Source organism: Bacteroidota bacterium, assembly GCA_016718825.1.
Taxonomy (GTDB): Bacteria; Bacteroidota; Bacteroidia; order J057; family JADKCL01; genus JADKCL01.
In genome coordinates, this window is record JADKCL010000015.1 from 115,108 (window position 1) to 156,146 (window position 41,039).

The following is a 41,039-nucleotide window of genomic DNA, read 5'->3' on the forward strand; positions in this document are numbered from 1 at the left end:
ATCCGTGCGAATCAGCTCACTCCCGAGGCGGAATTTCTTCTCCTGAAGGAGCATGATTTTTTCCTCGACTGTGCTTGGGCAAATGAGCTTGACGGCGACGACATTTTTCTTTTGGCCGATGCGGTAGCAGCGGTCGATGGCTTGGTTTTCCACCGCCGGATTCCACCAAGGATCAACGAGATAGACGTAGTCGGCCTCCGTGAGGTTCAGGCCGATGCCGCCTGCTTTGAGGCTGATGAGGAAGACGCGTACTGTATCATTTCCCTGGAAAAGATTGACGGTTTCTGCGCGGTTTTTCGTCTGTCCCGTGAGGTAGGCGAAGGGAATATTGTGGGCCTCCAATTCCTTTTTGATGAGGTCGAGCATCGAGACAAACTGCGAAAAGACGAGGATCTTGTGCTGCGCGGATTTGCTCGTGATCTGCTCCATCAAGACCTCGATTTTGGAGGAAACTTCGCCTTCGAGGTTGCCGTCTTTCAAGATATTGGGCGAATCGCAAATCTGCCGAAGTTTGGTCAAGCCTTTTAGGAAATACATTGCCGGTTTGGAGATATTGTCGGAGCGTTTTTTGGAGTTTTTGTGCAGCAGCATTTCGCGGACTTCGGCTGCGGCATCGTCATACAATTTGCGCTGAACCGACCCCATTTCGCAGTAAGCACCATTTCTGTTTTTTCGGAAGCTCCTGCGCGACTTGTTGTTTGGTTCGCCGCAAGACGAACGGATGAATGATCCGTTGCAGGCGGTTGGATTTGCCGCCGTCTTCGTGGTGGTCGATCGGATTGGAATAGATGTTTTTGAAATAGGTTTTCGTTCCCAACAAACCTGGACAAGCAAAAGAAAGTTGCCCATAAATATCGTACGTATTGTTTTCGAAGGGTGTTCCGGTGAGCGCAATTTTGTTGCGTGAGCGCAAGAGCCGTACGAGTTTATAGCGCTGTGATTCAGGGTTTTTGATGGCTTGGGATTCGTCGAGAATGATGTAGTTAAATGTGAATTTGCGCAACAATTCAATGTCGGAATTGAGCATGCCATACGTCGTCAGAATGATTTCGTAATCATTCATTTCGGTCGCATCTTTGAGCTTGTTTGCGCCGTAATTGGTGAAGATTTTGATGCTCGGCCCAAACCTTTCCACCTCAGCCTGCCAATTAAAGAGCAGCGAAGTGGGCACGACAATCAAGTTTGTATTTTGTTTGCGCTTTTGTCGTTGCAGCAAAATGAGTGCAATGATTTGTACCGTTTTGCCCAAGCCCATGTCGTCGGCAAGGCAGGCGCCAAAGTTGAATTCGTCGAGGAAATTGAGCCAATTGAGTCCCTGTTTTTGGTAGTCACGGAGCGTTCCTTGGAGCTCGGAAGGAACGGGCACCGGCTTGATGCCAGAAAAATCCTTGAATTTTTGGGTGTAAAATTGAATTTCATTGTGCGCCTCGACATCCAATACTTCCTGCCCAAACAGCTCGTTGATTTCCATAAAACGGCTTTTGGGGATCACAATGGACTCATCCGCAATTTCACCGGATTGGAAATAGTCTGCAAATTTTTGCATCCATTCGGCAGGTAAAATTCCGACCGTGCCATCGTCGAGCTGTACAAATTTGGATTTGTTCTTGACCGATTTGTGCACCTGTTTGAGCGATGCGTTTTGATTGCCGAATTGTACCTTCACCTTGGCATCGAACCAGTCGGTGTCGCTTGTGACTTGCACACTGACTTTGCCCTTGTTCATGTTGAGCTTGTTCTTGCTCAAAGCGTTGAATCCGAGGATGGTAATGCCTTGGTTGCGCCATTCTTCAAAGACATCGAGGAACCAATTTTCGTCGAGAAATTTGGATTTGTGGAGATAAAAATATTCGTGCTCCGCGAGTTGATCTTCAAATTCAATGTGCTGCCGTAGGAGGACGGAGGTGAATTGAATTTCCAATTCGTTGTTGCGCTCGATTTTGAAGGAGCGACCGCGTGCGTCGGTATCGAAAATTTGTTGGCGCGAAAATACGGCAATTTCGACGTTGCCATATTTGACGACCGGGGTGATGTAAACGTAGTTTTTTTCTTCGGTCAGGTAAATGATTTTTTCGATGCTTTGATCGATTTGCAATTCCGCGATTTGTTTCGGCGTTACGGTTTTGATGAAGGAATAATTGACATCGAGTTTGATTTCCAGTTTGGCGAGAATATCCTTTCTAAATTCCTGGAATTTAGAAGGATGGATCAAAAGCTTGTGGTGATGCTTCCGGAAGAAGTCGATCACACGCAAGGTGTTGGGATCGCTCACCAAATTGAGTGTATTCCCCAGCAGGATAAAATGCTCGAATTTCAAGTCAATTTCTTCGAGCTTCCATGTCTTTCCCTTCACCCACAATTCGCCGGAAATTTCAAAAAATGGCTCCTTTTGCGCGACGGTCAGTTTGACTTCCATCGGAATGATCTGCAACAAAACAGGTGCAAGGGACTTCACTGAAATGTTGGTCGTGGCTGCTTCCTTGTGGTAAAATACCTCTAATTGCAGTGGATTTTTGGCAATGGCTTTGAGCACTTCAATGTTGGTCACCGCGTTGCGTGCACCGGCAGTCGCTTGGAATTTCGAAATGGCGATGTAGAATTTCGCCTCCTCGATGCTGTCGGTATTCCAAATCCGGTATTGTGGATCAACGGGATTGAAGGGCGCCTTGATTTTTCCATTGTTAGCCAATTGCGACTCATACAATTCGATGTGGAATTGGTCGCTGTAATACTTATGCGGACGGAACACGAGGATGGTGTTTGCAGTGGCATCCGCATCGTGCAAAATGGCTTCCGGGACGGACTTTTTCGGGATGAGTTGCTCCTCGAATTGCAGTTTGGTCGCCTCTGTCAAGGGCAGCATCTCCTTGATTTTTGGCGTAATGTGGAAATTGTTATGGGAATAATGGACCTCGAAGAATGCATCGAGATTCACTTCATTTTGCAGTCCATAATCTTTTGCAAATTCTTCCAGTTTTGTATTGCGCAGTGTGGAATCAAAGAATATTCGAAGTGCAGGACGATCCAAAATGTGACATAAAACTTCGCTTTGGTGTTTGCAGAGCGTTCGTTTGGGAGTCCGGCATGGGCAGGTGACCACCAATGTTGTTGCAGTTTGCACGACCGCAACGGTCGGATATTCCGCATACGCATTCGGAACAGAAAAGGCACCTGCATTCAGTTCAATATGCGTGGGCTGAATGTCGATAGCGCCGCGTTTGTAGGCAAAAATCCCTTCCGCGCTATGCTGCAAAATGTCTGGAAATCCCAGATTGTCAAACCTGAGATTTTCGAGGACATAATCTTGTGGGTGGTCATTCATGGTTGTTGTTGGGGAAATATCCCTTCAAATGCGTCAAGAAAGCAAACGTCCTGGGGTTTTTTGCTTCCCAAATGGATCGGATGTCCTGCTCCGTGTAAATGCCCAACAAGTTTCTCCCAGAGGAGGGGTTCTCCTTCCAAAAGTCCGGTCTGTGGTCAGTAGTTTGAACAAAAGGTCGCCAGCGTAATATCCGCCGTCAGCAAGTGCATTTCTTTCCAACAATTGAATCGCCACAGGAATGACGTAGGGTAGGCTGATCCGTTGACCGATCAAAACGCGGCAATCCTCGGCCGTGAAATAGCGCAGGGGAATCTTTCGGATGCGGTGGCAATTGATGACCAAACTTGTTTGGTACTCGGGTTCGCCCCAGTCACTTTTTTCCAATTCCGTGAGCGTACGGTCCATGTTGATGGCCATCAGCTTCTGCAGCTTTTTTACCTTGTCCTTTTTATCCTTTTTGCCCACGGTCAATTCGAATAGCTTCTTCTCAGCACCAAATACCATTTCCCGACCCGCCGCTCAAATTCGTAGTCATCGTAAATTCCGCTATCCGTACCTCGAATTTCCATACGGACAACAGTTGATTCTGTTTTGATTTCTTGCGTAACCGATTCGCCACCAATTGGCTCCAAGATTCCATTTTGATCGAATTTGAGCGGTTTCCAGGCCTTCTTTTCAATTTTGGTTGCTGTTGAAGTTTCCGTTTCGAGGCGAATGTCAATTTCATCCAATGGGAAAACGGTGCGCTTGAGTTGGAAATGTTTGGAGGCCCGGAAGCGGTCAAAGAATTCGTCAAAGGGTTCCAAAGCAAGATCGGGAACACGGGCAAAGTCCGTTTCAGCCGACATTTGGACGGGATTTCCGTGCTGCAATAAAATGAGCAATAAAAGGAACACGCTGCGCATGATTCGAAATTACGGAAAATTCAGCCTGCTTGGTGATTCCGGCTTTTGAACAAACGGCAGCTGTAGTTGGTTCATACAGAAATAGATTCGAATGCTCATCCTGAAGATTTTCCTCGCGTTTTTGCTGACATCCTTGGTCTTTTTTGCGATTGACTTGGTTTGGCTGGGTTTGATTGCCAAGGACTTTTACGCCAAAAACATGGGCGGATTGCTTTCGGAGAAGGTCAAATGGCCTGCGGCCCTTCTATTTTATTGCATTTACATCGCAGGGACTTTATTGTTTGTCGTGTATCCGGCCGTCGGGAAGGATGCGTGGCTGCAAGCGATGTACATGGGTGCCGCCTTGGGTTTTTTGTGTTACGCCACCTACGACTTGACGAGCTATGCCCTGATCAAGGACTTTCCGTTGAAGGTGGTGGTCGTGGATCTGATTTGGGGAACGGTTTTGACGGCGATGGTGAGTACTGCCGGGTTTTTTATTGTGCGGTGGTTGCAGTAGGCAATTCCAAAGGCCAATGTCATCAACTCAAACCTGCTGAATGGCCTTTTCCATTCTGCGTTTCGCCAAAATTGTCGCGGGCCCAAACCAAAAGCGTTTCATGGATCCGCGTTCGCGCGCTTGTGCAAGCCTGAAGCGCTTGTGGATGTACCTGTGCAGGCGCTTGTAAAATTCCGGCGAATAGGTATTCTTGAACATCAAAGCCAATTCGTCGCTGTCCGTCCAGTTGGATTTTGTGCCGAGTTCCGCCTTTACCTTTTCGTAGAATCCCGTTCCCGGTAATGGATAGGAGACCGAGACGCCGATGTCGTCAGGCATCAGTTCAAACAGCATGTCAATCGTCGCCTGAATGTCTTCCCAAGTTTCGCCGAGGTATCCGAATTGCAGAAAAAATGCAGCCCGAATGCCGTGTTTTTTGAGCAATGTCCGCGCTTCCTTGATTTGGGCAATGGTAATGCCTTTGTCCATTGCGTCCAAAATGCGCTGCGAACCAGATTCGGCGCCGATCCAAACTTCCTCGCAACCTGCCCGTGCAAGCGCTGCTACCGTGTCGCCATCGAGCAGTAAATCCGCGCGGGATTGAATTTTAAACTTGATTTTGAGGCCACGGCGCTCGACTTCATCCGCAAATTGTTGCACCCAACCGGGTTTTAGTCCGAAAATATCATCGCCAAACCAGATGTGTTCCGCACCGTAATTTTTGACCAACCATTCCAATTCTGCCGCTTTGCCTTCGGGGCTATGGCTGTTGTAGCGGTTTCCGTAGATCGGTTTTGCGCACCAGTTGCATTTGTAGGGGCATCCGCGCGTGGTCGCCATGTTGATGCTGAAGCGGCCGTGCTTTTTCCAAGCTTGCTGATAGGGCGCGACATCGATCAAGTCCCAAGCAGGGGAGGGGAGGCTGTCCAAATCCCGAATCACCGGACGTTTGGCCGTGAGAATGGTCTTTCCGTTTTCGCGGAATGCCAATCCGAGCAAGTCGCCATAACTGCGGTCTCCCTGCTCCACCTTTTTTGCAAGCTCCAACAACGCCGCTTCGCCTTCGCCTAAAATGACGGCGTCCGCGCCGTGGTCGAGGTATTTTTCATAATGATCGGTACTGTCGCTGCTGCAAAGACAACCGTCGCGCCGGCTGCTTTGGCCATTCGACTCATTTCGAATGCGGCCTCACGCATATTGGTGAGGCACATTTGGTGAGGTAATTGAAGCCGTCGTCGTAAATGACAAACAAATCCGGTTTCTGCGCAGTCAGCATTGGAGCAAGCGAATCCGCCCCGGCTGCAAACATCACATCGTGCAAGGCGACTTCCCAGCCGGCTTCCCGCAAAACTGCAGCGGCATAAATGGTCCCCAACGGCGGATAAGGCATCGATTGCCGCCATTGTTTGGGGTCAAATTGCATGAAATAACTATGGGAAAACAAGGCTTTCATGCGGGTGCTGTAGCGTCCAAAGGCAGTTTAGCGCCAATTTTTTGTTCGAGTTCCTGTTGTTTCGTCTGGAGTTTCCCGATCACGCGGTCTTGAAATGCACTCGGATGATGTTTGCTCACATATTTCCGGCTGCGCATGGCGACTTCGAAGCGCTGTTGTTCCAAATGCGTGAATTTTTTCTGCCAGCGGCCCATCGTGAGGCGCATAAAACGCGCATCCAAGGCTTCGCCAAGGCGGCCGTTCAGCAACCATTCGCCCAAACGCTTCATGGGTCCTCGTTTGATTTCTTCACATTGTTCGAGGCAGCGCAGCCCATGGTGGGGATAAAAATTGTCGGCCCAAGTATTGGCCGCGCGGAATTTCTTGTACAAATCGGGATTGTGTGTGGGAAGGAGGAAGGCGACCTCGGTTGCTGTGAAGATGTTTTTGTCCTCAATTTCCAGGTGATCTGTGTCAATGAAGTAATTAAGACAGAATTCTTTGTGGGAATTGAAGAGGAATAGCTTTTTGTAGGCGATCAGCAAAGTCCGTGCGACCCAGAGCCGGCCGGGTTGCGTGATGACAAAAAAGTCGATGTCGCTGCCATCTTCCATGTAGTTTTTGGAGAGCGAGCCGGAAATCATGACGGCTTCCACAAATGGAAATGCGGCAACGAAGCTGCTTCGTTGGAAGGCGCGTTGCAGCCGTTTTGCAGCAAGGTCATTTCCGCGTTGCCTGCGATCGGCGTAAACAGGTGTTTCTGGAATTTGGTAGAATTCGCCGTACCGATGAATCAATTTGCGGACTGTCAATTGCTCGAGTGCCTTGGCAATCGCCTCGGGTTCTGCGTCGCGGTTCGGATGCAATTTGCGGAGCTCTTGTGCCGTGAGCGGGTATTGGAAAATATCAAAATACAGGAGATTCTTCAGCACACCTGCTTCCGCAAGAGACAGTTGCAATGACAAATTTGCGGGAAGTTGCTCCGAATTCATTCCTTGACCCTGGAATACACCAAATAAGACGACACAAAATTCAGCTTTCGATCCTTGATTCTTTTGGCAATATAAGCAGCTGTAGCCAAAGAATTGCTGCTGTGCACGGTGAAGGTTGTAGTTTTTGAGGGATTCATGTTCACTTTGCCTGACCTACGAGGCCAATGGATTGTTGGGGTTCAATTCCGAACCTGCCGGATTTTGGGTTGCCATATCCATTGCTGCCAACATGGCCAACATTCCCCAGATCAACACTGCTGCCTTGTCGATGTCGATAAAGTCATTGACAAAACCATGGAAATAGTAGGTGCTGAGCCCCATCAGGATCGCCATGGTGATGCCGCGCACCTGTGGATCATGGCTGCGATACACGATCCGAAGGCCGATTTGCAGGCTGATCAAAAATAGACCGCTGAGGAAAATCAACCCTGGAATTCCCTGTTCTGACAAAACGCCCAAATATTCGGAGTGTGCGTCACCACGGTCGCCAACCCACGAACTGATCCGTGTGATTTCGCTCAGCACTTGAAAATCCCCATAGTTGCGCTCATAGGTACCGGGACCGAATCCCATCCATGGCCGCTCCTCAAACATCCGAATGGCGCATGCCCAGCGGTTGATGCGTTCCTTGTTACTGTCATCGGTATTGACGTTCGTGACGGACGCCGCCGTGGAAAATACATCCTCCCCGGAGACATTTTCGTTTTGCTGGAAACGTAACACAATCGCATCCCTCCCAAACCAAGCACCTACTGCAACGATCACGAGGGCCATGGCGATGAATCGGAATCGAATTTTCAGGCGCATCAAGGCATAAAATCCACCGATGACGAAGATTCCCATCCAAGCCGCACGCGAAAAGCTGAGCAACATGGCAACAAGTACAAGTGCAAAAACAGGCCAAGCCCAATTGATCCCTCCGGTACGCATTTGCAGACGGTCGCGCAAGGCAATCCAGCCTGCCAAGGGCAAAATCATGGCCAAGCAAGCACCAAACACAGTATGGTCATCGTAAAACGGTTCGGCCATTACGGGTGAGAACGAACGGCTGAGTCCATACTGCGATAGGTGGAAAATTGCCCAGGCCATGACGGGAACCAAGCCCCAGAGATAAGCTTTGAAGAACACAATTCGACGCTCCGGATCGAAAAACATGCTCCCAAACCCGATATAATACACCATGATGTAGGCGCTGCGGGAAATGAGAAATTTTAGGGAAATCTGCGAATATGAACTGTTTAGCATGCTGATGAAGGCCCAAACCAGATGCAAAAGAATCACAATACCGATGGGATGCATCAACAAGGGCCAAGGATTGATCTGTTTGCGCAGGATCATCATGGTAATGCCTACCGCTGCCAAGACCAGCAATGCTTCGCCAGGTAATGCAGCACCAAATCCGCCGCCAATGTCCGTGATGCTCACAGAAAAGGGCACTGTAAACAACATCCCCACTAAAAACCCTTCAAAATGGCGCGCAGCCATCAGCAATGCCAGAAGTCCGAGTGGAATCAGTGGCAACATGCTCGGGGAATGCGGATAATTCCTCCAATATAGGCCAACGCTCAGTCCAAGCCAAGCCAAGCAGGCCAAAGGGACAACCCATGGACTTGACTTCGCATTCGGAGACATCAGCTTTCGCCCCCTTTGCGCCGATCGAGGAAGGAAAACAAAAGAAGACCGAAGAAAAAGGCTCCAAATCCGCCAAGCGCGAGGTTTACGAGTGTATGCGGATAGATCTTTTTATGGCTTGCCTTGCCACTGCTGACCACGATCGCCGCCGGAACGGGATCGAGGTAATTGCTCAAAGCCCTTTGGTATTTGGCATTCAATTCCTGGGTTTGGAGTTGGTCCCAGCGATAATCGTCTTCCAAGCGGTTGATGCGCCGGGATTCCAAATTGGGATCAATCATCGTTTGGTAGGACTGAAGTTCTTCACTCGCTGTCTGATTGAGGTCCGTTTCCAATTCCAACTGACCTTCCAACTGCAGATAGCGTTTGTTGATGGTGCTCAGGCGCTCCAAGTCGGTAGCAAAGTTGTCGACCCGCAATTTGGCACCTGCTTGGAGGGCACGGTGGTTTTGAAATGTCGAATCGGAGGCTGTTCCGCTTTTTTCCAATACTGCCAAGATTCCGGATTCTTGAAGGTAGTTGGCGCGCGCCTCGGCAAGGTGCTCGTTCAGGACATTGATTTGATAGCTGAAGTCATAGATATTGTACTTGCGGCGAAGGTTGTCCAAACTGTCGCGCAGGCTTTGTATCCGCTTTTGTTGGGCGACAACTTGCTCGCGGAGCTTGGTTTTCGTTTCATTCACCGTGGAGTTTTCGATCCCGATGATGCTGTCATTCATGAGATGGACTTTTCCAAGCCTGCGTTGGTACTCCTTTTCGATAATTTCCAAGGATGATCTCGCGGCATTTTTGACAATGTCGGCGTTGAGTACGTTGACGAGTCGCGCCGCATCATTGGCTACCAGGGCACAAAATTCAGGGTCGGCATCGACCACTGAAATCCCGACGGAGACATATTTGTTTTTGTGGAAGGTGATTCGATCCTTGGTCATCTGCAACAATTGGTCATACCAATCGACGCGGGATTTGTCAATTTCGTAATGCGCTGCCAGATGGAATTTGGCCTCCAAGGAGTCCAAGAGGGTATTGGAGCTGAGCAACTGCATTAGCCGCTCGGCCTGAATTTCATGTCCAAAAGAGAAATCCTCCAATTGCTTTTCCCGCGAATTGGAATTGCTCGGGTACATGATGACCGAAGACTCATACAATGGCGTAACCACTTTGCTGAAGATGAACGCCGTCAGCAATCCTGCGGCAGCGAATGCAATCAGCTCAAGATAGCGCCGTGCTATCAGATCCATCATCGGCAGGAAATCAATGCTCTTCCCTGTTTTGTTGTTCTCCGACATAACTTCGATTGAAAATCAGAAGGCCTGTACCTCGATGCCGCGATACAGGCCTCCCATTTATTTTTCAACAATTCGCCAAGGGGTATTTAGCGCAGAATCATCACGGTTCCGCGTTTCTCCTCGGGGAACTCAATATCCGTGAACTTGTAATTGATCGTCCAGAAGAAGGTTCCCTCGGGCAATGGATTCCCATTGAAGTTGCCATCCCACTTGAAGTCCTTGTCATTGCTTTCGAAAAGGAACTTGCCCCAACGGTCATAGATCTTGACGGTCAGCGTTTCCATGTTCACATAAGTGACTTGGAAGAAGTCGTTGAGACCATCCCCATTGGGCGAAAACACGTTTGGAACGAAGATTCTGCCTGGACAATCGTCCCCAACATTCATTACATCTGAAAGTACGCAGCCATTGAACGTGACGGTCACGTAGTAGTCGCCCAATTGATTGATCTGAATGACTTGTGCATTGCTACCCGTCGACCAGGTATAGGAATCAAACCCTGCACCAGCGTCCAAGTCGATGACTTCGTCAGGGCAGATGTTCACGCTTGGACCAAGCTCGAGCGCAGGTGGCGTCAGCAATACAACTTCTGTGGAGTCCGTGAAGCGGCAACCGTCCACATCCGTTACGGTAACGTAGAAAATGCCCCCTGTCGAAGTCAAGTAATATTGATCGACATTGCCTGTTCCCCAGAGATAATCGTCCCATTGCGCGCCTGCGTCAATGAGGAAGGTTTCCCCGGCACAGAGTTGCTGCGTCGAAGGCAAGAAATCCAAGTTGCTGATTCCTGCAGCTGTTACGGTCACATCATCACTGGAAACACATCCCCAAGCATCCGTTGCCGTCACCGAATATGTGCCGGGTTGCGTCACGTTGATGAATTGGAATCCACCACCGTTGCTCCATTGATAGTTCACGTACGCTGGACCGGCCAAAAGCTGGATTTCTCCACGGTCGCAAATCTGCACGTTGGCAGGGCCGAGGTCCACTGGATAGGTATCGCTTTGGCTGAGGAAGGTAGAACCTGTTGTGCTGCAGCCTGATGCATTGGTGACAGTGACTGAGTAGGTCCCTTCGCCACCTGCTTGAATCGATTGGGTCGTTTGACCCGTGCTCCAGAGGTAGGTGGTGAAACCTGCGCCAGCGTCCAAGGTCGCTTGGGCACCGATACATACCGTATCCACGGCCGGCATATTCAGCACGGGCTCCGGTCCAAAAGTGATCGTCAAAGAAGCCACGGCTTCACAACCGTTGGCATCGGTCGCAGTCACCGTATAGATTCCCGTACCATTGACGATAATCCCTTGGGTGGTTGCACCGTTGCTCCATGCATAACTGCTAAATCCACCGGTAGCAACCAATGTTTCAGGCGTGCCTAGGCAGCCTGTTGCACTGCCGGAAACCACTGCAACTGCAGCGGGGAAATTGGTGACAGTGGTGCTTGCAACGCGCTGACAACCGTTGGGGTTTGTCACGGTCACTGTATATGTGCCGGGTGTTACAACGGTGATGCTTTGGCTGTTGGCACCTGTGCTCCAGTTGTAACTTGAGAATCCAGAACCAGGATCAAGCACGGTCGATTGGCCGGCGCAGGTGTTGATCGTGGATGGCAATGCCGGTGTCGCATTGGGCAGTACCGTAACGGTAATGTCATCGACCGCGGAGCAAAGTGTACCTGGATTGGTCACCGTAACTGAATAGGTTCCACTTGTCGTCACACTGATGATCTGACCGTTTTGACCGGTGCTCCAAGTATAGGCGAATCCGGGAGGAGCTGCGAGCAAGGTATTTTGGCCTTGGCAAATGGTCTGATTGGGGCCGAGTTCCACCGTAGGCAGTGGAGATTCGGTCACTTGAATGCTGTCAGGCCATTCGCAACCGTTGATATCGGTCACGGTGACGTGATAAAATCCGCTGGAATTGACCGTATTGGTCTGCGTGGTGACGCCATTGCTCCAATAATAGGCCGCAATATTCGGACCAGTACCTGCGTCCAATGTAATACTGCTGCCTTGGCAGAAGAAGTTGGCAGGGGCCGTGACGCCAAATCCAAGCGGGGCATTAAAGTCAACCACGTTGGTGGAGGTCGCGCCGACGCATCCGTTACCATCGGTTACGGTGACCGAATAAGGGCCAACGTTAGATGTGATCAGCAGTTGGTTGATGGATCCTGTGCTCCAAACGTAGTTGGGCCATCCTGCTCCAGGGTTCAACACGACGTCGCTGCCGGGGCATTTTCCGACGATCGGAGCCAAAATCGGCACGGGAAGGGTGTCCACATTCACGACAATGGTGTCGCGGTTGGTGCAACTGTTGCCGTCCGTAACAGTGACGGAAAAAGTTCCTGATGCCGATGTTGCAATGCTTTGGCTGATGGCACCGGTGCTCCAAGCATAGTTGGGATACACGTTGGCGACCGTCAGTGGCAGCGCCTGCCCAAGGCATATACTCGTATCAGGTCCCAGATTGACCGTTGGAATCGTATGATTGAAAAGGTTCATGGTGTCCCGACCGAGGCAACCAAAAATGTCGGTCACCACTGCGAGGTATTGGCCAGGGTTGGTGACGCTCACCGTTTGTGTAAATGAACCGGTGTTCCAGAAATAAATGGAGAACCCTGAGCCTGCATCGAGCGGAACGGCCGTTCCCGGGCATACCGTCACGTCAGGTCCGAGGTTGACAATCGGTCCCGGATTGACGGTGACGATGGTCGAATCTTGGCTTTGGCAACCGAGGGCATCGGTGACTGTGAGCGTGTAAGTCGTCGTTGTCGGAGGAAATGCCGTCGTTGCAGCCGTATTGGTGCTCGTCAAAAAGGTTGTCGGCGTCCACGAATAGCTGTAAGGGCCTTGGCCACCCGAGGCGCCTGTTTGTGGCAATTGTGCGCCGATGTTCACGCCCAAACCGGAGCAAACCGAGGCGTTCGGGCCTGCATTGGCCACGACGACCAAGGCAGGGTTTTCTGAAACTTGCAGGGTAAAGGTTCCTTGGGCTGCAGCGCGGCCTTCTACGACAATGTAGTAAATGCCTGGCTGACAAATAGGTACGGATACTTGTGAACCGTTTCCGCAGAATCCGGAGTTGCTGAACAATTGTGTACAACCGCTGTTCAGAACGTAAACATCCGAAGGCATCGATCCGGCGCCGCAGGTATTGACCACCAAACCAATGGGTTGGGTGATGTTGATTTGATACGTAACGTCATTACCGGACACAAATGCATGGCTACTGCTGTAGCATTCGTTGCTGTTGAAGTGCGTGATGGTGGTAAAGCCGGGAGCAACGCCACCCAAATCAATCGCGTTTGCACACCCGTCACCGCGTGTGTACCGCCAGAAGGTTTCAAGGGTAGGATGATAAACATCGTTGGCACAAGCTCCATTTTGCTGGCCATGATTGTACCATTGACAAGGTGGTCCCAATCTGTAGTTCAAGGTGGTGTAAGGAGTCGTGGTTCCACTGTTGCAGCGCAGGTCATCGTCATCAATTGCACCTAAACAAAGTCCAAAGAGAAAACCACCGCAGCAAAAGCCTACATCATAGGCGCAACGTGAGCCGCCGCATCCGATACCGAGCAATTGGTCCGGACTTTCGTCTTCCCAAGTGTCCAAGCGCACTTCAAGTCCGCCACCGACTGCTGGTGTGGGTGTGGTGAAATTGTAGAATACCGCGTTCCAGACGTTGAGTGGTGGAGTGTAATCTTCCAGCAATCCGTTTCCGGAGCAGGACAAACCGGGAATGGTGCCTTGAACCCAAGATACGCCATTGGTGACCGGTTCGCGGCCCCAGATATTGTAGCTGAGGTCATCAGGAGTGCCGACAATTCCAAAAAAGGCCGCATCCGTTTCCGGAAATGAAATGTTGAACTGCCTCAACCTTCCTTGGAGCTGGATAGGACCGTCGTTGAATACTTGTCCCCACGCAATACTCCCTCCGAGGGAGGACCAAAGAATAAAAGCAACAAGTCCAAGCCTAAAGAAATAAGCGCACTTTCTCATCATAATTCACAGCAATAGATTGCAATCCGAGCTAAAGATAACTATCACATTCGCCCTCTCCAAAAATGAAGGCCTATTTTTTGAGTTTCATCATGCTCACCTTGGTCGGAATACCATCGATATTCGCCGAAATCACAAGTCTGGATTCGGTGAGTGTATCGAGATGGTAGGCTTCTTCGGCTTGCGTAACCAATGAAACGTAAATCAATGAATCTCCTCTTTGAAGGTATTTACTGGTAAGCGTATCCTGATTGCTGTTGGATGTACCCTGTCCAAACACAGTCCCGTTTTCACGGAATTCATACTCCGTGCCCTTGAAACCACGTCCGCCGATGATCATACCGCCGCGGTTGATATGGAAGACCTTCCATTTTCCAACAATCAAGTTCTGTTTTTCGGCTTTGCAGCCAAATGACAGGATCATCGTCAGCACGACGAGGGATCCAAACAAGCTTCTTCCTTTCAACATTCTCCGAGAGATTTTCAGTATTCGACCAAATTTCCAGCCAAAATACCAATCAAAGCTTTGCTTTCGTAAAATTTTATCAACCAAATGCTTGTCCATATTGGCCAAACGCGGGTCGAATGAAGGCTTTGCAATGCGATTCCCGGCTAGCGGGCGCGCATCACACGCACCACCTGTTGTTCAGCACCCACTTGCACGCGAAGGCAATACATGCCGGCGGGTGTTTCCAATCCCGCATTGGTCCTGCCATCCCAAGTCCAGCGCAAAGGCACGCCCGGAATCCCCTTTAGCCCCGATTCCCAGACGATTCGGCCTGTCATGTCGGTAATGGACAAAACAACGTTTCGACCGCTAGCCAAGGAGAAGTCGACATGCAAACTGGCATCAAAAGGATTTGGATAGACCTGCAAATCAGTAATTTCCGGTTTTGGAACTGCAAGGAACCCCGCAGAGTCCTCGATCACCAGGATGCGTTGATCACCGGCAATTTGTGTGAGCAACTGTACACCGCCGTTGGGCCAAATCACCCAGAGACTATCCACAATCGTATCGGTGCCCATCCCAAAATGCGCGATATGGGTATGCTGCGACATATGACTGCTGCCTCCATTGACCTCATGGATCCACTTGTCTGCCCCTACCTTGACGATCATTTTGGCCCCAAATGCATCCCGGTTGCTATAAGTCCCGCGTGGCTCGACCTGCAACCAATGGTTGGATCCGCTGTAGTCATTGCTGTACAGCCGCGAAACGTCGTTTCCGCCGAGGGACAAATTCACCACGTTCACAAACATGTCCAAGTCGCCATCCTTGTCAAAATCCGCCATGGCCATTCCACGGCCCGCATTGGTATCCCCGAGATTCAAGGCCAGCGTCACATCGCTAAAAGTACCGTTTCCAAGGTTGCGATACATTTTGTCGGGGTCTTGGATGACGTTTGCAAAAATGGGAATCAACTGAATGTATCCATGCGCGATGAACATGTCTTGCCATTTGTCGTTGTCGAAGTCGATCCACGCATTTCCCCAGCCGGTTGCCATCGCATTTCCGATCGAATCGTCTTCAATTCCGGCTTGCGTCGCCATCTGGAAAAAAGTATGGTTGGGCTGCTGCTGATACAATGCTGCCGCCCCGATGTCGGTGATATAATAGTCCAAATCCAGATCGTGGTCATAGTCGCCGACAGCGATGCCCATTCCGTACATGGCCTGATCGGCGTAGGTGCTTGCGCCGACATCCGCATACGGCCCGGGATAATTGTTTTGATAAAGGCCATTGGGTGCTACCCACATGCCAAAGTCGTTGGCGACCAAAATGTCGGGATCGTTGTCGAGGTCGTAGTCCGTAAACACCACGCTGAGCGCACAGCCGGTATCATTCACCATTTCCTGCGCACCGATATCCGTGAAAGTCCCGTTGCCATTGTTGTGAAACAAGGAATTACCGTTGCAGCGGTGGGCATAGCCGATGGGTTGACCACTGCTGTCGGTGATCGCTTGGCCCAGCCAAACATAGTTTCCGCGGTAAAGGTCCAACAGTCCATCGCGGTCATAGTCACCAAATGCTGCCGAACTGACCCACATCGAATCGAGGCCGATTCCCGAGGAAACGGAGGCATCCGTAAATGTTCCGTCGCCGTTGTTTTGAAAAAACAGATTCGGCTGATGCCACATGGTCGAAATGAAAATCTCGCGAAAACCGTCATTGTCCACATCGCCCGTCACCACGCCTTGCGTGTCCCAAGTGATATTGCCGAGTCCTGCAGCGACGGTGACATCTGTGAAACTTCCTGCGCCATCGTTCCGGTAAAGCTTGTTGTCGCCGGTGCCACCGACCGCGATCAAATCTTCGTCGCCGTCTCCGTCGTAATCAAACCAAGCCGACCCACCACCCATTTGCATCGCATTGTAGCCGCGATGTTGGACCCCGGAGGAAGATGTGACATCCACAAATCCGGATTGAGAAGTGACAAAACCGGCCGAGCTCAAAAAAAGCAGTAAAAAGAGAAGGATACGTGACATTGCTGATTGATTTTGAAGAAAGTTAATCAATTGGATTGGAATATTTGCCTGCTGAGGCCAACATTGCCGTTCTCGCGGCCCGTTTTGCCTTCTGTCACTGGCAATTGCGAATGTTTCCACAAAAAACGATATTTGTGATATGCCGATTATCGATGAAACGGGCTACAAGTCGCCCTATTTTTTGTCCAATGCACATTTGGGAACGATTGTGCCCAATTTGCTGCGGTTTACATTCGGCGTCAATTACCAACGGGAGAGGATTTTTACGGCCGATGGTGATTTTCTGGACATAGATTGGTCGGTCGGCGGCAACAAACGTTTGGTCATTCTCAGCCATGGATTGGAAAGCAGTTCACGTGCGACGTACATCGTGGGAATGGTCAAGCACTTCAACCGGCACGGTTACGATACCCTTGCATGGAACTTCAGGTCCTGCAGTGGCGAAGTGAATCTGACGGTGCCTTTTTACCATCCGGGGCAAACGGACGATTATCAATTGGTGGTGGATGCAGCGATCGCGAGAGGCTACCAAGAAATTTATCTTGCCGGATTCAGCCTTGGGGGAGCGATCACACTACGGTATCTGGGCGAATTGGGTGAAAAGGTCAGGCCGGAGATCAAACGTGCGGTTGTTTTTTCAGTTCCGACTGATCTTTCGGCAAGCGCACACCACCTCTCAGAAGGCAATCAAGCAATGTATGGGCGAGCATTCCTGTTTAAATACAGGCGCAAAATGAATTTGAAGGCCAAAAAGATGCCGGAGCATTATGACATGACGGCTTGGGATCATATTCAAACCATGATCGATTTTGACGAGGCCTTTAATGTGCCGTGGCATCACCACCGCAATGCCGAGGAGTTTTATGCTGCAACGACGCCCAAAGACCTGCTGACGGATATCGGGATTCCTACCTTGATTGTGAATGCGATGAATGATCCGTTTTTACCGCCTGCCTGCTATCCTTGGGACGCTGCAAGCAGCCGCGATAACCTCTTTTTGGAAGTCCCTGAATTGGGTGGTCACGTGGGATTTATGACCTTGAGTTGGAAGGGAATCACCTGGAGCGAAGGACGTGCACAGGCGTTTTTCGAGGGTTGAAAGCCTTATCCGACAAAAAGAGCCAGCATTCCGACCACCAATGCCCCCACAAAAATGGCCGCCACAGGTAGCAACAGCAGGGTAGGGAGGACGCGTTCTTCAGTGACTTTCATGACTTCTTCTTTGTGGAATTTGGATCTTAGATGAGTATGCAAGGCTAAAGGTTGCAGCGGGGCGAGATTTTTTTTTCGAATGGGCATGCCTGAGACCAATGAAGTTTTTACAAGGGCCATTGCCTTTTGACTCCAACCAATTTATTATCTTGGCAACATGAAAAAACTCAACATCTTCGCTTGTCTGCTCGTGGTGACTGTACTATTGGTAGGTTGCAGCACCGAGGTAAAAAGGATTCTTCCAAAACAGGATGGAATGTGGCTTTCAACCTCCATTTTGGTAAACTCATACGTGAACAGCACGCTCGACAGTAGCTATACCATCACGGATGGGAGCACCTACACGTTTGACAAAAATGGAACCGGTACAAGAGTAGATGCAGGCGGCGCATCCCGTAACCTCACTTGGGGAATGAATCCCAGCGGGGAAATTATAATTATCTGTTATCCAACCGTCTCCACTACCGGATGCGCTGACTATCTGGTGATCTCTTCTACCAAAAACCGGCAGGAGTGGCGCGTTACAACGGTGGGTGCGGTCAATGGAGAGTGGATCGAGGAATTCCATGTGTTGACACGCATCGAATAGCATTTCGCTTCCCATTGCCCCAAACGTGTGGGGTGATGGAGGAGAGACATCGGCTTTTTATCGAATAGCCAGATGCTGAATTTTTTCAGTGTCTGGCGATTTGTTTTTGGAATCATCAGGAATCCTTCTACCTTTGCACCCGTTCCTGAAAAAAAATGTTTCCAAGTAAAAATCTGATTCCGACCACTTTACTTCAGCCTGTTCAGGAAGAATCTTATTTTTTTTCTATAACCGATGCAACCAATCTTCCAAAGGCGGTATCTACCCCTTTGAAAGCACAAAATCTGTATTTCAAATTTTAAAATATTTCAAAATCACTATGAAATCATTTATCAAAGTATTCGCTGTTACCCTCATGTTGGCTGTTGTTGCTGTAAGCTGCGGCAAAGTCGAGAAAATCCTTCCAAAGAAAGACGGTATGTGGGTTGGCACCAGCCAAACTGTTGTGACCTACGTCGATGACTCGCTCGTTTCTACAGAAACCGATACCGACAGCCTTGGCAAAATGTTCTTCGACAAAGAAGGAACAGGTTACAGCGTTGACTTCCAAGATTCGAACCGTACCGACTTCACATGGTCTGTGAACGACGACAACGACGTCATCACCATCACCGGTACTGACAGCGGCTCTGTTGCAATGCCTTACGACATCCTCGAAAGCAGCAGCAAAGAGCAGAAGTGGTTCGGTACTTTGTCTTTCGACATCTTTGGTATCGTTACCAAAATCGAAATCACCTCTACCATGGAGCGTGCCGAGTAATTTCGGTCCCTCTCCTTGCAAAAGGATTTGATGCAAATGCCGGCTTTTTAGTCGGCATTTGCTTTTTATGCCCTTTTAGTTGCCTTTGCCCGCAGGCGCGCAATCGCATCGCCGACATTCATATGCAGCCGCATTCCAGAAAATTCCTCCGTCGGAATGAAAGGAAATTCCCACTTTTAATCTTTGCAAAAGTTCAACGACATGGATTCATCTTCTAAGGCGATTCGGATCGAGACCAAAATGGAGTCCAAGGACTTCCTGGGTCTCGTATTTTTTCTGACCTATCGCCGGCCAATGGTCCTGATTGTGACCTTCTTGGGGATTGTCTTCTCCGGATGGGGAGCGCTTGCGCTCGCTGGAATCATTGAATTCTCCGCATTCTCACCCGCATTTACCCTGCTCTACGGTTTGTTTTTCCTTTTCTGGATCCCGATTGCGGCCTATTTGCGCGGGAAAAGGCAATACGCTTCCTCCAAACGCAGTCAGGAATTGCGCAAATTTGAATTCACAGGTCAGGCGATTCACATGCAATCCGAATCCTCCACCAACGACTATAAATGGTCATCGGTGTACGAAGTCCGGTTTTCGGGAAATTGGGTGCTGATTTTCTTGAGCCGTGCCGAGGCGATATTCATACCCAAAGGGGCATTTTCACCCGATCAACTCTCGGAATTCAGAGCTTTGGTCAATAATATGAACGGCCTTAAGGTCAGGGGCTAATCCTCGAAGGTCCAATTCAAGCCCTGTCGGCAAGTTCAAGCCAACGGTCACTGCGGCGTTCGATCGTCTGCCGCAATTCGGCGACTTCTTTTGCCCAAGCCTCCAATTCGCGAAAATCTCCAGAACCTAGGTTCAGCTTTTGCTCAACCGCCGCCTTTTTAGCCTCCAAATCGGCGATTTCCTGTTCCAGGCCTTCGTATTCTTTTTGCTCTTTGTAGCTCAGTTTTTTAGAATCGTCTTTCTTGGTTTGCACGGCCACCGGTGCCGCTGCATTGGAATTGGAGGCTTTTTCCGATTGCCGTGCGGCAATCTCCTCAGCGGCCTTACGTTCCCGGTATTCACGGAATGTGCCCGGAAATGGTTTGATTTCGCCGTTTCCTTCAAAAATGAAGAGGTGTTCACAGAGCTTGTCCAAGAAATAACGGTCGTGGCTCACGATCATCAGACAGCCGGCATAGCTCATCAAAAACTGCTCCAAGGTATTCAGCGTGATCAAGTCCAAATCGTTGGTCGGTTCGTCCAAGATGAGGAAGTTGGGCTGTGTCATGAGCACACGCAACAGAAAAAGCCGCCTTTTTTCACCTCCACTGAGGCTGCCGACCAATTGTTGCTGCATCGCCGGCGGAAATCCAAACATGATCAACGTGGCACTCGCTTTCAACTTGTCGCCATTCCCCAACACGATTTCCTCCGCGACTTCGGTGATCACGTCGATGATCTTCTGCCCATCCTTGATTTCAATTCCTTCCTGCGAATAGTAGCCGAAATGAATCGTTTCGCCTTGGGAAATCGTTCCAGTATCAGGAGCAACCTGCTGTGTGAGCAAGTTCAAAAATGTCGTTTTGCCGATCCCGTTAGGTCCGACAATGCCAATGCGTTCGCCACGTTTGAAAACATAGCTGAAATCGCGAACCAAGGTCTTGTCGCCGTAGGCCTTGGTAACATGCTCCAATTCGAGGATTTTGTTGCCAAGCCTTCTTGCTGCAAAATTCAAGGCGATGTCCTTGTCCCTTTCCGATCCCTCCGCCACTTCCATCAATCCATGGGCGGCGTCGATACGCGCTTTGCTTTTCGTGGTTCTTGCTTTGGGCTGCCTACGAAGCCATTCAAGCTCGGTGCGGAGCAAGTTTTGCGCGCGCGCTTGCAAGGCATCTTCCGCGGAGTGACGCTCTGCCTTTTTCTCCAAAAAGTTCTCGTAGTCGCCGACATACCGATGCGCTTGACCGTGGTCAAGCTCGACGACCTCGTTGCAGACGCGGTCCAGAAAATACCGGTCGTGCGTCACCAAAATGAGGGACATTGCCTTGACTGCCAAGTAGTTTTCCAGCCACTCGATGGTGGCGGTGTCAAGGTGGTTGGTAGGCTCGTCCAATAGGAGCAGGTCGGGTTCGCTCACGAGGGCTTGGCCGAGCGCGACACGCTTGTGTTGCCCCCCTGAGAGCGCCGACAAGGGCATTTCCAAGTCATTGACCCCGAGTTTTCCCAAAATTTCTTTGACCCTGAAATCAAAATCCCATGCGTTCAGTTCCTCCATGCGGTCGATCGCATTTTGCAGCTTCTTGGGATCCGAATCGGGATGTGAGGAGAGCTTTTCATAGTCACGAATGGCCTTGATCGTCGGATCATCGCCGGTAAACAGCGCATCCATGACGGTGACAGCGTTCCCGAAATCAGGGTTTTGGCTGAGATAAACGGCTTTGATTCCGTTTCGAAGGCTCACTTCGCCGCGGTCAGGGGTATCTTGACCGGCAAGGATGCGCAACAAGGTCGATTTTCCGCAGCCATTCCTGCCGACAAGCGCAATCTTTTGGCCCTTTTCAACGCCGATATTCAAGTCATCAAACAGGACTTTGATGCCAAAAGATTTAAATAGGCCATTGGCGCTGAGGTAGTTCATAGCAAAAAGTTAAAACGGATCAGAATTTTGGGGGAGTTTCAGGGTCTGTTTCCGGATTCTCCGGTGCTTCGTCGTCGTAGTGTCGCTCCTTATTGTTGCGGCGCAAGCCCAATTTGATACCTGCATTGATGATCACATTGGTCGGATAGAATTTTTCCGTAAGTCCCACTGCTTCCGTCCTGTCAGTAACCATACAAACTCCAGTGCTCGGCGTCACAACGTGCGTCCGGCGAACGGAAGGAATAAACTTGAATCCCAAACCGGAGTAGAAGTCCAGCACCAACCTTCCACGCGACGTTTGCCATCCAAACCGCACAATGGCCCCGACTTGATGAAATTTTTCGCTGTACAATTCGCAGTCATTGGAATCGGGATTGCCGGTGGTATAAGCGATCCACTCATTTTGATACTGGGAATAACGGTAAAACAACATCGGACTGAAATAGGAGCGAAGCTTCGGCTCTGAGAAGTACCGCTTTTTGTCCATGTAAATGCGGTAGGCAAGGTAGATACCCCCGCCATACGCAAGCATGGGGCGGTCGCCGCGCTCATACCAAAACCCATTTTTGTAGATCGCACCAAGCCCAAATTCAAGGCTGCTGCGTTTTCCGAGCTCCATTTCGTAGAAAAGTCGCGCCTCATTGATGCCCAGTTGCAACAAATCCAACTTGATTACATCGAGTTGATTGGGTTTCTCCCCTTTGATTCTGCCAACCTTGAGTGGTTTGCCCGGCTTGAGTTCCACTTTTGTCTGCGCATGCACCGCGTTGGAAGTGCAAAAAATCAATAGCACGAACACGATCCAAAAGCTGCGGAACATCAATCTTGAGGGCATTTCTTTTCTTCTCACGAATCTAAAATCCAATTCGGCTTCATGGCCTTGTTGGTAATACGGCAAATTTACGAAGCTTGGGAAGGAATCAAAAGCCTAATAAGAGTTCGTTCATCGATCCATTCAACAATGGAAGCGTCATGCTTGCTTGTTGGCCAAACCATTTCCCGATTTTAACGGCCAAAACCTGACGTTTTATCCGGGATATGAACGTTTTTGTCAAAACTGTGTAAAAAATTTGTTCGTTGATCAAAACAGATCTCTAATTTTGCAACGTTGACCTAAGACTGATTTTTGAACGCTTTGCACTGCGAATGATGGATGCAACGCAGATTTTCGAAAGAAAATTTGTTTCCATCAGTAAAGTGCAATTGTTGACTGACTGAAAAGACCCTGCCGTTTGGTGGGGTCTTTTTGGCTCCGGACCTTTCGTTTCATAGAACCATTCGCGCAGTTCCCGCACAATTCTGCACCGTTGAAGCCGCCGAATGCAAGGTATGGCAACCAACACTTACTTTTGCGTCAGAATCAATGGTTGATTCGAATTCATCCGCAAGAAAATGCGCCGCCTCCAACATATCGCAAACGGCATTGCCTGAGGGCAGTCGAAAAGCTCGGTAGCTCCGGTTTTGGGATTGTTTTTGCCCTTTCCGTTCCATTCCCAGTTTGTTCGCGCTGCCAATTCAGGTAAAACGCGATCGATTTTTTTGGATGCTGTCTTCGAATCAAATTCGGCTAATCCTTTCCAAATCATCGGAATTATTCATTTTTGACTTCGGGAATTGATGGCTTTCGTCGATTTCAGCACCTTCACAGGTGTCCGAAGCCATTTTCAACCATTCGATTTTTTTCAATTGAAACAGATTAAAAGCAAAGACCTTGTCCGTCTGGGCCTCGAGAAAGGGAGCCTCGCCGGACTGGCACTGGATATTTTACGCAAGCACTACAAACACGGCGACCCCGCTGAAGGGATGGCGCTGCTGCAACAGCTGCTTGCAAACCCCGGGGAATTCGCTGAACACCCCATTTTCGGGCCGATCGCCCAAAAACTGCTGCCGCCGCCCGAGCCGGTTGCCGGGCAGAAATTCGCATTGCTCGACGCCTCCAAAGGCTACCGCACCTACGGAATCGAAGGGATCGATGCGGCCACTGTGGAGCAGATGGATCTGGCGATGCGGTTGCCGGTGACGCAGGCAGGTGCGCTCATGCCCGATGCGCATTTGGGGTACGGGCTACCGATCGGAGGCGTCCTCGCGACACGCGGCGTCGTGATTCCGTATGCTGTCGGCATGGACATCGGCTGTCGCATGTGCCTCACCGTCACGGACATGCCTGCGAGCGCGCTTAGCCGCGACCGCGACCGCCTGCGAAAGATCGTGCGGGAAAACAGCGCATTTGGCAAGGAGATTTTCACCGATCCCAGCGACGATGCCATCTTGGAGCGCCCCGAATTCGGGGAATTGCCCTTGCTGCGCGAATTGCAGGGCCTCGCTGCAAGACAAATCGGAAGCAGCGGTTCGGGGAACCACTTTGTCGAGCTGGGCATTGTCGAACTCGACGCCTATTCGCGGGATTTGGGGCTTGCAGCGGGAAGCTATCTGGGGATTCTCACGCATTCGGGATCGCGCGCCTTGGGCGCTACGGTTGCACAACACTATACCGACTTGGCGCGGCAATTGTGTCAGTTGCCCAAGCCGGCGAGCCATTTGGCTTGGTTGGACCTCGACAAATCCGAAGGGCAGGAATACTGGATGGCGATGAACTTGGCGGGTGATTTTGCCTCCGCTTGCCACCACGACATTCACCGCCGGATCTTGAAGGCCTTGGGGGCCGGGAGCCTGACCGTCGTCGAAAACCACCACAACTTCGCCTGGAAGGAGATTTTGCCGACAGGGGAGGAGGCGATCGTGCACCGCAAGGGCGCAACACCTGCCGCCCTCGGCGAACTGGGCGTCATCCCGGGCTCGATGTTGCATCCCGGTTTTGTCGTGCGCGGGAAGGGCAATCCTGCGAGTTTGAGCAGCGCAAGCCATGGTGCAGGTCGCAGGCTCAGCCGTACCAAGGCCACGAATAGCTTCACGCGCCACGCCATCGAAAAGCAACTTGCCAAGGCCGAAGTCACCTTGATCGGTGGCAGTCCGGAAGAAGCCCCGGATGCCTACAAAGACATCTTTGAGGTGATGGCCGCCCAAGCAGATTTGGTCGATGTGATTGCAAAGTTCTGGCCAAAAGTGGTGCGCATGGACAAGGGTTGAGACGGGCATAAACTTGATTCGAAGGAGGGAAATCAAATTTTCTCCAGAGGCTAAAGTTTGTAGTTTTGAGGTTCAATCCAAAGTTGTCTCATGAGTACATTGTTTAAGGTAGATCGGTCACCCATTGCAGGGAACGGGGTTTTTGCGCTGACAACCATCGCAAAGGGGCAACCCATTACGCTGATGACGGGCACATTTTGCACCGACGATGAGATCATTGCGCGTATCAAGGCTGGCGATGAAGTGGTTTCCGATCCATTGCAAATCGGCGATGCCGAATTCATCGACTTGGACGAAACGTCAAGATCATTCAATCACTCTTGCAACCCCAACGCTTACCTGCGGGGGCAGAATGAGATGATCGCCTTGCGTGAGATTCAGCCATTGGAGGAAATTACTTATGACTATTCTCCGACGATCAACTACAACGATGCAAAATTTGAAGAAGTTGGCATCGAAAAGTGGACTTGTAAGTGTGAATGCGGCGCTGTCAATTGCCGTGGAATCATCGATCAATTCAAAACCTTGCCGGAAGCGCGACGTGATTTTTACATCACCCATCGGTACCTGCAGGATTATATGCTGAGCATCTATCAATGACAGCCTGAGGTTTGTCGAAAGATCAAAAAAAATCCCGCCGGAGGCGCCGGCGGGAGATCTTTATACTGGCAAAAATTGCTTTGAGGCAGCATTCGCCAAAGAACGGGGGATACTTTTTGGAATCAGCCTTTGATCGTTGCGGGGATCACAAGCATCACACGCGGCATTTCCTCCTTGATTTCCTTTTTCTGGAAGTTGATGCGCTCGACCTCTTCGACTTCAAAGTAGATTCTTGATCCGGGATAGGCGGTCTTGAGTTCGCCTTGGTAGAGTTCCACAGGTACGCCTCTTTGAATTTCTGCCCCGGAATAGGTTTTGATGACTTTCGGCACGCCAATCATTCCTTCCTGATACATGAGCTTGACCGATTTGGCTTTGTAACGTGCGTCCAAAGGCAGGGTCTTCGCGAATTCGCCATCAGGGATGAGCTTGACGGTCACGGTCTGCCTTTTGTTCACGCCTGACATGCCATTGACTTCTTGTCCGTTGACAAAGAGCCCGATACGTGGTTGGCTCGGCTTCAGGACATTGTATTTCAAGTTGTCGATCTTGACACTCTGACCGTTGGTATTGGAATAAATCGACAGCGTGTAATCCTTTCCAGTCGGAACAATCGTGATTTCGCGCTTGCTCTTCGAACTTTTCAGGATATTCCCACCGCCCGTAGACTTGCTGAAGTCCGGATTATAGCTTTCGCCCAGGGCAGGCACATCGACATCGACGGTATTGCCACAATCCCTGTAAAGGATTTGCAGCGCCTTTGAACGGACGACCACCTCGGGTTTGCGCACCTTGAATTGGCCTTTGAGCGGAATCTCAATCATTTTTCCCTCGGCATCGGGAACTTTGATCATCGCCGTATAGTGCTGAATTCCTTCGGATTGACCTTCAGGAATCACGTTGCCATTCGCAGCGATCGTCATCGTGGCGGTGCTTCCTCCAGGGTCCATGCTCAAGCCCGAACCGACAAATTCCGGTTTGATGGACTTGGAAGCCACGCCGACCGCCAAACGGGTTTGGTACTTCATCCCAGCAGCGACATATTCCGAGGTCGGTGCTTCGAATGCAATCAAGGAGTCGATGGTGAACGTAAATCCTTTGACCAATTCCTTCGTTTGGTGGAGCAGTCCGCCTTGTACGTCGCGCACGTCCATTTTGAACTTTTCCATCAAAGCCATGTCGGCAATCACGGGCTTGCCGTGGAAGGTGAAATATTCCCAAGTTTTGTTTTTGCTCGATGCATCGCTCACCTTGGGATCATTGGCAGGGTCGAGGGCGAGCATCGAGAAGTGGTTTTGCTCATGCTTCGGATCCTGCTTCGCATAAAGCGCATTCGCCCATTTGACAAAGGACTCGAGTTTGGCGCGCAATTCAACCGCCTTGCCATTTCCATGTCCGCCGTTGCCGACATCGTCCGTTCCCAACCAAAACGAATAGTTCTTGGTGGTTTCATCCTTTTTCTGGATTTCGCCGGTAATGGGGTCTTTTTGGCCGATTTCCTCGAGGTTGGCAGTCACTTCGTCGATGTAGGAAATGACTTTGGTAGCCTCGGTATTGATCTCGGAAAGTGTCGGCTTAAAGGCACTGTATTTGGTAATGCCACTGCCTTCCTGTTTTTCAATGGTATTCAGGATGTCGCTCGTAAGCGATTGGTTTTGAGTGCCGTGTGCGCCGGCGGTCTCTCTCAGCGATGCCCGCAAACTTTCAAAAGCTTGCAAGATTTCTGCACTCACGTTCAGGGCCAGCATGGCCGTGAGCACGAGATACATCATGTTGATCATTTTTTGTCTGGGTGAAAGCGATGAACCAGCCATATTTTTTCTCCTTCTTTGAATACGTTAGAATTTCACGGAAACCTTGGTTGCGGTCAGGCACCTAGTTTTTGGGCAAGCAAAAGCTGATTGCGCATTCCCTGACGGGTCGCCTTGCCAAACCAAAACCTAGACGGATGCTTTTATTATTCTGCAGAAGACAAATCAACGCGGCCGTCGTCGCTCTATTTCCTGCATTCGAAGGCATAATGCGCGACACTCAAAAAAGATACACAGCTCTTCCAATAAAAGTTCCGAGTTCAGTAAATCGTGTTGATTTGTAGGGACTCTGAAGTGGTGGAGAGTTGAAAGTGGAGAGTTGAGAGTTCTGTTGGCTTCTCAATTCTCAATTCTCAATTCTCAATTCAAAAAAACCGCCTATTTCTCTAATCACTTTAACCGATGCTATGCAAATGACTGTGAATAATGGTCTTCCCTTTGCGGATGCGTCGGCTTACCTTTGCGCCCAATGCGCTGTAAATGGTTGCCGGGCCTGATTTTGCTCTGCTCCCTGATGGCTTTTCAGGCCAAGGGACAGATGTTGCGTGTCCACATTGCGCCGGCAGACAAACTCGAATCCTTTACTTATCAGGCACTAGGCGACGAAGTCGTCGTCATGACAGCCGATTCATTTCCGCGGAAAGTGACCGTTTTGCATACTTTGGAGAAGGTCGACGTCACCGTTGGGGCAGATGGGATCATGCTTGCGCAAGGCAGCAAAAAATTCGGGCCATTTGAGTCCCTGCATTTCTGGTGCAATGACGAAAAACCGCGTTTCAAACTGTTTTTGGACAAGGCGGCGATCGCATTTCGTACGTATCCCGACCATTTGCGCATCGAAACCGGACCACGTTATTTGGAGCTGGTCAACGAGGTTTTTGTCGAGACCTATATCAAAGGCGTGATTCATGCCGAGGCAGGGCACCATAAATCCTTGGATTTTTTCAAGGTACAGGCCTTGAGTGCACGCACCTACGCCCTGCGCAACATCGGCCGGCACAGCAATCACGGCTACGACCTCTGCGACAATACCCATTGCCAAGCCTACAAAGGTGAGTACCTCAACAGTCCGCTGATTGATCAAGCCGTGGCTGAAACTGCAGGCGAAGTCATCGTTTTTGAGGACAATCAGCTCATCGAGGCCGTCTTTTCAGCGAATTGCGGCGGATTTACAGCCAACAGCGAAGACGTTTGGGTCGCGAATGTCAACTATCTGCGCGCAATGCCCGATTACAATTTCTGCGAAGGTTTTGACAACCACGCTTGGCATATCACCATTCCGAAATTGGATTTTCTGGCCAAAATGGGACGCTACCTCAACATTGAAGCGGTGAGTTTCGACATCATTCCCGACATCAGCGGCCGTGTAAAACGGGTTCTTGTCAACGGCGAAAGCAAATATGTGATCTCCGGAGAGGAACTTCGCAGGCTGTTCAAACTCAAGAGTTCCAAGTTTCATGTCTTTGATTCGCAGAGCCTTTTGTTCATCGAAGGTTCGGGATTCGGGCACGGCGTGGGCATGTGCCAAGACGGCGCCTATTACCTGAGCGAAACGGGAATGGATTACCACCGCATCCTCAAACATTATTACCAAGGCGTTGACATTCTGAACATCGACAAGGTCAAGAACCTTTGGTGAATGTAAGGCCTCGGTTTTGTACCAATTTGCCTTGTCCGTTCAACTCTTCCGGCCTCACAACGTCCTTACAAAAACCATTCCTTCACCACACCGACAATTCGCTCGACATTGATCTTTTCAATCGGATGCGGCGTATTGGGCATCACGAAAAGTTCGGCGTTGGGCAATAGGCGATAGGCGGCAATCGTTTCTTCGAGCGTCACCATCGTGTCGCGGTCGCCGATGCCGATTCTGACGGGATTTGAATTTTTGGGAAAGTCTTCGTTCGCAAGGGCAGGTGCATTTCCCAAGCCGATCATCATCTCGGCGGTGCGGCTGAGGTGCTGCTGCCAATCGTTGCCATGGTGCCGTGTCTCGAGCATCTGCGCGAATTTGGGCACTTTTTCGAGGATGGTCGCCACATCGAGCATCTTCACTTCCTTGGCTGCGCCTTCGGGTGTCCAAGCGAGCTTGGTCGCAAACGTGAAGATCTTGCCCAGCAATTCAGGTTTGCGCAGGGCCAAATACAGCGCGACATAGCCGCCCATCGAGTAGCCGAAGACATGCGGCTGCTGCAATCCGTTTTCAAGGATGTACCGCTCCAAATTCTCGGCAAAATGCGAGATAGCAAAGGGGCGATCAGCAAATGTCTGAGCGCCATGGCCTTCAAAATCAAGGCTATGTACCTCGAAGGCATCCGCCAGCAACGGAAGCCATGGGGTAAATTGCGATTGGGCACCAAGCGCACCGTGCAAGAGGATCAGTTGGGGTTTAGCCATTTCGTTTTTCGATCAAAGCCAATGAAGCGTCCCGGTCGCGGTGCAGCGCATCCACCAATTCGTCGAGGCTTGCAAATTTCACATCGGGCCGGATCCAATCCAGAAATTCAACGCGGACGGATTTTCCGTAGATGTTTTGGTCAAAATTGAAAAGATGAATTTCGATTCCAAGCGGAAAATGGTCGCCGACGGTCGGCTTTTTCCCGATGTTGAGCATCCCGAAATGCGCTTCGCCGCCGACCCACAAGCGGGCGAGGTACACACCTTCGCCGGGAATGAGCTTGTGTGGATCATCAGGCAAGATATTGGCGGTCGGATAGCCGATGGTGCGTCCGAGTTTCTCGCCTTCGACAACCGTCCCGCGGATGCCGTAATCATAGCCAAGAAAGCGGCTTGCCGTGGCAATATCGCCCGACAACAAGGCTTGCCGGATTTTGGTGCTGCTCACATTGGCATTGTCGATTTGCTCGGCTGGAATTTCTTCGACCTCAAAGCCATACAATTCGGCTCCGGCTTGCAATTCCTTGAGTCCTCCGCTGCGATTTTTACCAAAATGATGGTCGTAGCCAATCACGATGCGCTTGATGCCCACGGTTTGAATGAGCACCTGTGAGATGAATTCCTGCGAATCCTGCTCGGCAAATTCACGGGTAAATGGAATCAGGAGGAGCTTGTCGATCCCAAATGCATCCAAGGCTGCGATCTTCTCCTCGATGGCTTGCAACATGCGCAGGGATTTGTCTTCGGGCTGCAACACAAGTCTAGGATGCGGGTGGAAAGAGATGACCACGCTTTCCCCGTCAACCTCCTTTGCTGCATCCAAAAGGCGTCCCAAAATCTTTTGATGCCCCAGGTGCACCCCATCAAATGTGCCGATGGTCGCCGTGGCATTGTGTCCGCGGTCAAAGCCATCCAAGCTCCGAAAAACTTTCATCTTGGCAAATTTACTGCGAATCGGGAATAATCAAAGATGAGTGAAGGCGACGATTGGCGAAGTGGGCGCTATCAGCGGTTGGTGTGAGCGCTGCAGAAAAGCGAAGGGGGCGCTATCAGCGGATGGTGTGAGCGCCCCCTTCCCAAAACCCAATCGGCTAAACCTGCTGCGCAAGCATGGCCTGCAAACCCTCGATGGTGAAGGCGTCTTCGACGCGGAAGTCACCGATACGCGTGCGGCGCAACTCGAGGATGTACGCTCCTACGCCCAGCACCTGCCCGAGGTCATGTACGAGCGTGCGGATGTATGTACCCTTGCTGCAACGTATGCGTGCCGAGGCCCGTGCGGGGGAATCGACCGTTTGCGGATGAAAATCCAACAATTGGTAGTCGTAGACGGTAATGGTGCGCGGTTTGATGTCGACGGTTTTACCAGCACGTGCCGCTGCATAGGCGCGCTGACCATCAACTTTGACCGCGGAAAACTGCGGTGGCAATTGACTGATTTCGCCTTTGAATCCTATAATGGCGGATTCGATCATATCGCGGGTGATGTGCGCAGCGTCACAAATGTTTTCCGCATCAAATTCGGCGTCATAGCTTGGTGTGGTGGCACCTAGCCTGAATTCGACCAGATATTCTTTTTCCTGTGCCTGAATGCTGTCGATCGTTTTGGTCATCTTGCCCGAACAGAGAATCAGCAGTCCGGTGGCCAAGGGATCAAGCGTGCCGGCATGGCCCACTTTTTTGGTTTTGATCAGCCACCGCACTTTCTTGACGACATCAAACGACGTCCAGCCCTTGGCCTTGTCGATCAAGATTACTTCGCCGGCAACAAAATCCATGGGGGAGTGAAAAGTTATAAGTGAAAAGTGAAAAGTGAAAAGTCTTTGGAGGTCGTTGTGGGGAGATCAATAGATGGTTTTCAGGATTGACTTTTCATCATCCATCTCACCGACAAACGCATGTGGAAACCAATGGGAAATTGTAAAAGTGATTGTGAATCAGCCTAATCGGCAACTTTTCACTTTTCGTTCTTCACTTTTAACTTAGTTGTAGCTTTCCTTGGAATATTTGTCGTTTGCTTCGGCTGTGGTGTCTGCAGCTGCTGATTTGCGGCCTTTGGCCACGATTCCCCAGATGATCACGGCATGACCTGCCATGATGAGCGGCGGCGAAACATACAACGACAAAGAAAACTGTGTGGCGTCGATGAAGTCCTCGGTGCTCATGAGCAAATAGCCCAAGGCAATAAGGAAAAGGCCACCAACGATGATGAGAATATTGAGGTTTTTGAGTGGATTTTGCATCGCGAATTCAAGTTACATCAACTGATCGAGGTCCTTGTTTAAGAAGCGTGTGACCGCCCAAGTACTGCTCAACCAGCCTAAAAACGTGCCGAAGATAAGGATTCCTGAAGACAATAACAGGAATTCGTAGCGCATTAACATTTCTTGTGTCGAAAATCCCTCCATTTCGAATCCGCCGAGGCCCAAGTCCATGTACGAAAATGCATAGACCAATCCGATCAGCATGATGTCTGCCAACAATGCTCCCAACATGCCTTGCAGGATGCCCATGCGCACAAATGGCCACCGGATGAATCCCGCTGTAGCGCCGATCAATTGCATTGACCTGATCATCAGGCGCTTGCCGTAGATCGCGAGTCGGATGGTATTGTTGACAATGTAAAAGGCGATCAGCGTGACAATGATCCCGATGATCGCTCCGAATTTGATGAAGCCATACGTGTTGGCACGCAATTGCTCGATTTCAGTCATCGGATAGGTGACATCTTGGACGGGCAGAATGGTTTGCTCCTCCAAAATCCGTTGGACTTCGGCCACGCCTTCGGTGGTAATCCAATCAAATTTCAGCTTGACGTTGTAACTCGCCGGAAACGGATTCAAACCATCCATGATTTCCATGAATTCGGTGCCGTTTTCCTGTTGCCAGGTTTTGCTTGCCTCGTCTTTGGAGATGAAACGCATTTCCTTCACGAATTCCTGCTTCCTCAGAAACATTTGGAAGGCAAGCCGCTTGTCTTCGGCGACATGGTCGGGGAGTTCGACAAAAACTTCAAAGTTTTCCTGCGAATAAACGAAGAGAATGTGGCTGTAAATGGCTCCTGCTGCGAATATGTTCAGAAAAAACAAGACCAACGAAATCGTAAACAGCGACCCCCAAAAGGTGCTTCTCGTTCTGGATTTGAGAAAATTCTTGTTCCGCGCCATTCAGTCAAGCAATTCTAATGCAGGCAAAGCAAAAGCCTAAGGTGGTCAAAGCACTGCCTAAACGGCAAAGTAAAGCAAGCCAATGCTGGATTAATGCACATGTCCGGATGCTCAGTCGTATATTCTGAACAGTACCGGCAACATCATTTGTTGCCTGACCGGCTTCCCGTTCTGAATGGCAGGCGCAAATTTGGTCTCGCGGATGAGGCGTTCGGCTTCTTCCTTGGTGCCGCCGCCCAAGTCTTTCATCGCCCGGATATCGGTAGTGGTGCTGTCTGGGAGCACCACAAATGCCACCATGATATCGCCGGTAATTCGCTTTTCCTTGGCTTCTGCGGGGTATTTCATCCGTTTGGCGAGGCTTTGGTACAGCGCAGTGTTGCCACCTGGGTATTCGGCTTCCTGGGTCATTTTGACCGCATAGTTGCGGTGTAGGCTGTCTGGACGGACGGTTTGCGCCATCGCATTTGTCGTTAACACCGCAGTCAACGCAAAAAAGCCAATGAAAATCTTGAGCATGTTGAGATCAATTAAGGTAACCAACGAAAGTTACGAGTTCCAAGCAAATTTTGGTCCTAAAATGATGTCCATTCCGACGTAATCGGTCCGCACTACTTGATACAAGGATTTTTCGTCATTTTTCCCATGTATTTCGGCGCTTCTTGCGCTTGCTTCACGGGAACCATCGATTCCAAATCCAATGTTTTTTTCAAATAGGTGTAGGCTTCGCAAAGTTTGTTGAGCTTGAAGTAAGTGATCCCGGCTTTTTCATGGGCCAACACATGCTTGGGCGTCCATTTGATGGCTTCCAAGAAGTCAGGAATGGCCTTTTCAAACATATCTTGCTCAAAATAACAGAGTCCGCGGGTGAAGTAGGCCGCGGTGTAGGCTTCCGAAGTGCCTTCATCCATTTTCATCGCGTGGTTGAACTTCGCGATGGCCTGATCATACATTTTGCGGTCGTAGTAATACTCTCCGAGGCTCACATGTGACATCACGATATCAGGTTCCACCTCGATGGCCTTCTCCAAATCGGCCAAGGCCTTGTCATATTCTTTGAGCTCCAAGTAGCCATAACCGCGGTTGTTGTAGAGCAGGCCGACATCGGGATTGTTCTTGATCCCGCGCGAATAAGCGTCAATCGCCCGGTAAGGCTGACCGAGATTGTCATAGCAAAAGCCCAGATTCACCCATCCAAATTGCAAATCCGGCCGCAGCGCAAATGCCTTTTCATACGCCTGCGCTCCTTCTGACCAGTTTTTTTGAAAGGTCTGCAACTGCCCGATTTCATGCCAAGCGCGGTATTCATTCGGCAAAATCGTGGTCGCATGCTTGTAGTCACCCAATGCGCGCTGATAATCTTTCAAGGCGTAGTAGGCGCCACCACGAGACATATAGATTTCATAAATGTCTTTGCGATGCTTGTTCATGTACTCGCGGTCGTCCTTCATCAAGGCTTCGTAGAGTTTCATGCCCCGGGTATGGTAGTCGATGGCGGTGAGATAGTCTTCGTTCCTGAAGAACAGGTTCCCGATGTTGGAAAGCGACAACGGATCCTCAGGCTTGTAGTTGATTTTAGTCTTAATGAGTTCAATTCCTTCCTGATTCTTGCCCATTTTGATGAGCGTATAGGCCTTCCGCTCAAGGAGGAATTCATTTGTCGGGTCAAATGAAAGTGCTTTGTCGCAGTCTGCAATGACCTTTTCATATTCCTTGGTCAGAACGTAGGCGTAGGAGCGGTTGCTGTAGCCCATGCCGCTGTTTGGCTTGAGCGTGATGTATTTGGTAAAGGATGTGACGGCGTCTTCGGGTTTGTCCAACAGGATTTGGCACCAACCTTTGGCATTCCAGGCCTCCGAATTGTCGTCACGACTCTGAACAGCTTTGTCGGCAAATTCAAGGCCTTGGTTGTATTTTTCGAGACGGTAGTTGCACCAAGCGAGGCTGCTGTACAAAAAGGAGGCGTCCAAATTGCCCTTTGCGGTGAGGCCGGCAGTGAAATCCTTGGTCGCCTTTTCATACCGTTCCAGACCGTAGTAGGCCCATCCGCGGAAATAATAAACCCAATTGTCCTGACGCTCAAGCTCTAGCGCCTTGGTGAAGTACTCGACTTTGCGGTTGTTGTCCTCTTCTTCTACGCCTTTGTCGTACCAAGATGCCTGTGAAAAGCCGAAGCTCACAGTACCCAAACACAAGACGAAAAGAAGCAATACCCCCCGATGAAAAAAGTGATTCTGCATAAAACGGTTGAACGCGTTAAAGTAAAAATAGGCATCTGCCAACACAGGCCAAAACGTCAAAAAACGCTTCTCTGTGGGTAAGCAGGGCCAAATTTCTCCTTAGCAATATAGCTGCAAGGCAAAACGCCCGTCAGCCACCTTAATTCTACGTTTCCAACGCAAGAATGGTTGAGTACAGAATTGGACAGCTGATGTGGGAAAAAAGGGAGTGATGCCTGAGATTGGGGCAAAAATTCGGATCAACCCCAAGCCATATTTGCAAACGCTTTCCAGTTGGCCATTGAACTTCCTCCGGACGGAATGGAGAAGGCAACTTGACTGAATGCCCGTGAGTAGGGAGCACCTGCGCGCAGGAATCCTGCAAAAATCTCGGCAACTTCTTCTGGATCATTGGCAAATACGCCGCAACCCCAGGCTCCCAATACGAGGTTTTCGACGCCTTGTGCGACTGCCAAGGCAAGCACTTTTTCGGCGCGGGAAACCATGACCGACTTTATTTCAGAGGCTTTTTGAGGCTCATTCTGTCGAATGCAGCCTGCGTTCACCGCCGGAGCGGTGATGATGGAGGCACAGTAGGGCGATTCCAGCAGGGCATCCATATCATCTCGGAAAATCGGAACTTGCGGGGACCAGATCATGTAATCAGAGTAGAGGCAGGTGCCGGTCTTGCGGTTAAATTCGTAGTATTCCGGCTTTCGTAACAAGCTCGCGTAGAGCCCGCTTGCACGCGACAAGGCTTCTTCTTGCGCTTGGCTTCCTCCAAGAAAGCCGCCTCCGGGATTTTTTGCAGAGGCAAAGTTCAGACAGGCAACGTTTTCCAGCTTCTGATCCACCACCCATCTTTGGCAGGTGCGAAACGTCGTTTCTGCAAAAACACTGATCGTCACGGGCTTGCCTTGTGGACGCCGATAAACTTTTTGCTGGACCTCCGTCATCAGATTCGGCCATGCATCCGGTCGAATGACCTCGGTGTCCTTCAGGCAGGCTTCCAAGGACTTTTCAATCGAAATCTTCTTTCCTGAAGCAGTAGAATAGGTTTTGCGTTTCAGAATTTCAACGGTTTGTTCGGCAATTTTTGCTCTATCTGTGCGTGACATTTGTAGTTGATGTTTTGTTTCGCTGCGAATATCGGAATGCAGTGTTCTCATACGCCAACTCGGGGTTTGAACGGCCATTTTTGCAACGTGATCGGCTCGAAGGTCACTTGAACGCTCCAAGGACCAGGCGAATCGATTCACCAACATTGGAATTGCTAACGATCCAAAGCCGTCAGGTTGGCAGAATTGTTGGATAGTCAGCCCGGTATGGCGGGAAAGCCGTTGAACGCAAAGCGTACTCCAAGATCCCCAGAATCAGCACACCAATTGGTTCCAAAGGCTGCAAGCTAAACCAACTTTCAACTTTCCACTCTCCACTCTCCATAAATCAGAACCGGCGTTGATTCTGAACGTTAGCGATTGCCCTCTGAACTCTGAACTCAACATTCTACATTGATTTCGTAGCTTTGCAGTCTCATGAGTAAAGGATTTCAACGATATCAGCTCGAAGACCGTGTGTTGGAGGCGCTGACGAATATTGGCTTCAAGAAGCCGACCGAAGTACAAGAGCAGGTGATTCCGCTGATTTTGCAACGGCGCAACGTCGTCGTCGAGGCAGCTACCGGCACCGGAAAAACCGCCGCCTATGGCCTTCCATTGCTTTCACGCATCGATTATACCAAACGCAGCACCCAGGTTTTGGTGCTCGCGCCCAGCCGCGAATTGGCCTTGCAGGTGGAAACCGCCCTGAGGTCCTTTACGACCCACGTCAAATTCCGCGTGGCCAGCGTCTACGGCGGCATGAGCCTCGCCGAAAGCGAAAAGAAAATCAAATCTTCGCCCCATATCCTCGTTGCCGTCCCCGGACGGCTCAAAGATGCCCTTAGAGGCGGCAAACTCGACTTTTTTTGGCGCGACATCAAATACCTCGTCATCGACGAGGCCGACAAACTCCTCGAATTGGGTTTTCAGGAAATCCTCGACAACCTCGTCAGCCACCTCCGCAACATGGTGCAAGTCGCGCTGTTTTCGGCTACGATTTCAGAAGACGTCGAAGAGCTCATCCGCGAACGGTTTGCGCCATTGCAGGTCGTGCGCCTGAGTCCGCAGGAGGCTTTGCGCAACATCTTTTTCCACTATGTGGTGGTCGATCAGGGGCAAAAGCAGCGGTTTTTGGCCGGTGTGATCTTAAATCAGAAGATCAAGCAGGCTTTGATTTTCACCCCGAATCGTGACGAAGTCTATGAAGTGGCCAACTACCTGCGTTCGTTGGGGCTTAAGGCGGAGGCTTACCACGGTCTGCTCGACCAAGTCGAACGAGCAGCGGTGATGAAGCGCTTCAAACGCAAGCAGGTCAACTTTTTGGTGGCGACCGACTTGGCCGCCCGCGGCTTGGATGTGGAGGCTTTGCCCGCTGTCATCAACTATGCATTTCCAGAGGACATTGAGGTCTATATTCACCGCTGCGGACGTACGGGCCGCGCCGGGAAAAAGGGAGCGGTTTACAACCTTGTCGCTTCCAAAGGCGAGGAATTGACGGTTCAAAATTTCCATACCGAGTTGGGTATCGCCCTCAAAGGCTTTATCATTCAGCCGATTGACAAAAACGCAGCCAAATCCGTCGACAACAAATTGATGAAAGTCCATTTGAGCCGAGGCAAACGCGACAAAATCGCTGCCGGTGATATCGTGGGCTACTTGGTCAATGAAACGGGAGTTGAAGCCGACAAAATCGGAACGATTGCAGTTTATGATACCTATACCTTGGTCGATCTCCCCGAATGGGCTTTTGAGATCATCGAGGCTGCTGACGAAGCCAAGTTGAAAGGCAAATCTGTCAAGGCGACCAAATACTCGTTGGACGATCAGAAAAACCGTTCGGAGGCATTGCGCAAAAGCCAAATCGGGGTTGCTGACAAACGCAAGCTCGAAGAAAAGGCGGCGCGTCGGGTCAAAGATGCTGCGAAAAAGGTCCCTGAAATGCCACTGACGCGCACCAAAGGTGGAGCCGTGGCCAAGGGGAAAGCTGAAGGTTCGGAAGAATCGGCCCCGATCAAAAACAAACCGCGTCCATCCAAAAAGGAAGTCGAAAAATCCGAAAAATCCGGAAAATCGGCATCGGGTCGGTCAGGAGCAGGGAAGTCGCCTTCGGCACGTGCAGGAGCGGGCAAGTCGCCTGCGGCCGGTATGGGCGCAAGCAAAGGCAAAGGAAAGTCGCCTTCGGCGGGCGTCGGTACGGGCAAGGGCAGGGGCAAATCGCCTTCGGCGAATGTGAGTGCCGGCAAGGGCAAGGCAACGAAAACTTCTGCCCCGAATCCTACGCGTCGTTCTGCTGCGAAGTCAGGGACTTTGACCAAACCGCCAAAGCCAAGGGTGGAGAATACTTCCCGCGACATGCCCAAAAGGCCGAAGCGCAGCAGGGACTGATTTCCCGAAAACTATTGCTTTTGTAAGGCGCGAAGCAAACGCTCCGCCTCATATTCACTGTCCTCCGCCGGATAGCGCAGGTTCTTTGCATGCTTTTCCTGCGCCTCTGCCAGTCCCCAGATGATGCCTTCTCCTGCGGGGACAATGGCTGGCTGTTCCCGGTAAATCGGATCCTTGTAAGCATCCAACGTCTGATGAAAGGCCCAGCCTTTGGCCGTTAGACTGCGAATCACGTCGTCTAAAAATAGCGCATTCAGCAGGTTATGGTGGAGCAATAATACATGTTGTACCTTGCGTCCCGTAAGCAAAACCGCCAACGAATCGTAATAATTCGCCCGTTCCAGAATATGGGAAACGTAAAATTCCTTGTAGGGTCGCGGATCCAAATACGGATTTTTGCGCAGGCTGTCGCAGAGCATTTGGTCCACATACCAATCGCTTGCGTCGATCGATACATATCCATTCCGATAGCCATGATTTTCCAGGATTTGCCGCATCGAATCCCGTTTTTCTGCAGAAAAACCTTCCTTCAAAAATGGAAACCTGAAAAGCTTGGTTGCATTGGCAAATGCCGTAATGAAGCTGTCGCAGCTGACCAATTCCTGCTCAAATTGGGCCGCGGTCGCCTTTTTTGAGCCAAAATTGGGATGCGTTGCCGAATGGTTGGCAATGGCATGACCCGCCTTGGCCCAGCTACTGACCAAAGCGCGTCCGCGCGGATCGTCGACTTTGTTTCGGCAGACAAAAAGGACCGTTTTCAAATCATGAAAAGCCAAGGTTTGCAGGATTTTCTGGTTGCGTTCCTGCCAAATCATTGAGGGGCTTGCAGCTGTATTGGGATCGTCGAAGCTCAACGCGATCACCCCCTGGGCGTGGCACAGTGTGAGAGGGAGTGCGAGTGTGAAAAAAATGATGAGGTGGCGGAGATTTTTCAACGGATCGGGACTATTTGAGGGCATTTTCCAGCATTGATGCAAATTTGCGATGACCGGCATCGTTGAAGTGACCGCCGCGTTGGGTATAATCTTTGGGGTCCAGATCCATCGGAATCACGACCTTCATTCCTTCGAAGACATCCGGGTACCGATTCAGAATTGTTCCAGCATCCTCGGGGTTTTCCGGAATCACCGCGACAATGCATTGAGCGCCATATTGTTGTGCCACATTCTGGATCGCACGAAGGTATTCGCCTGTAACCGGTCGTTGCCGTATTTGCGGTTCACAGCGTTTCCAATAGTCACTGTTTGGACGCTGAAATGGAATAATGTTAGCCGCGCGAAGCATCCGCCAAAACATGGTTCCAATCGATGTTTGGGAGCAAAATTGATTGAATCCATTGGACGCTCCTTCAGCCGGGATTTTTTGTTCGGCTTTTACAAAAGCATACGCTGAATCGGCGCTGGGTAGCCATTCAGTACCTGGATATGCCAGGATGACGCCTGCATTGGTGAGGTAAAAGGGTGTTTGAAAGGGCGCCAATGGTCGCTTGAAATGGAATATATCATTTCCCATATAAAGATTCACAACGACCACGTCTGGGCGGATGATCGGTACAAATTTGCGCGCTATGGCTTCATATTGAGCAGGATCTGTGGCGGAAATTCCTGAGTTGTAGATCGCAAAACCCTTAGGAATCAGCAAGTCTGAAAATGCACTGCTGAAATACATCGCCGAATGACCCCAAGTGAAGCTGTCACCTAACAGCAGGATTTTCCGCTTACGGGTGGAGTCATTGCGAAAAGGAATGCTTCGAAAGCCATCCGCATTGATTGGATTTTGAAGTTGGTCCAGGTAGGCTTGGTCCACCGGATCACGTAAGTTTGCAGGTAACTTCCGAATGCTGTCCAAATAGGCGCTGTAGCCATTTTTTAGATCGCCACGGAGGATCGCCAAATGGTCTTGTTGAATCCAATCCTCACCAAAATAAAGTGCATCGGGCCAAATCTTTGATATCTTGGGATCATTAAATCCAGTCAATTGCCGTCGCAAACAATTGCGGGCAGAATCACTGTAAGCAAAGATTCCGTCTTCATTGGTGGAATAGGTTTGGTAGTGTTGCAAACTGTCAACATCAATGATCAACCGGTTTTGGTAAAGAAATCCTGGTTGAATACCCACATAGCGCAAGCCATTTTCCATGACGATCAGCGAAACAGCAAGGAGGATCACGATTTGCAAGAGCCTTGCGAGACGTGGAAACCTGTTTTTCCAGCGAGCGACCGTACCCTCTGGATCTGAAAAAACCAACGCGATAGCCAATAGCGCGACACAGATCGGAAGGTTTTGCCAAACCGTAAGCAAGAAGTTCCATGGCGGCTCCATCTCCAATCGAATATCCTTTGGAAGTTGCAAAAGCCCGAAAACAACCAAAGTCGTCGATGCGGCGATCTTTCCCTTTAGCGGACGTCCATTGATGTGCTGGGCACACAATAACGCGATGGCTGCCACGGCAACATGTGATCCGATGACCACCCATTGGATGTGGTCGGGCTCATTCCACAAAACGGTCATTAACCAAGCTCCCTTGCCCAACTGCAAAACCGCTGCCAATCGCAGTAAG

General features: G+C 50.4%; 30 protein-coding genes and 2 pseudogenes (1 of these 32 running past the window's edge). 9 read left to right on the forward strand and 23 right to left on the reverse strand.

Annotation, left to right across the window (positions count from 1 at the left end; translation table 11 throughout):
* The 3 genes and pseudogenes from IPN95_18120 to IPN95_18130 form a co-directional block, all read right to left on the reverse strand.
* A pseudogene (locus IPN95_18120) lies at positions 1–3,322 on the reverse strand (SNF2 helicase associated domain-containing protein); it reaches 54 nt to the left of the window's first position.
* 33 nt (positions 3,323–3,355) lie between these two features.
* A complete protein-coding gene (locus tag IPN95_18125; protein MBK9451285.1) occupies positions 3,356–3,826 on the reverse strand; it encodes a hypothetical protein in 471 nt (156 codons plus the stop codon).
* On the reverse strand, positions 3,790–4,227 hold the full coding sequence (locus IPN95_18130; GenBank protein MBK9451286.1) for a DUF4348 domain-containing protein: 438 nt from the start codon (positions 4,225–4,227) through the stop codon (positions 3,790–3,792). Before IPN95_18130 ends, IPN95_18125 begins: the two co-directional genes overlap by 37 nt.
* A gap of 91 nt (positions 4,228–4,318) precedes the next feature.
* On the opposite strand from IPN95_18130, the gene IPN95_18135 reads away from it, so the two are divergent.
* Positions 4,319–4,726, forward strand: coding sequence for a DUF2177 family protein (locus tag IPN95_18135; GenBank protein MBK9451287.1), 408 nt, complete (start codon positions 4,319–4,321; stop codon positions 4,724–4,726).
* Positions 4,727–4,753: 27 nt separating this feature from the next.
* On the opposite strand, the pseudogene IPN95_18140 reads toward IPN95_18135, so the two are convergent.
* From IPN95_18140 to IPN95_18170, 7 genes and pseudogenes are all read right to left on the reverse strand, one after another.
* Positions 4,754–6,158: pseudogene (locus tag IPN95_18140) on the reverse strand (B12-binding domain-containing radical SAM protein).
* On the reverse strand, positions 6,155–7,069 hold the full coding sequence (locus IPN95_18145) for a nucleotidyltransferase domain-containing protein (protein MBK9451288.1): 915 nt from the start codon (positions 7,067–7,069) through the stop codon (positions 6,155–6,157). Before IPN95_18145 ends, IPN95_18140 begins: the two are co-directional and overlap by 4 nt.
* A 213-nt stretch (positions 7,070–7,282) precedes the next feature.
* The gene (locus IPN95_18150) at positions 7,283–8,653 is read right to left on the reverse strand and encodes an O-antigen ligase family protein (GenBank protein ID MBK9451289.1); all 1,371 of its coding nucleotides are present in this window, start codon (positions 8,651–8,653) and stop codon (positions 7,283–7,285) included.
* A gap of 107 nt (positions 8,654–8,760) precedes the next feature.
* Entirely contained in the window at positions 8,761–10,050 is a 1,290-nt protein-coding gene (locus tag IPN95_18155; protein MBK9451290.1) for a hypothetical protein, read from the reverse strand.
* Positions 10,051–10,136: 86 nt separating this feature from the next.
* A complete protein-coding gene (locus tag IPN95_18160) occupies positions 10,137–14,048 on the reverse strand; it encodes a gliding motility-associated C-terminal domain-containing protein (GenBank protein MBK9451291.1) in 3,912 nt (1,303 codons plus the stop codon).
* Positions 14,049–14,121: 73 nt separating this feature from the next.
* Positions 14,122–14,517, reverse strand: a complete 396-nt coding sequence (locus tag IPN95_18165) for a hypothetical protein (protein ID MBK9451292.1) — start codon at positions 14,515–14,517, stop codon at positions 14,122–14,124.
* 143 nt (positions 14,518–14,660) lie between these two features.
* Positions 14,661–16,535 carry a VCBS repeat-containing protein gene (locus IPN95_18170; protein ID MBK9451293.1) on the reverse strand — a complete coding sequence of 625 codons (1,875 nt, stop codon included), beginning with the start codon at positions 16,533–16,535 and terminating at the stop codon, positions 14,661–14,663.
* Between the two features lie 139 nt (positions 16,536–16,674).
* On the opposite strand from IPN95_18170, the gene IPN95_18175 reads away from it, so the two are divergent.
* The 4 genes from IPN95_18175 to IPN95_18190 all read left to right on the forward strand — a co-directional run bounded on the left by IPN95_18175 (position 16,675) and on the right by IPN95_18190 (position 19,816).
* A complete protein-coding gene (locus IPN95_18175; protein MBK9451294.1) occupies positions 16,675–17,634 on the forward strand; it encodes an alpha/beta fold hydrolase in 960 nt (319 codons plus the stop codon).
* Between the two features lie 270 nt (positions 17,635–17,904).
* The gene (locus IPN95_18180; protein ID MBK9451295.1) at positions 17,905–18,336 is read left to right on the forward strand and encodes a hypothetical protein; all 432 of its coding nucleotides are present in this window, start codon (positions 17,905–17,907) and stop codon (positions 18,334–18,336) included.
* Positions 18,337–18,655: 319 nt separating this feature from the next.
* A complete protein-coding gene (locus IPN95_18185; GenBank protein ID MBK9451296.1) occupies positions 18,656–19,096 on the forward strand; it encodes a hypothetical protein in 441 nt (146 codons plus the stop codon).
* A gap of 201 nt (positions 19,097–19,297) precedes the next feature.
* The gene (locus tag IPN95_18190; protein ID MBK9451297.1) at positions 19,298–19,816 is read left to right on the forward strand and encodes a YcxB family protein; all 519 of its coding nucleotides are present in this window, start codon (positions 19,298–19,300) and stop codon (positions 19,814–19,816) included.
* Between the two features lie 16 nt (positions 19,817–19,832).
* Here the strand turns inward: IPN95_18190 and IPN95_18195 are convergent, their stop codons facing one another.
* The gene (locus tag IPN95_18195) at positions 19,833–21,713 is read right to left on the reverse strand and encodes an ABC-F family ATP-binding cassette domain-containing protein (protein MBK9451298.1); all 1,881 of its coding nucleotides are present in this window, start codon (positions 21,711–21,713) and stop codon (positions 19,833–19,835) included.
* Between the two features lie 19 nt (positions 21,714–21,732).
* Positions 21,733–22,563, reverse strand: a complete 831-nt coding sequence (locus tag IPN95_18200; protein MBK9451299.1) for a hypothetical protein — start codon at positions 22,561–22,563, stop codon at positions 21,733–21,735.
* 767 nt (positions 22,564–23,330) lie between these two features.
* On the opposite strand from IPN95_18200, the gene IPN95_18205 reads away from it, so the two are divergent.
* Together IPN95_18205 and IPN95_18210 are read left to right on the forward strand one after the other, a co-directional pair.
* Positions 23,331–24,800: an RtcB family protein gene (locus IPN95_18205; GenBank protein MBK9451300.1), complete on the forward strand. Its 1,470-nt coding sequence runs from the start codon at positions 23,331–23,333 to the stop codon at positions 24,798–24,800.
* A gap of 90 nt (positions 24,801–24,890) precedes the next feature.
* The gene (locus tag IPN95_18210; GenBank protein MBK9451301.1) at positions 24,891–25,400 is read left to right on the forward strand and encodes an SET domain-containing protein-lysine N-methyltransferase; all 510 of its coding nucleotides are present in this window, start codon (positions 24,891–24,893) and stop codon (positions 25,398–25,400) included.
* A 122-nt stretch (positions 25,401–25,522) separates the two neighbouring features.
* On the opposite strand, the gene IPN95_18215 is transcribed toward IPN95_18210, so the two are convergent.
* On the reverse strand, positions 25,523–27,181 hold the full coding sequence (locus tag IPN95_18215) for a hypothetical protein (GenBank protein MBK9451302.1): 1,659 nt from the start codon (positions 27,179–27,181) through the stop codon (positions 25,523–25,525).
* Positions 27,182–27,680: 499 nt separating this feature from the next.
* Between IPN95_18215 and IPN95_18220 the strand changes: the two genes are divergently transcribed.
* Positions 27,681–28,850, forward strand: a complete 1,170-nt coding sequence (locus IPN95_18220; protein MBK9451303.1) for a SpoIID/LytB domain-containing protein — start codon at positions 27,681–27,683, stop codon at positions 28,848–28,850.
* Positions 28,851–28,915: 65 nt separating this feature from the next.
* On the opposite strand, the gene IPN95_18225 is transcribed toward IPN95_18220, so the two are convergent.
* The 8 genes from IPN95_18225 to IPN95_18260 form a co-directional block, all read right to left on the reverse strand.
* Positions 28,916–29,608: an alpha/beta hydrolase gene (locus IPN95_18225; GenBank protein MBK9451304.1), complete on the reverse strand. Its 693-nt coding sequence runs from the start codon at positions 29,606–29,608 to the stop codon at positions 28,916–28,918.
* A complete protein-coding gene (locus IPN95_18230) occupies positions 29,601–30,542 on the reverse strand; it encodes a bifunctional riboflavin kinase/FAD synthetase (protein MBK9451305.1) in 942 nt (313 codons plus the stop codon). Before IPN95_18230 ends, IPN95_18225 begins: the two co-directional genes overlap by 8 nt.
* 157 nt (positions 30,543–30,699) lie before the next feature.
* Complete coding sequence (gene truB / locus IPN95_18235) at positions 30,700–31,386, reverse strand: tRNA pseudouridine(55) synthase TruB (protein ID MBK9451306.1); 687 nt, start codon at positions 31,384–31,386, stop codon at positions 30,700–30,702.
* A gap of 204 nt (positions 31,387–31,590) precedes the next feature.
* Positions 31,591–31,851 carry a hypothetical protein gene (locus tag IPN95_18240; GenBank protein ID MBK9451307.1) on the reverse strand — a complete coding sequence of 87 codons (261 nt, stop codon included), beginning with the start codon at positions 31,849–31,851 and terminating at the stop codon, positions 31,591–31,593.
* A gap of 12 nt (positions 31,852–31,863) precedes the next feature.
* On the reverse strand, positions 31,864–32,775 hold the full coding sequence (locus tag IPN95_18245; protein ID MBK9451308.1) for a hypothetical protein: 912 nt from the start codon (positions 32,773–32,775) through the stop codon (positions 31,864–31,866).
* A gap of 111 nt (positions 32,776–32,886) precedes the next feature.
* A complete protein-coding gene (locus IPN95_18250; protein MBK9451309.1) occupies positions 32,887–33,294 on the reverse strand; it encodes an energy transducer TonB in 408 nt (135 codons plus the stop codon).
* Between the two features lie 92 nt (positions 33,295–33,386).
* Positions 33,387–34,955 carry a tetratricopeptide repeat protein gene (locus IPN95_18255; protein MBK9451310.1) on the reverse strand — a complete coding sequence of 523 codons (1,569 nt, stop codon included), beginning with the start codon at positions 34,953–34,955 and terminating at the stop codon, positions 33,387–33,389.
* A 299-nt stretch (positions 34,956–35,254) separates the two neighbouring features.
* A complete protein-coding gene (locus IPN95_18260; GenBank protein ID MBK9451311.1) occupies positions 35,255–36,112 on the reverse strand; it encodes a TIGR02452 family protein in 858 nt (285 codons plus the stop codon).
* A gap of 417 nt (positions 36,113–36,529) precedes the next feature.
* On the opposite strand from IPN95_18260, the gene IPN95_18265 reads away from it, so the two are divergent.
* A complete protein-coding gene (locus tag IPN95_18265; protein MBK9451312.1) occupies positions 36,530–38,479 on the forward strand; it encodes a DEAD/DEAH box helicase in 1,950 nt (649 codons plus the stop codon).
* Between the two features lie 11 nt (positions 38,480–38,490).
* Here the strand turns inward: IPN95_18265 and IPN95_18270 are convergent, their stop codons facing one another.
* Both IPN95_18270 and IPN95_18275 read right to left on the reverse strand, forming a co-directional pair.
* Positions 38,491–39,438: a polysaccharide deacetylase family protein gene (locus IPN95_18270; GenBank protein MBK9451313.1), complete on the reverse strand. Its 948-nt coding sequence runs from the start codon at positions 39,436–39,438 to the stop codon at positions 38,491–38,493.
* On the reverse strand, positions 39,425–41,039 hold a 1,615-nt coding region (locus tag IPN95_18275; protein ID MBK9451314.1), incomplete at its 5' end, for a hypothetical protein. The genes IPN95_18270 and IPN95_18275, both read right to left, overlap by 14 nt.

Excerpts from the sequence above, each read along its gene's own strand:
- IPN95_18175 (MBK9451294.1), top strand. The coding sequence starts at position 16,675 with ATGCCGATTATCGATGAAACGGGCTACAAGTCGCCCTATTTTTTGTCC.
- IPN95_18135 (MBK9451287.1), top strand. The coding sequence starts at position 4,319 with ATGCTCATCCTGAAGATTTTCCTCGCGTTTTTGCTGACATCCTTGGTC.
- IPN95_18215 (MBK9451302.1), bottom strand. The coding sequence starts at position 27,181 with ATGATCAACATGATGTATCTCGTGCTCACGGCCATGCTGGCCCTGAAC.
- IPN95_18165 (MBK9451292.1), bottom strand. The coding sequence starts at position 14,517 with ATGTTGAAAGGAAGAAGCTTGTTTGGATCCCTCGTCGTGCTGACGATG.
- IPN95_18220 (MBK9451303.1), top strand. The coding sequence starts at position 27,681 with ATGCGCTGTAAATGGTTGCCGGGCCTGATTTTGCTCTGCTCCCTGATG.
- IPN95_18230 (MBK9451305.1), bottom strand. The coding sequence starts at position 30,542 with ATGAAAGTTTTTCGGAGCTTGGATGGCTTTGACCGCGGACACAATGCC.
- IPN95_18130 (MBK9451286.1), bottom strand. The coding sequence starts at position 4,227 with ATGCGCAGCGTGTTCCTTTTATTGCTCATTTTATTGCAGCACGGAAAT.
- IPN95_18265 (MBK9451312.1), top strand. The coding sequence starts at position 36,530 with ATGAGTAAAGGATTTCAACGATATCAGCTCGAAGACCGTGTGTTGGAG.
- IPN95_18170 (MBK9451293.1), bottom strand. The coding sequence starts at position 16,535 with ATGTCACGTATCCTTCTCTTTTTACTGCTTTTTTTGAGCTCGGCCGGT.
- IPN95_18150 (MBK9451289.1), bottom strand. The coding sequence starts at position 8,653 with ATGTTGCCACTGATTCCACTCGGACTTCTGGCATTGCTGATGGCTGCG.
- IPN95_18260 (MBK9451311.1), bottom strand. The coding sequence starts at position 36,112 with ATGTCACGCACAGATAGAGCAAAAATTGCCGAACAAACCGTTGAAATT.
- IPN95_18160 (MBK9451291.1), bottom strand. The coding sequence starts at position 14,048 with ATGAGAAAGTGCGCTTATTTCTTTAGGCTTGGACTTGTTGCTTTTATT.
- truB (MBK9451306.1), bottom strand. The coding sequence starts at position 31,386 with ATGGATTTTGTTGCCGGCGAAGTAATCTTGATCGACAAGGCCAAGGGC.
- IPN95_18205 (MBK9451300.1), top strand. The coding sequence starts at position 23,331 with ATGGCTTTCGTCGATTTCAGCACCTTCACAGGTGTCCGAAGCCATTTT.
- IPN95_18190 (MBK9451297.1), top strand. The coding sequence starts at position 19,298 with ATGGATTCATCTTCTAAGGCGATTCGGATCGAGACCAAAATGGAGTCC.
- IPN95_18250 (MBK9451309.1), bottom strand. The coding sequence starts at position 33,294 with ATGCTCAAGATTTTCATTGGCTTTTTTGCGTTGACTGCGGTGTTAACG.
- IPN95_18225 (MBK9451304.1), bottom strand. The coding sequence starts at position 29,608 with ATGGCTAAACCCCAACTGATCCTCTTGCACGGTGCGCTTGGTGCCCAA.
- IPN95_18185 (MBK9451296.1), top strand. The coding sequence starts at position 18,656 with ATGAAATCATTTATCAAAGTATTCGCTGTTACCCTCATGTTGGCTGTT.
- IPN95_18270 (MBK9451313.1), bottom strand. The coding sequence starts at position 39,438 with ATGCCCTCAAATAGTCCCGATCCGTTGAAAAATCTCCGCCACCTCATC.
- IPN95_18245 (MBK9451308.1), bottom strand. The coding sequence starts at position 32,775 with ATGGCGCGGAACAAGAATTTTCTCAAATCCAGAACGAGAAGCACCTTT.
- IPN95_18195 (MBK9451298.1), bottom strand. The coding sequence starts at position 21,713 with ATGAACTACCTCAGCGCCAATGGCCTATTTAAATCTTTTGGCATCAAA.
- IPN95_18180 (MBK9451295.1), top strand. The coding sequence starts at position 17,905 with ATGAAAAAACTCAACATCTTCGCTTGTCTGCTCGTGGTGACTGTACTA.
- IPN95_18240 (MBK9451307.1), bottom strand. The coding sequence starts at position 31,851 with ATGCAAAATCCACTCAAAAACCTCAATATTCTCATCATCGTTGGTGGC.
- IPN95_18210 (MBK9451301.1), top strand. The coding sequence starts at position 24,891 with ATGAGTACATTGTTTAAGGTAGATCGGTCACCCATTGCAGGGAACGGG.
- IPN95_18155 (MBK9451290.1), bottom strand. The coding sequence starts at position 10,050 with ATGTCGGAGAACAACAAAACAGGGAAGAGCATTGATTTCCTGCCGATG.
- IPN95_18125 (MBK9451285.1), bottom strand. The coding sequence starts at position 3,826 with ATGGTATTTGGTGCTGAGAAGAAGCTATTCGAATTGACCGTGGGCAAA.